The organism is Corynebacterium sp. HMSC064H12 (genome assembly GCF_001809925.1).
GTDB lineage: Bacteria > Actinomycetota > Actinomycetes > Mycobacteriales > Mycobacteriaceae > Corynebacterium > Corynebacterium jeikeium_D.
Window position 1 is genome coordinate 56,346 of the sequence record NZ_KV799361.1, and the last position, 48,316, is coordinate 104,661.

The 48,316-nt window shown below is 60.4% G+C and carries 37 protein-coding genes and 4 tRNA genes (1 of these 41 running past the window's edge); 21 read left to right on the forward strand and 20 right to left on the reverse strand.

Annotation, left to right across the window (positions count from 1 at the left end):
• On the reverse strand, positions 1–623 hold the 5' portion of the coding sequence (locus HMPREF2681_RS10090; protein ID WP_049193910.1) for an isocitrate/isopropylmalate dehydrogenase family protein. The gene continues 562 nt to the left of window position 1, outside the view; 623 of the gene's 1,185 nt are visible here — the first part of the coding sequence; its start codon is at positions 621–623; the stop codon falls past the left edge of the window.
• A gap of 45 nt (positions 624–668) precedes the next feature.
• Entirely contained in the window at positions 669–1,217 is a 549-nt protein-coding gene (locus tag HMPREF2681_RS10095) for a neocarzinostatin apoprotein domain-containing protein (RefSeq protein WP_070547027.1), read from the reverse strand.
• Between the two features lie 203 nt (positions 1,218–1,420).
• Between HMPREF2681_RS10095 and HMPREF2681_RS10100 the strand changes: the two genes are divergently transcribed.
• The 4 genes from HMPREF2681_RS10100 to HMPREF2681_RS10115 are packed head-to-tail and all read left to right on the forward strand — an operon-like array spanning position 1,421 to position 5,088.
• A complete protein-coding gene (locus tag HMPREF2681_RS10100; RefSeq protein ID WP_070547029.1) occupies positions 1,421–2,494 on the forward strand; it encodes a heme/hemin ABC transporter substrate-binding protein in 1,074 nt (357 codons plus the stop codon).
• 11 nt (positions 2,495–2,505) lie between these two features.
• Positions 2,506–3,585 (forward strand): FecCD family ABC transporter permease, encoded by a 1,080-nt coding sequence (locus HMPREF2681_RS10105; protein WP_049172506.1) that lies wholly within the window; start codon positions 2,506–2,508, stop codon positions 3,583–3,585.
• Positions 3,585–4,409: a heme ABC transporter ATP-binding protein gene (locus HMPREF2681_RS10110; protein ID WP_048732012.1), complete on the forward strand. Its 825-nt coding sequence runs from the start codon at positions 3,585–3,587 to the stop codon at positions 4,407–4,409. Before HMPREF2681_RS10105 ends, HMPREF2681_RS10110 begins: the two co-directional genes overlap by 1 nt.
• Positions 4,402–5,088: a biliverdin-producing heme oxygenase gene (locus HMPREF2681_RS10115; RefSeq protein ID WP_048732014.1), complete on the forward strand. Its 687-nt coding sequence runs from the start codon at positions 4,402–4,404 to the stop codon at positions 5,086–5,088. The genes HMPREF2681_RS10110 and HMPREF2681_RS10115 overlap by 8 nt, the downstream gene beginning before the upstream one ends.
• Before the next feature lie 44 nt (positions 5,089–5,132).
• Here HMPREF2681_RS10115 and HMPREF2681_RS10120 read toward each other — a convergent pair whose 3' ends face one another.
• The 4 genes from HMPREF2681_RS10120 to HMPREF2681_RS10135 form a co-directional block, all read right to left on the reverse strand.
• Entirely contained in the window at positions 5,133–5,822 is a 690-nt protein-coding gene (locus tag HMPREF2681_RS10120; protein ID WP_241482042.1) for a hypothetical protein, read from the reverse strand.
• 421 nt (positions 5,823–6,243) lie between these two features.
• Positions 6,244–8,007, reverse strand: a complete 1,764-nt coding sequence (locus tag HMPREF2681_RS10125) for a phospho-sugar mutase (protein ID WP_070547030.1) — start codon at positions 8,005–8,007, stop codon at positions 6,244–6,246.
• 10 nt (positions 8,008–8,017) lie between these two features.
• Positions 8,018–8,668 (reverse strand): deoxyribose-phosphate aldolase, encoded by a 651-nt coding sequence (gene deoC / locus HMPREF2681_RS10130; protein WP_070547032.1) that lies wholly within the window; start codon positions 8,666–8,668, stop codon positions 8,018–8,020.
• A gap of 104 nt (positions 8,669–8,772) precedes the next feature.
• On the reverse strand, positions 8,773–10,059 hold the full coding sequence (locus HMPREF2681_RS10135) for a thymidine phosphorylase (RefSeq protein ID WP_016421814.1): 1,287 nt from the start codon (positions 10,057–10,059) through the stop codon (positions 8,773–8,775).
• 169 nt (positions 10,060–10,228) lie between these two features.
• Between HMPREF2681_RS10135 and HMPREF2681_RS10140 the strand changes: the two genes are divergently transcribed.
• Positions 10,229–10,648 carry a cytidine deaminase gene (locus HMPREF2681_RS10140; protein ID WP_048732021.1) on the forward strand — a complete coding sequence of 140 codons (420 nt, stop codon included), beginning with the start codon at positions 10,229–10,231 and terminating at the stop codon, positions 10,646–10,648.
• A gap of 45 nt (positions 10,649–10,693) precedes the next feature.
• Positions 10,694–11,911, forward strand: coding sequence for a NupC/NupG family nucleoside CNT transporter (locus tag HMPREF2681_RS10145; protein WP_048732023.1), 1,218 nt, complete (start codon positions 10,694–10,696; stop codon positions 11,909–11,911).
• Here the strand turns inward: HMPREF2681_RS10145 and HMPREF2681_RS10150 are convergent.
• The 3 genes from HMPREF2681_RS10150 to HMPREF2681_RS10160 all read right to left on the reverse strand — a co-directional run bounded on the left by HMPREF2681_RS10150 (position 11,906) and on the right by HMPREF2681_RS10160 (position 16,440).
• Entirely contained in the window at positions 11,906–13,003 is a 1,098-nt protein-coding gene (locus tag HMPREF2681_RS10150) for a YihY/virulence factor BrkB family protein (RefSeq protein WP_070547036.1), read from the reverse strand. The genes HMPREF2681_RS10145 and HMPREF2681_RS10150 overlap by 6 nt on opposite strands.
• A gap of 143 nt (positions 13,004–13,146) precedes the next feature.
• The gene (locus HMPREF2681_RS10155) at positions 13,147–14,148 is read right to left on the reverse strand and encodes a sugar-binding transcriptional regulator (protein WP_070547066.1); all 1,002 of its coding nucleotides are present in this window, start codon (positions 14,146–14,148) and stop codon (positions 13,147–13,149) included.
• Between the two features lie 258 nt (positions 14,149–14,406).
• On the reverse strand, positions 14,407–16,440 hold the full coding sequence (locus HMPREF2681_RS10160; protein WP_070439295.1) for a M13 family metallopeptidase: 2,034 nt from the start codon (positions 16,438–16,440) through the stop codon (positions 14,407–14,409).
• Between the two features lie 106 nt (positions 16,441–16,546).
• Between HMPREF2681_RS10160 and HMPREF2681_RS10165 the strand changes: the two genes are divergently transcribed.
• Positions 16,547–17,497 (forward strand): glycoside hydrolase family 25 protein, encoded by a 951-nt coding sequence (locus tag HMPREF2681_RS10165; RefSeq protein ID WP_070439298.1) that lies wholly within the window; start codon positions 16,547–16,549, stop codon positions 17,495–17,497.
• 27 nt (positions 17,498–17,524) lie between these two features.
• Here the strand turns inward: HMPREF2681_RS10165 and HMPREF2681_RS10170 are convergent, their stop codons facing one another.
• The 6 genes from HMPREF2681_RS10170 to HMPREF2681_RS10195 all read right to left on the reverse strand — a co-directional run bounded on the left by HMPREF2681_RS10170 (position 17,525) and on the right by HMPREF2681_RS10195 (position 26,853).
• Positions 17,525–18,553: a TIGR00730 family Rossman fold protein gene (locus tag HMPREF2681_RS10170; RefSeq protein WP_049189786.1), complete on the reverse strand. Its 1,029-nt coding sequence runs from the start codon at positions 18,551–18,553 to the stop codon at positions 17,525–17,527.
• A 40-nt stretch (positions 18,554–18,593) separates the two neighbouring features.
• Complete coding sequence (locus HMPREF2681_RS10175; protein ID WP_070547037.1) at positions 18,594–21,992, reverse strand: arabinosyltransferase domain-containing protein; 3,399 nt, start codon at positions 21,990–21,992, stop codon at positions 18,594–18,596.
• Positions 21,993–22,124: 132 nt separating this feature from the next.
• Positions 22,125–24,146 (reverse strand): galactan 5-O-arabinofuranosyltransferase, encoded by a 2,022-nt coding sequence (locus HMPREF2681_RS10180; RefSeq protein ID WP_070547039.1) that lies wholly within the window; start codon positions 24,144–24,146, stop codon positions 22,125–22,127.
• 109 nt (positions 24,147–24,255) lie between these two features.
• A complete protein-coding gene (locus HMPREF2681_RS10185) occupies positions 24,256–25,017 on the reverse strand; it encodes a decaprenylphospho-beta-D-erythro-pentofuranosid-2-ulose 2-reductase (RefSeq protein WP_070547041.1) in 762 nt (253 codons plus the stop codon).
• A 25-nt stretch (positions 25,018–25,042) separates the two neighbouring features.
• Positions 25,043–26,512 (reverse strand): decaprenylphosphoryl-beta-D-ribose oxidase, encoded by a 1,470-nt coding sequence (locus HMPREF2681_RS10190; protein ID WP_016421825.1) that lies wholly within the window; start codon positions 26,510–26,512, stop codon positions 25,043–25,045.
• Positions 26,513–26,625: 113 nt separating this feature from the next.
• Positions 26,626–26,853 carry a hypothetical protein gene (locus HMPREF2681_RS10195; protein WP_005510976.1) on the reverse strand — a complete coding sequence of 76 codons (228 nt, stop codon included), beginning with the start codon at positions 26,851–26,853 and terminating at the stop codon, positions 26,626–26,628.
• 19 nt (positions 26,854–26,872) lie between these two features.
• Here HMPREF2681_RS10195 and HMPREF2681_RS10200 point away from each other — a divergent pair, with 19 nt between their 5' ends.
• From HMPREF2681_RS10200 to HMPREF2681_RS10225, 6 genes are all read left to right on the forward strand, one after another.
• Entirely contained in the window at positions 26,873–27,526 is a 654-nt protein-coding gene (locus HMPREF2681_RS10200) for a hypothetical protein (RefSeq protein ID WP_049193890.1), read from the forward strand.
• A 51-nt stretch (positions 27,527–27,577) separates the two neighbouring features.
• The gene (locus HMPREF2681_RS10205) at positions 27,578–28,561 is read left to right on the forward strand and encodes a hypothetical protein (protein ID WP_070547043.1); all 984 of its coding nucleotides are present in this window, start codon (positions 27,578–27,580) and stop codon (positions 28,559–28,561) included.
• Between the two features lie 78 nt (positions 28,562–28,639).
• Positions 28,640–29,173, forward strand: a complete 534-nt coding sequence (locus HMPREF2681_RS10210; RefSeq protein WP_070547045.1) for a GtrA family protein — start codon at positions 28,640–28,642, stop codon at positions 29,171–29,173.
• Between the two features lie 18 nt (positions 29,174–29,191).
• Entirely contained in the window at positions 29,192–31,114 is a 1,923-nt protein-coding gene (locus HMPREF2681_RS10215; protein WP_016421829.1) for a glycosyltransferase, read from the forward strand.
• Positions 31,115–31,124: 10 nt separating this feature from the next.
• Positions 31,125–32,327 carry a hypothetical protein gene (locus HMPREF2681_RS10220; RefSeq protein WP_070547047.1) on the forward strand — a complete coding sequence of 401 codons (1,203 nt, stop codon included), beginning with the start codon at positions 31,125–31,127 and terminating at the stop codon, positions 32,325–32,327.
• 174 nt (positions 32,328–32,501) lie between these two features.
• Positions 32,502–33,632: a PDDEXK family nuclease gene (locus HMPREF2681_RS10225; protein WP_070547049.1), complete on the forward strand. Its 1,131-nt coding sequence runs from the start codon at positions 32,502–32,504 to the stop codon at positions 33,630–33,632.
• A 365-nt stretch (positions 33,633–33,997) separates the two neighbouring features.
• On the opposite strand, the gene HMPREF2681_RS10230 is transcribed toward HMPREF2681_RS10225, so the two are convergent.
• From HMPREF2681_RS10230 to HMPREF2681_RS10240, 3 genes are all read right to left on the reverse strand, one after another.
• Entirely contained in the window at positions 33,998–35,104 is a 1,107-nt protein-coding gene (locus HMPREF2681_RS10230) for a glycosyltransferase (protein WP_070547050.1), read from the reverse strand.
• A 166-nt stretch (positions 35,105–35,270) separates the two neighbouring features.
• Positions 35,271–36,053 (reverse strand): galactan export ABC transporter ATP-binding subunit Wzt/RfbE, encoded by a 783-nt coding sequence (locus HMPREF2681_RS10235; protein WP_005510871.1) that lies wholly within the window; start codon positions 36,051–36,053, stop codon positions 35,271–35,273.
• A 46-nt stretch (positions 36,054–36,099) separates the two neighbouring features.
• A complete protein-coding gene (locus tag HMPREF2681_RS10240) occupies positions 36,100–37,068 on the reverse strand; it encodes a galactan export ABC transporter permease subunit Wzm/RfbD (RefSeq protein ID WP_083301620.1) in 969 nt (322 codons plus the stop codon).
• Positions 37,069–37,539: 471 nt separating this feature from the next.
• Between HMPREF2681_RS10240 and HMPREF2681_RS10245 the strand changes: the two genes are divergently transcribed.
• Entirely contained in the window at positions 37,540–38,808 is a 1,269-nt protein-coding gene (locus tag HMPREF2681_RS10245; protein ID WP_070547052.1) for an aminotransferase class V-fold PLP-dependent enzyme, read from the forward strand.
• A gap of 16 nt (positions 38,809–38,824) precedes the next feature.
• On the opposite strand, the gene HMPREF2681_RS10250 is transcribed toward HMPREF2681_RS10245, so the two are convergent.
• Positions 38,825–39,793 (reverse strand): NAD(P)H-quinone oxidoreductase, encoded by a 969-nt coding sequence (locus HMPREF2681_RS10250; RefSeq protein ID WP_070547054.1) that lies wholly within the window; start codon positions 39,791–39,793, stop codon positions 38,825–38,827.
• 198 nt (positions 39,794–39,991) lie between these two features.
• Here HMPREF2681_RS10250 and HMPREF2681_RS10255 point away from each other — a divergent pair.
• From HMPREF2681_RS10255 to HMPREF2681_RS10265, 3 genes are all read left to right on the forward strand, one after another.
• Positions 39,992–40,076: transfer RNA gene (locus tag HMPREF2681_RS10255), tRNA-Ser, on the forward strand.
• Positions 40,077–40,515: 439 nt separating this feature from the next.
• Entirely contained in the window at positions 40,516–41,301 is a 786-nt protein-coding gene (locus tag HMPREF2681_RS10260; protein ID WP_070547056.1) for a hypothetical protein, read from the forward strand.
• Complete coding sequence (locus tag HMPREF2681_RS10265; protein ID WP_246815972.1) at positions 41,294–42,190, forward strand: hypothetical protein; 897 nt, start codon at positions 41,294–41,296, stop codon at positions 42,188–42,190. Before HMPREF2681_RS10260 ends, HMPREF2681_RS10265 begins: the two co-directional genes overlap by 8 nt.
• Positions 42,191–42,204: 14 nt before the next feature.
• Here the strand turns inward: HMPREF2681_RS10265 and HMPREF2681_RS10270 are convergent, their stop codons facing one another.
• Positions 42,205–43,344, reverse strand: coding sequence for a histidinol-phosphate transaminase (locus HMPREF2681_RS10270; protein WP_070547057.1), 1,140 nt, complete (start codon positions 43,342–43,344; stop codon positions 42,205–42,207).
• A gap of 211 nt (positions 43,345–43,555) precedes the next feature.
• Between HMPREF2681_RS10270 and HMPREF2681_RS10275 the strand changes: the two genes are divergently transcribed.
• The 4 genes from HMPREF2681_RS10275 (at position 43,556) to HMPREF2681_RS10290 (ending at position 48,247) form a co-directional block, all read left to right on the forward strand.
• Positions 43,556–43,647: transfer RNA gene (locus tag HMPREF2681_RS10275), tRNA-Ser, on the forward strand.
• A gap of 3 nt (positions 43,648–43,650) precedes the next feature.
• Positions 43,651–43,726, forward strand: a tRNA-Arg gene (locus tag HMPREF2681_RS10280).
• 568 nt (positions 43,727–44,294) lie between these two features.
• Positions 44,295–47,942 (forward strand): phosphoribosylformylglycinamidine synthase, encoded by a 3,648-nt coding sequence (locus HMPREF2681_RS10285; RefSeq protein WP_070547059.1) that lies wholly within the window; start codon positions 44,295–44,297, stop codon positions 47,940–47,942.
• A gap of 232 nt (positions 47,943–48,174) precedes the next feature.
• A tRNA-Arg gene (locus HMPREF2681_RS10290) sits at positions 48,175–48,247 on the forward strand.
• The last annotated feature ends 69 nt before the right edge of the window (positions 48,248–48,316 follow it).

A 48,316-nucleotide genomic window follows, 5' to 3' on the forward strand; every position in this document is an offset into this window, starting at 1 on the left:
GCCAACTTGGCAGCCTGTCGCGCAAGGCGGTGCCACGCAAAGGACGTCGTCACGCGCAAAGAAACCGCAACTTCGCCACGCTTATCGACGGCGCGAGTCACCGTCGAGTCCTCCACTACCTCTGCCCACAGGTGGTGGTGCGGGGAGTCGGCCGGGGCGTCGTGAGGCGGGAGGAGATAGTCGTGACTGTAGAGGCCCTCGGTGTTTTCGCGGACGATGGTGAAATCGGCAGTCGCGCCGGGCAGGGTGACCGGGCGGATGTTGGCGAAGAGGTCGAGACGCTGGCGCAGCTGGAGAACAGGGGAGCGGTAAGTCAGGCCGGTACCGCGCAGATGCGGTGCTAGTTCTTCCTCGGCCTCGCGAGCGGGCTTGGAGGTAATCGCCGCGAGCAGAGCGGCATCGCTGCGCGCAAGTGTTTCCCAGGTTTCCTGTGGGACGGGATTGCCGTGCGCACACCACTGTGACCAGCCAATTTGTGCCTCTGTTAGCTCCCAGTGGGGGAAGACATCGGCGATGAGTCCTCGGCAGGCATCGGTGATTTCAGGGCCGATGCCGTCGCCGGGCAGGAGTGTGATGCGGCGCGGTGCCGCTTCTAAAGCAGTCGCAGGCTGGTCGGTTTCCATGGCTCTTAGCCTAGGACTGCGACGCCTGCGCGTGTGTGGTTTGGCCTACTTAGCGAAAGTAACCGGGATCTCGGTGATGTCCTCGAAGCCCTCGCTGTGGTCACCGAAGAGCTTCAGCACGCAGTCCTGCTGGGTGCAGTCCACGGCCTCGCCGGTGGGCACAACGCTGAGCTCGAAGTGTGCGGTGTTGTCGTCGGCGATGGTGGTGGTGCCGCCGGACTTCTTGGTAATCCACTGCTGCGACTGGGTGCCGGCACTGCGGTCACCGGTGCAGTCCGGGACGGGGTTGCCTGGAGCCTTCTCGGCGGCGCAGAGTGCGGCGTAGTAGCCGTAGTCGGGGTCGAGACCAGACAGGTCGACGGAGATGACATCGCCCTCGGAGAGGTCGTTGACCGGCTCGGCCTCCATGGTTACTTCGCCGGCGCTGGCGTCGGTTTCTTGATCTGCAGCCGAGCTGGTGGTTTCCGAGGCGTTGGTAGCATCCTGTGCGGCATTGTCCGCGTCATCTGCGCCACAGGCGGCGAGAAGTGGAAGTGCGGCGACGGCCGGAATAGCCAGGAAAGCCGCGCGACGCTGGAGTGTACGAGTAGTCATAGGAGGTAACGTCCTTCCGAAAAACTGTAGAAATTACTATCTTTATTTAAGGGTAGGCTAACCTAGAACTAAAAGATAGCCTAAGATTCTTTGGGTGAGTAGAGCAAAGTCCTTTCTAAGCTCTTTGTTACTAGTGTTAGTCGTTATTTAGTCAATCTTTTTGTCGTCTATCTCCGTGCAGCGTCAGCTCACAGAGGGGGAATATGTTCACCGTGCCTGCCTGTCGCGTTCGCAGCCTTGCCGGAACACTGCTGAGTGTTGTCCTAGTCGCAGGACTAGTCGCCTGTGGTTCCGATGATGCCGCGAGGGAGGGGGCATCGTCGTCAAGCGCTGGCGTGACGACGGTTCCGCGCGCCGACAACATTTCCGCTCACGGTGCCGCGCATGCGAACCTACCTTCGGAAAACCCCGAAGTGCTGCTGAAAGACCCGAAGCCGGCAGAAGATAAGGACTACCAGCGTATTCTCACGCTTGACCGGGCGGGAGCACTCAGCCGAGCGGTCTACACGCTTGGCCTCGGAGACCGTCTGGTGGGGCGCGACTCCACCTCCGATTTCCCGGCGGTAAAGGATTTGCCGAACCTCACCATCGGCGGGCATGCAGTCAATGCTGAGTCGGTGATGAAGCTAAAGCCGGAGCTCATCATTACCGATGGCACGATTGGCCCTAGCCGTGTCTTCGACACGTTTGAAAAAGCGGGGATCACCGTCGTCCATGTGTCGGACGAGCGCACTCCCGAGACGATCAACACGCTTATCGACGAAGTCGCGGGCGCAGTCGGCCTGGCTGACCAAGTTGGCCCGGTGAAGGAGCACCTGGACAAGGAGCTGGCGGCTGCGACCGAGTACGCGCAGGCCAAGGCCGATGGCCGCAAGATGATGATCCTGTATGTGCGCGGAACCGGTGTGGCCATGATTGCGGGACCGGATTCTGGTGGGCGTTCTCTGATCACTCGTCTCGGCGGTGTCGATGCCGGTGAGGGCGTGGGTATTGAGGGTGCGTTCACGCCTATTACTCCGGAGTCCCTGATTGCTGCGGCTCCAGACACCATCCTGGTTATGTCTGGTGGCCTGGAGTCCGTCGGCGGGATTGAAGGCTTGAAGGAAATCCCGGGCATCGCACAGACCCCGGCGGGCCAGAATGAGTCCGTTGTGGACGTGCCCGATTCGCAGCTGCTGTCCTTTGACTCGCAGTCGCCGCGTGCGATTCGCGCCATTGCGGATGCTCTCTACGGTGGCGGTGCTGGTGATGGCGCTGACAAGACTGCGGGAAAGTGACTGGCTGAGCAATGCAGACAACCGCGAACAAAACTAGTCCGTTCAGACAGGTGGCCGTTTTCATTGGACTCGCCCTAGCGCTGGTGCTGGCAATAGGTTGGTCGGCCTCCGTGGGGCAGTTCGGCGCTACCATCGGCGAATCACTGAGCTCAATGGTGAGGCTAGTGTTCAATGGCGGTCTCGGTGACGCGCCAGAGCCCATCGACACCGTGCTGTGGCAAGTGCGACTGCCGCGCATCGCGCTGGCCTGCCTCGTTGGCGCGGGGCTCGCCCTCGCAGGTGTGGCGCTGCAAGCGGTGTTCGGCAACCCGCTTGCCGAACCCGGCCTCATCGGCGTTTCCTCCGGCGCCGCGGTCGGCGCTGCCACCGCCACAGTTTTGGGCACCGCCGCCGGGCTTTCCGGAGTGCTCGGCGGAGTGTTGAGTGTCTTCGCCAGCAGCTGGGCCATTGCGGTCTCAGCTTTTATTGGTGGCGCGGTAGCCACGGCTATTGTGGCCGCCAATGCGCACGGTGGCCGCGATATCGCTCGAATCATTCTGGTCGGTGTGGCTGTGAACTCCATCTGTGGTGGTCTGGTTTCGCTCCTGACATTCGTAGCCTCCACGGCTGCCCGCGACCGCATTGTGTTCTGGCAGATGGGCTCGTTTGCCAGTGCCACCTGGACGCAGGTTGTCATTATTACGTTGGTGACAGTTCCGGCCGTGATTGCCATGTGGGTCAGCTACCGCAAGCTGGACATTCTGAGTCTTGGTGAAGCGCAAGCCCGCCACCTGGGTATTAACGTCGTCACGCTGCGTCGCGCCATCATTTTTGGCACGTCCCTGGTCGTAGCGGCTGGAGTGGCATTTTCCGGCATCATCGTCTTCATCGGCCTGGTCGTGCCGCACGCTGCACGACTGCTGCTGGGACCAGCGCATCGCACGCTGATTCCCGCATGCATCCTCGGCGGCGCGCTGGCCACAACGCTGGCCGACCTCGCGGCCCGCACCATGATCACCGGTGCGGACCTGCCGCTGGGAATGCTCACCTCGATTGTCGGTGGCCCGCTGTTCTTCTGGCTGCTCCTGCGTTCGAAGAGGGCGGTGCACTAATGGAAATTCACTCTGGCCTGGGTATTTCTGCCGAAAATGTCAGCATCACCCTGGACGGTCACCGCATTCTCAACGATATTTCCGTGGTCGCCGAGCCCGGAAAAGTCACCGCGCTGGTCGGCCCGAATGGTGCTGGAAAGTCGACACTCCTTGCAGCGCTTTCCGGCGACCATGAGCTCAGTGGCGGCGACGTCCGGATCGGCGAGCACTCCATTACCGAGCTCTCCATCGCCGACCTGGCCCGCTACCGCGCCGTCCTGGTGCAGAGCCAAGAACTGTCCGTGCCATTCACCAGCCGCGAAGTCATCAACTTCGGACGCAACCCCTGGGGCTGCCCGAACGAAGAGCTGCTCGCGGAAGTCATCACTGAATGCGACGTCGCGCACCTCCTTGACCGGGAAGTCCCGACCCTCTCCGGCGGCGAGCGCGCCCGCGTCCACAGCGCGCGCGTGTTCTACCAGGACACTCCTGTCGTGCTTCTCGACGAACCGACCGCGGCCCTGGACCTCCACCACGCCGAAAAAATCATGGGAATGATGCGCGCCCGCGCGGCGGCGGGCAAAGCCGTGGTCGTGGTCCTGCACGATTTGTCCGCCGCAGCGGCGTATGCCGATCACGTTGTGGTGGTGGCGCAGGGGCGCGTCGTAAAGCAAGGCCCGCCTGCGGAAACCCTGGATGCACAGACCGTCAGCGAAGTCTACGGCATCGGTGTGGAAGTGCTTCAGGACTCCGCGGGCAACCCCGTGCTGGTGCCTCAGCGTGCGGGCCACAATCTCTCACCCCAGTCTCCGAACCTCGCAGAGAAAGAAGAAAATCATGGTTGAAAACACGATTAAAAAGGATGACAAGCTGGCTGCTCAGCCCTTGGCAGAGCGACTCAAAGTGGAGACTGCGGGTGTCCACAGTGAAGCGGAAAACTCCGACTTCATGTCGAGACTGCTGGCGGGTGAACTGGACGCGCAGGCGGCCATCGATTTAACTGGTCAGCTCTACTTTGTTTACGAAGCGTTGGAGCAGGCAGTGCGGTCCACTGCGGAGTCGCCGCAGGTCAGCGCGGTCTACGATGCGCAGCTGGAGCGCCTGGAGGCTCTGGCGGCCGACCTTGAGCATTTGGTGGGGCCTGACTGGCGGGAAAAGATCTCGCCAGTGGAGGCGACAAAGAACTACGTGGCCGAGCTTCGTGAAATCGAAAGCAACGGTAACGCCAACGCCGCATTGGCACACCATTACGTTCGCTACCTGGGCGATCTTTCTGGTGGCCAGGTGATTGCGTCCATGCTGGCCAAGCACTACGGCATCGGTGCGGAGGGAACCCGATTCTATGACTTCTCCGCGATCGGAAAAATTAAGCCCTACCGCGACGGCTACCGACAGAGTCTGTCTGAGCTGGGCATTTCGGATGCCGATAAAAATGCCGTGGTTGACGAGGCGAAAAAGGCATTTCGTCTCAACCGGGCCATTTTCCACGACCTAGCTGGCGGCCTAGACGACGCAGTGGCGTAGGTCGCGGACTGGAGTGCTGTGACCGTGGCGGGGGGCGGTATGCGTTAGCCGATGTACACCACTGCGTTACGGCCGCCCGTGCACTTGATGTTGCCGCCAGCAGGGCGGCACCACATGTTGTAGGTCAGGCCAGTCGTTGGGCTGTAGGCCGTGATGGTGCCGGATTCCGCACCAGTGGAATTGCGGTAGCGGACGTAGGCGCTGTGTACATTTCGAACGAACGGATCGCTCGTTGAGGACGTGCCCTTCCATGCGCTGGAGAGGTTGCCGCCAGCCAGGCCCGATGAGCGAGACGAGCCCGAATTACCGGATGAGCCACTCGAATCTTGAACAACCACGGTCTCAGTCTGTGTGACCGGTGGGTTGGGCTGGCTCGAAGCATCGGCAGCGGCCTGTGTAGTGGCAGCCGTCTGTGTGTCGGCCGCAGTTACCGAGTCATCTTTACTCAGGGTGACATAAAGTACCGCGCCAACCAGGCCCAGCAGGACCACGACCAGCACTGAAATGAGCGCAATCATTGCGCCGGAAGTACCTGATCTTTGCTGCGGATACGCCGGGGCTGCGTAAGCGAAAGTTGGTGCCGGCTGCCCAGCGAATTGGGGCTGTGGTTGTGGTTGGGGTTGAGGTGCCTGGTTCGGGTACACGGGGCCGAAAGAACCGGTGGAAGGATTCGAATTGTAGTTGGGGTCTGAGCTGGGGAACTCGTTATGCGACATGCTGGACGTACCAATCACGAGGAGGAAGTGTTCCCCCTGTGATGAGCCCAACCCGCGTAGCGAATGGTGCTCCATCCCCTGGGGACACGGTTAACGGCTTTTATTGTATTACTGGGAAAACTGTAAAGCATGTTAGGAGACGCATGTCTTGCGCAAAATGCGGCAAGGACGGGTTTAGCTAGACCCGAAATGAGGTGGTGAGCTTCAAATGAGGCTGTGACCATCGAGAAACTGCCTAAGTTTATGTCAGTTTCGGCACTAATTTCTGCTTGTTTTTGTCATAAACCTAGTCAGTAACTCATGAGCCGGTCCAAGACTCCGGGCTGCATATGTGAAACTGGGGCGCGCGTGAAACCCCACGGCCATTTTTCGGCCGTTTCGTTCATGCGCACCCCAGTTTGTTGCGAGGTGTAGCTGGTAGCTGGTAGCTGCTTAGTGGCTACATCCCCAGGATTTCCTTGAGCTCGGCCTTAATCTGGTCGAGCCGCTCGGCCGCGGCCACGTGCGGAATCGCGGCCGAAGCGACCGGCAGCACGACTTCCAGGTAGCACTTCAGCTTCGGTTCCGTGCCGGAAGGCCGGGCAATGACGCGGTCGTTGGCCTCGGTGAGGATGAGAATGCCGTCGGTAGGCGGGATGTGATAGCTCTCGGCCTTGGCGTCGACCATGTCTAGGCCATCATTCATGTCCGTGACCTGCGTGACCTTCGAACCAGCCAGTTGTGCAGGCGGGTTGGCGCGCAGAGTGTCCATGCCCTTGGTGATCAGCGAGCGGTCCTCGACACGGAAGGTCAACGGTGCGGTCTTGTAGAGACCATGGGCACGGGCGACATCATCCAGAAGGTCCTGGATGCCAAGACCCTGGCCCTTCAGTCGCGCCACCGCGTCGGCGACACGCACCGCCGCAGATACGCCGTCCTTGTCTCGCACGACTGCCGGGTCAGTGCAGTAGCCAATGGCCTCCTCGTAGCCGAAGACGAGCCCGTCCACACCAGCAATCCACTTAAAGCCGGTCAGTGTAGCGCGATAATTCAGTCCGTGACCTGCGGCAATCTTGCCCAGCAGGCGTGAGGACACAATCGAGTTAGCCATTGTGGCCGGAAACTCTGCGCCCTCATCATTGGTCACGGTCGCAATCCCACGGGCCTCGGCATCCGCAGCGATGACTTCACCCAGAAACGCACCGATGTCGTCGCCGGAGAGCTGTCGCCAGCCGCCATCGACGCCGCTGTCCGGAATAGCTACCGAGCAGCGGTCCGCATCCGGGTCAGCCGCGATGATGACATCCGCGTCTTCGGCACGTGCCAGCTCAAACGCAAGATCCAGCGCGCCGGCTTCCTCCGGGTTCGGGAACGATACCGTCGGGAACTCCGGATCCGGCGCGAACTGCTTTTCGACCACGCTGACATTCGAGAAACCTGCCGCGTTCAGTGTGCGCACGATGGTCTCGCCACCGACACCATGCATCGGGGTGAGAACAATCTTCGCTGCCTGCTTCTCTTCGCTTGACGACGTCGTTGCGAGCGCAGCCGCCCGTTTCACATAGGCGTCCAGTAGTTCAGGACCAACCTGCTCGACGGCATCGAAGTCACGCGGGACCTCATCAGCCGGTGGAGCAGCGGCGATGGCGTCCGCAATTTGCTTGTCATGGGGCGCGATGATTTGGACGCCTCGGCGGGAATCCGACTCCACCGCGCGGCCACCGAGGTAAACCTTGTAGCCGTTGTCCTTCGGTGGATTGTGGCTGGCCGTGACCATGATGCCGGCATCAGCATTGAGGTGGCGCACGGCAAAGGCGGTCACCGGTGTGGGCAGCTGCTGTGGCAGAGCCAGGGCCTTGCCACCGGCTGCGGCGACAACCGCGGCGGCATCTCGGTGAAAATCGGCGGAGCCGTGGCGGGCATCGCAACCAATGACCACGGTGAAGTCGTCGCCCACAATGTTCTTCAGATGCGCAACCAGGCCAGCGGTGGCACGGATGACCGTGGCACGGTTCATGCGGGACTGACCAGCTGCAACGACACCGCGAAGACCTGCAGTGCCGAATTCGAGTGGCCCGGCGAAACGGCTTTCCAGCTCGGCAATCGCATCGGGGTTGGCGGCCTTGGCTTCGTCGTAAAGCGAAGAGAGCTCGGCGGCGGTGGCCTCGTCCGGATCGTGGGCGATCCAATCGGTGATGGTGGCTTGTAGCTGTTCGGAGAGCATCGGGGTTCGCCTACTTCAGACCGTCGAGGACAGCGGCGGAGGAGGAAAGACCCAGGCGAGAGGCGCCAGCGGCGATCATTTCCTCAGCGGCAGCGGCATCGCGGATACCGCCAGAAGCCTTGACGCCCAGGCGGTCGCCCACGGTTTCGCGCATGAGCTTCACGGCGTGAGCGGAAGCGCCGCCGGCCGGGTGGAAGCCTGTGGAGGTCTTGACGAAGTCTGCGCCTGCGGACTCGGAGGCCTTGCAGGCTGCGATGATTTCCTCATCGGTCAGAGCGGCCGACTCGATGATGACCTTCAGAATCTTGCCCGGAATGGCGTCGCGAACAGCCTTGATTTCGGCCTCGAGGTCGTCGAAGCGGTGCTCCTTGGCGAAGGCGATGTTGATGACCATGTCGACTTCTTCAGCGCCATCGGCCACAGCGCGAGCGGCTTCAGCGGCCTTGATCTCGGCCTTTACCGCGCCGGAGGGGAAGCCGACGACAGTGGCGATGTGCAGGCCCTCAGGCACCTCGACTGGGAGCTGCGAGGGGGAGATGCAGATGGAGTAGGTGCCGAGCTTGCCGGCCTCAGCGATAAGAGCCTTGACCTGGTCAGAGGTGGCTTCTGGCTTGAGCAGGGTGTGGTCAATCATCTTGGCAACATCAGCGCGGGAAGTCATGGGAGAAATCAAGTCCTTTCGGAAATTTGGGAGAGAGCTTAAAAGTAGGGAGGTGGCGGGCTCGAGGCGGGAAGTGGCGCCGGCGCGAGTCTGTCAGTAATTTTCTAGGACACGCGATCGAGGATAATCTCGCGCTCGGCTGTCGGCGCGGTGTCGCCGATTTCAATGCCCGGCTCGATGGACTCGAGAGCGCGCTCGAACTTATCCGGAGTTTCAGTGTGCAGCGTGAGCAGCTTCTGGCCCTTGACCACCTTGTCTCCCGGCTTGGCGAAAATCTCAATACCGGCAGTGGCCTGCACCGGATCATCCTTACGAGCACGTCCCGCGCCCAAGCGCCAGGAACCAACGCCGAGAGCCAGTGCATCCAGCTTGGTCAGGTAACCGTCAGCCTGCGCAACCACATCGTGCGTGTGAGGTGCCACCGGCAACGCGGCATCCGGATCGCCGCCCTGAGCGCGGATCATCTTCTTCCACGAATCCATTGCGCGGCCGTCCTTCAGAGCCTGCTCCACGTCGGCATCGTGCACGCCGGCCAGCTCGAGCATGTTTCGGGCCAGTTCACAGGTCAGCTCCACGACGTCTGCGGGGCCGCCGCCGGCGAGAACCTCCACCGATTCGCGGACCTCGAGGGCGTTGCCGATGGTCAGGCCCAGCGGCGTGGACATGTCCGTCAGCAGCGCGCGGGTGTTCACGCCCGCGTCGTTGCCCAGGTCAACCATGGTGCGGGCCAGTTCGCGGGCCTGATTCAGATCCTTCATGAAGGCGCCCGAACCGACCTTGACATCCAGCACCAAGCTGGAGGTGCCCTCCGCAATCTTCTTGGACATGATCGACGAGGCAATCAGTGGAATGCAGTCGACCGTCGAGGTGATGTCACGCAGCGCGTAAATCTTCTTATCCGCAGGTGCCAGACCCGCACCGGCTGCTGCGACGACCGCGCCGGAATCCTCCAGGATCTGCATCAAGCGGTCATTCGGAACATCAGCCTGCCAGCCCGGAATGGATTCCAGCTTGTCCAGGGTGCCGCCGGTGTGGCCGAGGCCGCGGCCGGACAGCTGCGGGACGGCCACGCCGTAGGAGGACACCAGTGGGCCCAGCGGCAGCGTGATCTTGTCACCGACACCACCGGTGGAGTGTTTGTCCGTGGTGGGCTTGCTCAGCGATGCGAAGCTCATGGTCTCGCCCGAGTCAATCATCGCCTGAGTCCAATCCACAATCTCGCGACGGTTCATGCCGCGGATGAAGATGGCCATGTTCAGCGCCGCCATCTGTTCATCGCCCACGACACCGCGAGTGTAGGCATCAATGACCCAGGAAATCTCTTCCGGACTGAGCTCACCGCCATCACGCTTTACCTTGATGACGTCAACTACATCGAACTTTTCAGCCATTGTTCGCTCCTTTTATAGGCGATTGTGCTTAGCGATATTGGTCTTGTGAACTCTGCTGATTCCGATTATCATCAGCACTAGAACAAATGTCAATAGGCAACTTTCCATTTGTACCCACATAAGTATGTTTGCATAAACACCTCGAACAGGCTCGGGGAGGGAGAGCACAATGTCCTACATTTCAGACGAAGAACTACTGGCTAAGGCCTACGCAGCCACGGAAAACTCGTACGTCCCCTATTCAGGTTTTCCGGTCGGTGCCGCACTTCTGCTTGACGACGGCACGGTGGTCACAGGCTGCAACGTGGAAAATGCGTCCTATGGGTTGACCAACTGCGCAGAGCGTACAGCCGTGTTCCGCATGGTCGCGGAGCACGGCGGCAACCATAAGATTGCGGCCTGTGCCATTGTCGGGCGAAAGGCGGCACCGTGCCACCCCTGTGGTGCCTGTCGGCAGGTCCTGCACGAATTTGGGTGCAAGCGTGTCATTGTGGAATCCGAGCGCCCGGAAAATGGTGGTTTAGGCGCTCCGGCCAGCATCGACTTCGAAAAAATTCTCCCTTACGCCTTTGGTCCCGAGGACCTGTAGGCATCATCACCACAGCCTCTTTTATCAAGAAAGAAGACCTTAGTCATGGATAGACTGCAAGGCTTACTGGGCATCATCCTCGTCATCGGATTTGCCATTGCTATCTCAAAGAACAGGAAAGCCATTAACTGGCGCACGCTCGGCGTTGGCCTGCTGCTGCAAGCGGTGTTCGCGCTGGTAGTGCTGAAGTGGGAACCCGGCTTCCAGGCGTTGAAGAGCGTCGCCGGTGCCATTGAGAAGATGATCGACTTTACAAATGAGGGCACCTCATTTGTCTTCGGTAATCTTTTCGACGGCACGGGGAAAAACTTCGTCTTCGTGCTCAACGTGCTGCCAGTGATCATCTTCCTGGGCGCAGTCCTCGGTGCCCTCTACTACCTGCGGGTAGTGCAGTACTTCGTTGAGTATGTCGGGTCCGCACTGAAGTTCATTATGGGAACCTCGAAGGTAGAGTCCGTCTTCGCTTCCACGGTGATTTTCCTCGGGCAGTCGGAGGCTCCGCTCGTCGTTAAGCCGTATATTCCGAAACTGACCAAGTCGGAGCTGTTCGCATGTATGTCGGGCGGTTTTGCTTCGGTGGCCGGATCGACGTTGATTGGTTACTCCCTGCTCGGTGCGCCATTGGAGTACCTGCTGGCGGCATCGGTAATGAACGCGCCGGGCTCGCTGCTGATTGCGAAGACTTTCTGGCCGGAGACGGAGGAATCCGATCTGGATGCGTCGGTGAAGGATGTCCGCGACACTGAGTCGAAGAACGTCATTGACGCGCTAGGATCGGGTGCGTTGGCCGGCGGTCGTATCGCTGTGGTTGTGGCATGTCTGTTGATTGCGTTCATCGCTGTGATTGCGATGCTGTCGGCCATGATTGGCGGCATCGGCGGCTGGTTCGGTCAGGAAAACTGGTCACTGGAGGGGCTGTTCGGCCTAATCTTCGCGCCGATTGCCTGGTTGATTGGTGTGCCGTGGGAGAACGCAGGGCTGGTCGGTAGCTTCATTGGTGAGAAGACGATTCTGAACGAGTTCGTCGGCTACACCTCGTTCTCGGAGCACGTCGACTCGCTGGATCCGAAGTCCATCATGTTGGCGACCTTCGCCCTGGCTGGCTTCGCCAACCTGTCTTCCATTGCAATTCAGATCGGTTCCTTCGGTGCGCTATCGCCGGAGCGTCGCGGTGAGATTGCCAAGAACGGTCCGCTGGCGCTGATTGCGGGTCTGTGCACCAACCTGCTCAACGCTGCAATTGTGGGTGTGATTGCGCTATAGCTCTTCCTCAGTTCGGAATTCGGCCGCCTGCTTTTCTAGATTCTGATGGATCTTCTGCTCACCCTCGGCGGCCGCGGTAGCTCGGGGTGGAAGCTGGATGTATCGCTCTGCGGGCAGGCCGGCGCGCAGTTGGCGCATCCTCTCAACCTCGGCATCCAGCTTAAAGCCGAAGACCACGACGACATTAATGCCCCAAAGTGCAGTCATGAGAGCAATGACGGCACCCATGGCGCCGTAGGGGTTTGAAGCCGCAAAGTTGAACAGGTAAAGCTGCAATGCCTTGCCAATAATCAGCGAGCTGATAATTGCCAGTGCCGAACCGGTACTGAGCCAGCGGAATTTGCGCATGCGCACGTTCGGTGTGAAGTAGTACAGCGAGCCAATCAGGATCATCGACATGACGATAATGATCGGCCAGCGCAGCCAACTCCAGACGGAGATGCAGAAGTCAATGACCTGTCGCGTGGTCGATTCAATGCCCAACGGGCGGGCAACCGGTTCGACGATGGTGATAACTAGCTGGTCATTGACAATAATCGCAATGAGCAGCACCACCGTGCCAATGAGTAGCAATAGCGTAATGGCGACCATGAGCAGGTGGTAGCGAATAAGCGTGCGGCCTTCGGACACGCCATAGATGGAGTTAGCCGTGCGCGAAAATGCGCGCGTGTAGGCCGACGACGAAATCAGCGCAAAGACAATACCGATAGTCAGTGCGACGAGACCGCCCGTGGCGGAGCCGATAATCGTTGAGATGACATTGCGAATCGGTTCGGCATACTCAGCTGGAATGTAGCTGCGGATGAAATCCTCGGTCAGTCGGTTGAGGTCATCGGTGTAACCGGCCAACATCAGCGTGGCAATTGAGTAAATCGCAAGCAGTGCGGGTGCGAAGGTTAGCACCGTGTAGTAAGTCAACTTCGCGGCGGCGTCGAAACCGAGCTCCAAGAAAAACTCGATACCCGCACGCTTGAGAGCGTAGAGCGCACCTTTCCACCCCACGGGTGGCAACTTCTTCGCGGACTGGGCAAAAGATGCGTCCGCCGACTCGTAGGCCTGGAGTGTGTGCTTGATCTGCTGTGCTGGTGACACCTAAAGAATCGTCCTCTCCGACCGGACAGCGGCTGCAACATATATGCGGACATCTGCGCTCGCTTAAGTCTATCGGTCGAAGAGGGCAGAGACGCTTCTCGGGCCCGGGTGTCAGTTCTTTGTACTGATGCGTCCCGAGACAGCTAATCCGTGGCAGAGGGAGGGGTGGAGCTAGGGGGTGAGTCTGGCGAGCCCAGTGAGTCCGATGAGTCGAGCGAAAGTAGGCGCTCGGCGGTGGCATCGTCAATGACCAAGTGAGTGGCCAACTTTGTTCGAAGGGCCACATCGATAGCCTCGGCCTTGTGTGCGCCACCGGCCACAAGTACCCGAGTGGGGATCCGGCGCAGGTCAGAGAGGCTGATACCTACCGTGCGGGCATCGACCTCTGGCAGCGCAATGCCACCGTCCGGGCGGTAGAAGCGTGAGCAGGCATCGCCCACTGCGCGCTCCACGAGTAAGTCCTTTTCGGTTGCCGACAGCTGCCCCAAGTTCAAGGCCAGTGAATCATGGTCGACTGCGCCGACAGTGAAAACGGCAATGTCCACCGTCCGGCCAAGCGCCAATACGCTGGCGATGAACCGATCCTGTTCCACGATGCGCTTGGTCTCGACCGAATCGAAAATCACCGGCAGCGGCAATGTGCGGGCATAGGCATGGAAAGCGTGGCAGAACCCGCCAATAGTGCGGATGTCATTCGTCGACTTATCGGAATGACTCATTCCGCCCTTGAGCTGCACAATTTCCACGCCCGAGACATCCTTGGACTTCAATTGCGTGGATACGGAGTACATGGTCTTACCCCACGAAACACCGACGAGGGTACCGTCGACCACCAGCTCGTCGAGAAGCTCGGCGCCCACACGCCCCAACTCGCGGAGCAAGACTGCGTTGCCAGCGCGTGCCGGTTGCGCCAGGCGCACATCGTTGAGCTGGTAGCGATCCCGCATCTGCGTAGCGGTCTCTGAGGCTTCCTCGCGCGGATCGTGGATTTCAATGCGCACGTAACCGCGCTCACGGCCAAGGTTGAGCAGTTTAGAGACCGTTGGACGGGAAACCCCGAGTTCGGTTGCAACCTGAGACTGTGTGAGCCCCTCGCCGTAATAGAGTTTGACGGCGGTGAGTGCTTGGATGTCGCGAGTGTCCACAGCGGCCTCCTCCAGCAAGAGCACTTAGCAAGCGCACATGTAACAGGAACCTCGCTTGATTGGGCCCTGCCCGACTTGATCATCGGGAAAGCGTGCGCCTCACCTGTGATTTTAGTTCCACGTTTGCAAAAACAAAAAGTCAGCTTTTGCATTTGTAGTAAACGGTGAGGCGTTGGCTGTCCCCGGAGGCTGCGGAAGGCATCGGAGAGCCCGGAAAGCATCGGAGGATAAGGCAGCGCAGGTTGGGTTCCCGCAGAATTACCAGATATTCACGCGCTCATTCGGCTCACGCCACATGCCGTCCCCCGCTGAAGTGCCGAAGGCCTCATGGAACTCATCGATGTTGCTGGCAATGACGTTGCAGCGGAACTCCGCTGGCGAGTGCGGGTCAATGGCAAGCAGCTGGCGTGCAAACTCCGGACGAATCTTGGAACGCCAGACCAGTGCCCACTGCTTGAACAGGTCACGGTAGGTCTCGGGGGTGTCCTCCAGCCCGAGCTCCTTCCCGCGGGCAGCGAGGAAACGGCGGAAAGCGACGACAGCAATACCAAGCCCGCCCAAGTCACCGATGTTCTCTCCCAGGGTGAAGCGACCGTTGACACCGGGCAGGTCAGCGCCCTCCTCGGCCTGCTCGCGCAGAGCCTGCGGAACCAGGCCCTCGTACTGGTCCACCAGTGCGGAGGTCAGCTTCTCAAAAGCTGCGCGATCCTCATCGGTCCACCACTGGTGAAGGTTGCCGTGACCGTCATACTGCGAGCCCTGGTCATCGAAACCATGACCAATCTCATGGCCAATCACCGCACCGATACCGCCGAAGTTCTCCGCCGGGGAAGCGTCCGGTGAGAAGAACGGAGACTGCAAAATCGCAGCCGGGAACGTGATGTCATTGACCACTGGATTGTAGAAAGCATTGACCGTCTGCGGAGTGCCATGCCATTCATCGCGATTGGCCGGGGTGCCCAGCTTTGCCACCTCATAATCATGCGCAAAAGCGCTGGCAGCGCGAGCATTGTCCATCAGTGAATCCCCGAGCTCCATCGCCGAGTAGTCACGCCAACGCTCCGGGTAACCAATCTTGGCCTTAAACAGCGACAGCTTCTCCAGTGCCCGCTCCTGCGTCGCCTTCGTCATCCACGGCAGCTGCGAAATGCGCTCCCGGTACGCCGCCAGCAGGTAGTCCACCAGTTCCAGGACCTGCTCCTTGTACTCCGGAGGGAAATGCTTTTCCACATACAGCTTGCCGACGTCATGCCCAACCGCCCCGTCCGCAAAGGCAACACCACGCTTCCAGCGTGCACGCTGCTCGGTCGAACCCTGCAAGGTGCGGCCGTAGAAGTTAAAGCTCTCCGCGGAGAAGTCATCCGACAGGTAGGCGGCACGCTGGTGGAGGACGCGCCACAGTGCCCACAGGCGCAGATCTGCCAGGTCAGTGTCCTGCCACAGCTTGCTTAAGTGCTCGAAGTACGACGGCATCATCACCACGATGGTGTCGATGGCAGTCTGGTTCGTCTCATTGACACCGGTGGCCGCGAGCCACTCCGCGACCGGGAAGCCGGTGGGGAGGTCAGCAATGGCCGTCTTGTTATAGGTCTTCAGTGCATCGCGGGTATCGACCACATTCCAGTGACCAGCGGCAATTCGCTTTTCAAAAGCCACGATGCGCGCCGCCGCAGCGGCCGGGTCCACCAACTCGAATGCAGCAAGCGCGGTGGAGAGTTCCCCCGCGCCGTCGTCATGCGAGGAGAGGAGCTTCAACATAGCGGCAACATGCTGTTCATAGGCAGCGAGGGTGTCGGCGTGACCCGGCTCGCGGTAGTAAGCCTCATCCGGGAGGCCGAGACCCGACTGCAACAGATAGAGAGCGTCCAGGTCCGAGCCGGAATCCTTCTCCACCCAGTACCCGAGCGCACCACCGACACCGAGACGGTCGAGGTGGCCGAGCGCCAACGCCAGCTCATGTGCGTTCTCGGCGGAGGCGATCATTTCTAAATCCTGCGCGAGTGGAGCAGCGCCGGCGTTATTAATAGCGGCTTCGTCCATAAAAGAGTTGTACAAGCGAGCGACGCGGGAATTCGGATCCGCATCGGCGGCAGTGGTGATGAGCTCGCGGACGTTTTCCTCCGCCTCATCCCTCAGCTTGTAAAAGGCGCCATCGATGGGGCGGTCAGCCGGGATGACGTGATTGTTAATCCACTCACCGTTGGTGGCCAAGTAGAGGTCATCCTGCGGGCGAGGAGTTGTTGAGAATTGGGACGTTGCGGACTGGGTCTCAGTATTAGTGCTATTTGTCATGCCGCCAGTCTAGGGGCAAGGGCGGATTGAAGCTGTGACTGGAGGGGTGGAATAAGTTTAGGCTTACGAATGGGGCTGAAGTGGTTTAGGGGGTAAGGTGCAAACCATGAAATTTCTTCCACTTTCCGCGACCGCGGTGCTGAAGCGACGCCCGGGACGCGCCACTTTGGCAAGTATCGTGGCCGTTGCGCCGCTGACCTTGGGTGTTATTGCACCGGCAGACGCACAAACACAGGACGCATCTGCACACTCCAACCCGTCCGCTGCTGATTCCAAGGGCTCGCTCGACTTTTTGACTGTTCAGGAGTCGCAGGACTCTGGTGCCAACGGTTCGTCCACTAACTCTGAGTCGAGCGCTGAGTCTCAATCCACCGAGAATGCATCGTCTAACTCGGCGCGCACCGGCTTCCACATGGGGCCGACCGGCGTGGACGTCTCCAAGTGGCAGCGCCCAGGTGGCGTCGCGCTGAAATGGGACGAGGTCGCAGCCAGCGGCCAGAAGTTCGCTTTCATCAAGGCCACCGACGGTGTCGAAGGTGACCAGAAGTACTTCCTCGAGGACTCCATCGCCGCAGCGAAGGCCGGTCTGTATGTGGGCAGCTACCACAAGGCACATCCGGATCGCTCCGCAATTGCGCAGGCTGACCAGTACGTAGAAGCACTGCAGCAGCGCGATGAGCAAATCTCCACAGACAAGACACTGCCGCCGGTGCTGGACATCGAGCTGGATAATGGCCTCAACCCGACCCAGCTGCAGAAGTGGACCAAGGACTTCCTCGAGCGCGTAGAGGAAAAGACCGGCGAAACCCCGATGATTTACACCTACCGTTGGTTCTGGCAGAACCCGATGGGTAACTCGACCGACTTCACTGACTACCCGCTGTGGCTCGCCGCCTACGAAGACAGCGCTCCGACCTCACTGCCGGGCGGTTGGGAGAGTATGGCTTTCTGGCAGCGTTCCTCCACCGGCCGCGTCGATGGCATCCCGACCAACGTGGACGAGGACGTCTTCAACGGCACCGAAGCTGAGCTGCAGCAGCTGGCTGCTGCTCACTAGCAGGATGTTGTGGGGTCTGGGGTCGGGCTAAAACTTCGTCCGCCCCGCACGCCACGCAAGCAACGCAGGCAGGAGCTTGTCGACGTCGTCGACGACAATAAGCGCATCGAGAAGCTCCGGCCGCACAAAACCCGCATCCACAACGTTGCGGAGCAGAGCCAACAGCGGCTCCCAAAAGCCCGAAGGACCCAGCAACGCCACTGGCTTGGCATGAATCCCCAGGTGCTGCTGGGTCCACACTTCGAAGAACTCCTCCAGCGTGCCCGCGCCGCCGGGGAGCGCAACAAAAGCATCGCCAAGCTCATACATGCGCGACTTGCGGTCGGCCATAGTCGCAACAGTTTCCAGGTGAGTCAGCCGCGGATGGGCAATTTCCTTCTTGACCAGGACCTCGGGGATGACACCGGTGACACTGCCGCCGTCGTCAAGCGACGCGTTAGCAACCGTGCCCATAAGACCAATCGCCGCGCCCCCGTAGACGAGCTCCACCCGATTTTCCGCGAGTGTCTGGCCGAGGCGTTCGGCGGTGACGCGCCAGGCGGGATCGTTGCCGAAGCCGGAGCCGCAGAAGACAGTCAGTGACGACAGTGCGCGCTGTGGCTGCTCACGGCCAGCGGCAAGCTGGGGCAGCTCTTCGCGGAGCTTCGGCAGAGTGGTTTCGACCAGCATAGGGGCGATTTTCCCGGTCGGTAGCCAGGGGTCGAGCCAGCGGACCTCTTCAATTTCGGCGTGGGGCTGAACGTTCGCCAGCTCATCGGTGAACTCGCCGACATAGCGCACATGGTGGCCGACGACCTCGAAGCCCGCCTCGTTGGCGGCGGCCGCACGGGCGATATTCCACGGACGCAGCTGCGATAGCTCGATGTCCACGCCGAGCTCCTCGGAGACTTCGCGCGCGGCGGTGACCTCCGGGTGATCGACGGACTCACCCGGCTCGAACTTGCCGCCGGGCAGCATGAACGTATCCGTGCCCCGCTTACGAACGCACAAAACCCGCCCCACCGGGTCAGTCACAACCATTGCGGCGACAACGATGGAACGGGTTTGTGCAGTCACTCGGTCTCCTTAGGTGAAGGAGGCACCGAGGCTCTTTCGCCTAGGGATCCTTCACAATCATCTTCCCGGGCGAGTATAGACCCGAGCGAGTGATATCTTCATACTCAATTTCGGCGACATCCGGCTTGACCTTGTCCTTATTCGGACGCGGCGAGAGCTTCTCGACGGAACCCCAGTCGCGGCGCCAGTCGTTCTTGAGGTAAGTCGGTACGGACGTAGCCTCATTCACAGCGTCGGAGAATCCGAGCGGACCACCGCCATCGACCGACTGCCAGACATCTGCACCGACGACCTTCAGGCCACGGTCCGGAGTGATGCGGTACTCCGGAAGCTCTGCGACACCTGCGTAGTGGTCGAACGGACGCTGGCACGGGAACTGGAAGGCAACCGGCCAGTCCGGGATAGTCGCAGTTTCCGGTGAGATGACATCAGTCATCGACTGCAGTTCGGCCAGGCGAGGCGGGGTCAGCGCCAGCCACTGATCCTCGGAGACGTCATTGTCCTCCGCGACCAGTCGCACAGCGGTGGCTCCCTCTGGGATCTCCTCGGTCAGGAAGCGCAGGTTACGCCAGGTCGGAGCAGGGCCAATATCAATCGGCTCCGACTCGGAGAGGACCTCGAAGCCATCCTCGTCGCCGCCCTTGCGACCGTACTGTGCCACCAGCTTGCGACCCGGCTGAGCAACACCGTTGATGTCGTGGTGGAAGATACGGCCGGCCGCCGATACGACGAGTAGCGGGTGGTCCTCGTCAATCTCAGGCAGCTGGAACCAGGAAGTTTCCAGGCTTGCCGGACGCTGAATGTCCTCGGAGTAGGAGCCAAGCACCGGCACCTTATCCGGATTCAAGCCAAATGGCAGCTCGACCTGCGAGCCGTTGACACCCTTGTCGGCGCGCTTACCGCCGTCGGTGCCCGACGCGGAACCGCCCTCAACTGTGGCTTCCGGATCAGAAGATTGATCATCAGTGTCGGCAGTACTTGCCTGGCTCTGGCTGGTGTCCACAGCTTCGGCCTTCATGTTTGACGGGACGCCGTTCGGGTCGAAGCCACGGCTCTTGCCGCCACCGCGCAGCGATTCCGCGAGCGGCTTGCCATCGACGGTATTCAGGAAGCCATCGTTCGGATCGGTTTCCATCAGCACATCGCTCGCCAGATTACATGTCTGACCAGCCAAGGAGCGGATATTACCCGCGGCGACCGAGTAGGCCGGGTACTGCGATACTGCGCCCTTGCCCAGCGAAGCCACCATGAACATCGTCACCAACAGTGTCGTCACCGCAATCGGGGACGATGCAACTGCATTGATGCGGCGCACGCGTGCCGACTTTTCCTGCGACTTCGGCTTGGTACGGAACTCCTGGACGAAGTTCATTACTGCACCAGCCAGCAGCAGTAGCAAGGCCAGAGCCAATACTGCTGAACCCAGCTGGTGGCCGCGCAACTGAATGGTCTTGTCGAACCACGGCACACCGTAGGACGACACATACCACCAGCCGTTAATACCCATCAGCGAGAAAGCGAGGATGAAGGTGAAACCACCGGCAAAGAACAGCTGGTTGCGCGGGTTACCTGCTACCCAATGGCTAATGGCCATAGCGGCAAGTGCTGCCAGGGAAGCCGCGATGCCCGCGTACACGCCGAAGTGGTGCGTCCACTTTGTCGGCGTGAAGGTCAGGAAGAACATGGTGCCGATGAACATGAACACCAGGCGTGCCGACGGACCGGCCAGAGCCCCCGGAACGGTGCGGTGACGAAGCAGCGCGGCAATCGTGATGCTCAAGCACGCCAGTGCAATCAGAACCGGGAAACGACGCGGGAAGGCGCCGTCGACCGACTGCAGCACCAGCCAGTAGTAGCGGACGTACTCGTTGTACCAAGGCTCCGACGGGCCGATGATGCTGCGGACACGAATGGACTCGCGGACCGTGGCCAAAGTCTGGTCGCCGAAGACACCGACCAAGATGGCGGTGCCCGCAGCCAGGAACGGTGCAATCTGCATCAGTGGGGCCTGCCAACCACCACCGAGAGCCTTATGGCGCTCAACGACAATGCGCACCAGCATCGGGATGCCTGCGAGCAGGGCAGCAACTGCCATTAGGCCCGTTGGGCCCGAGCCCAGTGCCAGCGTGGCGATAACCACTGCGACTGCAGCTGGCAGCAGGCGTCGAGTTAGAATTGCGCGCTCGATAAATACCCAGGTCAGCAGGGATCCCAGAGCAATGACCGGCTCCGGGCGCAGTCCGTTGTTGTACGGCAGCCAGAAGGCCAACAGCACACCAGCAGCAGACCAGTAGGCCACCCGGCGCTGGGCAATCTTCTCGCCGAGGCGCGGGATAACCATTCGGGAAATAATGAACCACACCAGCAGTGCGGACAGCAGCGCAGGAAGTCGCATCCACAGAGACGAGGTGGACACCTTCACCATCAGCGACAGCAGGTCGTAGTAGGGGCTGCCGAACGGTGACTCAGGAGCGCCGAACCAACGGTAGTAGTTCGCCATGTAGCCCGACTCGTCGGAGACGCGCGCCATGGTGAAGATGTAACCGTCATCGGAAGTGTTGCCACCGATGAAGTGCCAAACGACCAAAATCGTGCCAACCAGGATGTCCAGCGGAGTCGGCTTCAACGCACCGCGCTTGAACAGCGGAGTGAAGGAGGAACCGTCGATACGGTCAATGCGAGCTAACGCGACCAGAGAAGCCAGCGTCAGAAGCAGACCCAAGTACATGACGATGTACTTCACCACTGTCGGGTGTGAGGTGTAGCGGGAGTCGATGTTCATGTGGACATCGAGTCCATCGGCTACGGCCTTGGCCACGTCGCCGTCAGCGGGCAGGTCAGTGTAGATACCGGTGACCTGCGGGCGGTAATCGCCCTGTGCGGTGGCGGTGAGCTTCTCACCATCTGAGTTCTTGGCGCCGTCGATGTTGACGGTGGTCTCATGCTCGTTTGAGCGGATCTCCAGGATCTTGCCCTTGTTGCTGGCAAGCTCCTTCTTATCCAGGCTCATCACCACGCTGTCGCGCAGAATGACGTCGAGGCCGTCCTTGCCCGAACGCACCATCAAGCCCCGTTTGGTCGGCTTATCCGCGGTTGGCGGGATAGTCGACAATAGGGTTGTCCGCTTGTCGGAAAGTTCATCCGTCAGCGACAGAGGCAAATCGACGCTCAGGTCCAACGGTGCCTGCGCCATGAGTGGCGCATCCACTGAGTTCAGTGTGTCGCGCTGAGGCCAAGACACGGAGGACTGAGTATTCACGACCGGGAGGAACGGTGTGATGACAAAGCAAATGAAACCGACGATTCCAGCGATAATCGCTGTCCAACGAGTCAGTGTCGTAGGAGAGGGGCCGTCCATAGGCGGTCTCTCCACGCGGTCGATGGTCACTTCGGGTGAACCGTCGACACTTTCTTTGATTTCTTTAGTTTCGGCAGTCACAAGGAAAGATACTACGGTAATTGGCCTTTTTCTTTGAGTTTGCAACGCGAAAGTTACATCACAGTTTCCACATTAGTAACAGGAATCACGTTTGCGGCAGGGGATAGCCGCCCAATACCTACTTGCCAACACCTATTTGCGAACCGCCACTACAAACGGGCCGACCTGGTTTAGCTCCCAGTGCTTCTCAAATGCAGAGCGGGCAAAATTCAGGCTCCGGAAGACCACATTCGGATTGTTCGGATAGATATCATCCGCGATGTCCAACGTCAGCGGAGCGGCATCCTCGCCATCAGGCGTCTCAACCTCGCCTCGCAGCACAATGGCATCTGGTCCGCGCCACGGCGTTTCGTCCATTGCCTGCACGAGCTCATCGGGATCGCGAATCTCCGACCATTCCTCCAATGCCTGATTACGGCGGTCAAACTCACCCAGAGGGTTAGCGTAGTGGCTGGTCAGTGCCTGGAATCCATACCAGGGATAGAGTGCTTGGAAATTCTTCTCATCCGTCAGCACCACTGTCTGGGCCGGATCGAGCCCGGCCTCCTTCAGCGTTTGGTCCACCGCTGAGTACCACGCCCCGGCATTCGGTGGGAAGCGGTCCGCGCGCTCGCCGTTACCGTCGGTGTCGGTATGCGCCAAGTCGATGGCACCATGCAACTTATTCGGAATCGACTGCGCGTAGCCAATGCCCGCCAGCAGCAAGACTGCCGCCATTACCGCGGAAACGCGCTTGGCAATGTGAGCTGGTGCCGCCTGCGGCCAATACTTCTCGATGCCGTTGAGACGGGCGTCGGCAAGCGCGACCACACCAGCCGCGATCAGCATGAACGTAATCGGTGCGGTGAGGCGGAACCCCAGCAGCGTGCGTCCGAGCAGCGTCGCCACCATCGAGGCCACTACCCAGCCATAGAGCACCAGCGTGCCCAGGCCGAGCGCGCGGGCATCCGGCTCCGTGGCGCTGACCAGCATGCGCACGACACCGATGAAACACAGCACACCGATTACGCTGGCGGCGAGCATCGGCAAAGGCAGCTGCGCGCCCTCCGGGGGCAGGTAGTGCGTCGCTGTCGCGCCCGAGCGCGGTGCCCCCGTCGCAACCGCCAGCATGTACGGCCCCCACACCGTCGCCGCAATCAGCATCGATCCCACGCCCATAATGATCAGACGCACTACAGGCATCCAAGAGCTTGACGACGTCCACGCGACCACGGCCAACACGACCACAATAAGCGCGCCTACGGCAGTGTAAAGAGTGTAGAAAGTCGCAGAAATACCCAGGAAGACGAGCACGCCAAACATGGCGGACCAGGCGCCGGTGAGACCGCGCCAGGCCATCACGGTCATCGCCGGAAGCCCCATAGCAATGACTGCGGCGTAGGGCTCATCGGCGACAGTCGCCAGGGCGACCGCCGTGGTTGTCAGCGCAATGCCAGTGGCCACGGGCAGGGAACCACTCAGGCGTTGCCACACCGGGACCAAAACACAGCCAGCAGCGGCGAGAGTAATCAACGCCCAGGGCTGGAAGACCTCCCAGCCGGCAATGCCAAGAATATTGGCCAGGCGTCCGCCCAGGAAGAACCAACCAGCTGGGTAGAAAGACGGGATGTCGATGTACGACATGTCATGCAGGCCAGGCTCCGAGGCCATCCTGGTGAGGTACTCAGTGCGGAACTCCTGGTCGACGGACAGACCGTCCAACCACAGCCTGGTCGAGCCCAGCGGGAGGCCGACGGCAGAGACCACCAAGATGGCCGGTGACATGTAAGCCATCAGATACGTCAACCACGTTAGCCACCGGGGGCGATTATCTTTGCCCTTGGTGGCGAAGAAATACAGCAGGACGGTGGTGAGCGTCAGCGTGATGACAATCAGCGCTGTTGCGACTGCCCTGGTCAGCTGCGAGCCGCCAAAGGCCGGCAGCGACAGGCGGTGGAACACAAACCAGGACGCTAGAGCGATAACCGAACCGCCCACAAGCGCTGCGAACAGGTAGGTCAGAGCAGCCTTGAGGGAGAGCTGGTCATCGTTGAAGATTTCGTAGCGATCTTCGTCAACCAGCTCACTGTAGGATCGTGCGCCCGTTGTGTTGGCGCTAGTGTTGTCGGCACCCGTGGTGTCAGCGCTCGAGGTTTCGGCCTGCTTGTCTACCATGCCCTCAAGTTTTGCACAGGAACCGGACTCCGACGAACGGCGGAGCTAAAGGTGGGTAGGCCAGCCTGCCTAGCCCCGCCGAGTTCCATCGAGTCGACCAAACCCGCTCTTAAATCGGCAGCTTCTTGAAGATCGGGCGTGGGATGTGCTTCAGCACCATCATCACTAGCTGGAATGCCGGCGGAGCCCAGACCAGGGTTTTACCGGCCTCGACGGATTTCACTGCGAGCTTGGCGACATCTTCCTTGTTCACGGTCAACGGAGCCTCGTCCACGTCAGCGGACATACGGGTACGGACCTGACCAGGGCGGATAACCAGGGTCTTGACACCGTACTCATCCAGGGCCTCACCCAGGTTCAGGTAGAAACCATCCAGGCCGGCCTTGGTGGAACCGTAGACAAAGTTGGAGCGGCGCACGCGTTCACCAGCGACGGAGGACATGGCAATGAACTGGCCGTGACCCTGCGCCTTGAACTTCTGACCGACGAGAACACCCATCGACATCGCACCGGTGTAGTTGATGTTCGCAGCCAGGACGGCCTTGCGCTGGTTCTGCCAGAGCTCCTCGGCGTCGCCAAGCATGCCGAACGCGACGATGCAGATGTCCACGTCGCCGTCGGCAAATGCCTTATCGACGACCTCTGGGTGGGAGTCGAAGTCCGTTGCGTCGAAGTCGAGGGTGACCACCTCGGAAGCGCCGGCGGCCTTCATCTTTTCAGCGGAGGCCTCGCGCAGCGGATCGTTCGGCAGGGAAGCCAGGATGACCTTGGCCGGGCCCTTCTTCAGGAACTCGGCGGTAATGGCCAGACCGATTTCACTAGTGCCGCCGAGCAGCAGGATGGACTGGGCAGCGCCTACAGCATTAATCATTGGGGCTTAAATCCTCTCGGTTGTCTTAGTGCAGTTCCAGTCGACGCGACATGTCAGAGGCGAAGACACCGTGTGGGTCAATCTCATTGCGGGTGTCCAGCCAGCTCTGCATCTCGGGGTACATCTGGTGGAAGTTAGCGGCGGAAGTGCGCGACTCCTTGGCCAGGTAGAGGCGGCCGCCGAACTCCATGACGCGCTTATCCAAATCATCGAGGAAGGCGCCGAGACCCGGTTTGATCGGGAAGTCCACGCAGACGTTCCAACCCGGCATCGGGTAGGACAGCGGAGCGCGGTTACCCTCGCCGAACAGCTTGAATACGTTCAGTGCCGAGTAGTGGCCGGAGCGCTGGATATCGCGGACAATCTCCTTGAACGGCTCGACGGCCTCGCGCGGAACAACGAACTGGTACTGCAGGAAGCCCTTGGAACCATATCCGCGGTTCCACTCGCCGATGAGATCCAGCGGCTGGTAGAACTGCGTGAGGTTTTGCACCTGGTTGCGGTAGGTACCGGACTTCAGCCACCACAGCTCACCAATGCTGATCATGGTCAGCTTGTTCATGGTGAAGGACGGGAAGATATCCGGCACAGTCACCAGCTGCGGAGCGTTGAACTTCAGCGGATCTTTGGCCAGCTTCGGGGCGTATTCCTCCAGCTGAGCCAAGGTTGCCAGCGAACCGCGGGAAATTGCGGCGCGTCCCAGCTTCGGCTCCGGTGAGATGGCGTCGAACCACGCGGAAGAGTAGGTGAAGTTCTCCTCGGAGCCATCGGAGTGGAACTCGATGGTCTCGTCCAGAGTGTGGGTCATGTCGCCGTCGGCGATGAAGTAGGCCGTCTCGGTCTTGGTCATCTTGATCCGAGCGCGGACAATAATGCCGGTCAGGCCCATGCCGCCGACGGTTGCCCAGAACAGTTTGCCGTCCGGGTCGTCTGCAGAGCCCTCCGGCTCAAGGTGCAGGATACGGCCGTCAGCGACCAGCAGCTCCATCGACAGCACGTGGTTGCCGAAGGAACCTGCGGAGTGGTGGTTCTTACCGTGAATATCCGGACCAATGGCACCACCGATAGTGACCTGGCGAGTTCCCGGCAGCACCGGCACCCACAGGCCGTAGGGCAGTGCGGCCTTCATCAGCTGGTCCAGCGTGACACCGCCGTCGACATCAACAATCGCCGACTCCTGGTCAATGGAGTGGATCTTGTTGAGCTTCTGCATGTCGATGACCAGACCGCCCGAGTTCTGGGCGGGGTCGCCGTAAGAGCGGCCCATACCGCGGGCAATTACACCGCGGCGCAGGTGGGCAGGCTTGTCGGAGTTCTGGTCTGCGACAGCCTTGACGGCGTTAACGATTTCATCCAAGTCCGGCGTCGACAGCACCTGGGACTTAGCGGGGGCGGTACGACCCCAACCGGTCAGGGTCCTGGCTTCTGTGTGTACGGCTCCGTAGGCACCGTTCGAAGCATCGGTGCTGGACTTGCCGTTAGTGTTAGTGGACATCAAGGCTAGGCTACCCCTTTGCACCGGCTCCGTCGCCCGTGACGCTCCGAGGTGTTGGTCACGCTTGAGGTCGCGCACGGGCCGTCGGAAAGCAAGCGAAATATACGGAGAGACTATAGATCCATAATTTTTCGGATCTCTTCCGGCAGCATTTCCTGCGAGGTGATCTGCGGGCCGTCGTACGCCTCGAGTGCGCGGTAGACCTGTGCGCGTTCCTTGCTGTCGAGGATGGGCAGTTCCTCGGCGAACAGCATGACCATCTGGTTCGACAGCGGGGTGTTGGTGTACTCGGCGGCCATGTTGATGGTTTCACGCGGCTTCTTCTTGAAAAAGTCGAACATGCGATAAAGGCTACCCCGCGTGGGATCCGTCACTCGCGATACCATCAACCTCATGACTTCCACGCCTGCTGCTACTCCGCAGACCCTTGCCGTATGTAGTTCCACATCGCCCGTTGTCATTTGGCATGTGGAGCTCTCGCCGTCCTTTGCAGGCGAGAGGTTGTCGGGTGCATGGCTGGTGGATCCGCTTGACGACGGAGCCCTGGAGACCGCCACCAATCTGCTCACCGGTTGCTTTGTTGCGTCTGTGACCGCGGGCGATGGTGACGGTGACGCTGCGGCAGAGAGTGCAGAGAGCGCTGAGGGGGCGGACCTGCTATCGCATGCGATTGAACAGGCAGGGGCCACGGTGGTGGACCTGCCGGCATCGGTGGCTGGCATTCGTGACCACATCGGACAGCTGCGCGCCGCCGCGAAGGAAGAGAAGGCCAAGCCCGGCAAGGGAAATCTGACGGAGCCGCGGTTCCCCAAGGTCAACGACGTAGAGGTGATTGATTTTCCGCATGTAGGCGAAGAAGTCGCAGGGCCGGTGCTGGGGCTTGCCCGCGGGGTAGAAGAGCTGGTGGCGCAGTGGACCGCGGTGGAGTCGCAGCGCCTGCGTCGCAAGTACTTGGTAGAGCCGTGGGGTGCGGAGCCGCGCCAGATTCCGCTGGTAAAAACGCGCGCATTGTAGCGAGTTTTTGCCATCCAGGCCACATTGTTTTTCCTGCGTACGCTGTGAGGTATGGCAGCACAGACCGATAACGTAGTCGCCTTCCCAGGCGTTCGCGTGGCCACGGAACCGGCCACGCTCATTATCGGTGCCTCTTTAGAGGAAGAACCGTGCAGTGCCCACCGCGTCTTCGGGGTCAATGACCAGATGGATCTGCGAAGCCTGTCCCGCGTGTTAGCGGTCATCTTTGGGTGGGGCGAGGAAAGCGTGCCGACGAAGTTCCATTTGCCCGGCTCTGCGGTGGAGTCTGCGGCGCAGCTGGTGACTGGCGGCAGACCCGCAGCGGTCGGAGTCGTCGATGTTCCCCTGTCCACCACAGTTGCCGAGGTGCTGCAAAGTCCCGGCGATACCCTTATCTGGCAGTGGGGCTTGTGGGAACATACCTTGCAGGTCAGAGAAGCTTTTGCCCGCGATGAGGCCACCCCGGATGCCCTGTGTATCGGTGGCTCGGGCTCTATCCGCGCACTGGGGGATATGGACGCGGAGGAGCCGGTAGATATTGCCGCAATCAATAGGGAACTGACCGGACGGGACTCTATTCAAAATACGTTGGCCACCGCTCGTGCCGATGTGGTGGACATCATCGAGAGGTCGGGGGTGTTTGAATTCGTGCCCCTGTTACAGGCTCTGGACCTGCAGAGGTCGGAATCAACCGCGCTGGAATTGACCGGGGAGGCGGGGGAGAGCGTCGTTAAGCGATTGCGCGCATTGCCTATAGAGGACGCCGAGAAAGACCCGGCCGGGCACGATGCGGCGTTGGTGGAGCTGCTGTGTTTGGCGGCGCTGACCTCGGATGAGCTACGGCATGATGTGGCGGCGCATGTCATGGAGCGCCTCGGCTGGGAGAGCGACGAGGGCATCCCGCTATCCGGCGAGGACGTGGAGGAATTGGCAGCGGCTAGCTGGGCGGAGATGAGCGCGCTGGGGCTAGCTGGGGAGGATACGCTCTCGCCGGTGGAGCGGCTGGATCTACTGCGTGAGGCGCTGCGACGTTAGATTTTTTCTCCTCTTTATTGCTTGTTTATGTTCGCGCTGGCTGTTTGTTAGCTGGCCGGTGGCCTAGAATTCCTAGGCGTGTCAGCGAATGAAACAGCAAATGAAAACCCGAACCGCGACAACGGCAAGCTCGGAAACGGCTCCCACGAAAACGGTTTTGTCGTAGAGGACTCGGCCGCAGTGCCAATGGCGACGGAGGCCAAGGACGAGCACGGACTGAAAGTGCAGATGATGCGCTTTATTATCTCCGGCGTCATCGCGGCGGTGGTGGACTTCGGCCTGACGTTCATCATGCTCAACGCCTTCGGGGCGACCAACTTCTGGGGCAAGACGGTCGGCTGGGTTTTCGGCACGATTACGGCGTACATCATTAACAGCCGCTGGACCTTCAAGTCGAAGTCCTCGGCGAAGAAGGTGCTGGCAGTTGCGGTGCTGTACCTGATTACCTACGCCACCCAGGTCGGCATCTTTAATGTGTTGCAGCCCTGGCTTGTCGAGGCCTGGGATTGGAACGCGCAGTGGGCACAGTTCGGCGCATTCGTCGTCGCACAGGGCGTTGCGACGGTAATTAACTTCATCATTCAGCGTGTATTCATCTTCCGTGTGAAATAGCGCGATACGCTGGGGGACGTGACTTCGACTGCTTCTAATAAGGAATCCACTCAGCTGACCGCCGAAACCGATGTTGACATGCTGACTATTCAGCGCGTGCTGTTTGCTCCGCCCGCAGACTGGGTGGAGCCGGATTTGTACTACCGAGTCGAAGGCGTTGGCGCCTACGACAGCTCGGTGCAGGCCACCCGTAACTCGATCACGCTCGGTCGCCACACCGTGGTGCGCACTGACACCTACTTCGGTCGCTTCCGAGCTTCTTACTGGCAGCGCTGGACCTCAATTAAGCAGGTCGAAATCCGTGCGCGCGTGGTCGGTTCCGCGCGTGTGCTGGCCTACACCGAAGATATTGGGGGCCACCTCCGCTTGGAGGACTCCTGGGCAGCGGGCGGCTCGGATGCCGACGGCAACTGGACCGGTGAGCACTCGCCGATGTCAGGTTCTGCCAATGAAGAGGTGCGCCTGACCGTCCCGCTGGACCGCTTCGCCGATGGCGGTGCCATTCACTTGCGCTTCGACACCGAGGACGCAGGCGCAAAGATTTCCGATGTCCGCTATGTTGTGCCCAAGTCGGCTATCAAGCGCGATATTCCGACTGACCTGGTCATTTGTTCCTACAACCGGCCGGTTGACTGTGCTCGAACCGTCGCCACGCTGGCAGAGGACCTGCCAGCCCTTGAGCGCGTTCGCACCATCCGCGTCGTTGACCAGGGCGAACAGCACCCGGCCGACGAAGCCGACTTCATCCAGGCCAAGGAGATCCTCGGCGAGCGTCTGAACGTTGTCCACCAGCCGAACCTCGGCGGCGCCGGCGGTTTCTCCCGCGGCATGCGCGACGCCACCGCTGCGGGCGACTGCATGGTTCTGCTTACCGACGACGACATCCGCCCCGAGCCCGAAACCACCTTGCGCCTATCCGCCCTGGCCGTATGCGCGGAAAAGCCGATGCTGCTCGGCGCGCAGATGCTCTTCCTGTTCAACCCGACCAGCCTCTTCCGCACCGGCGAGACCTACAACTGGAAGGCGCTGACCGTCGAGGAGAACGACCCCAAGTTCGGTTACGCCGACGTGGACGTGCGCAAGTACCACCAGCTGCGTCGCCTGGGCGTTGACTACAACGCCTGGTGGACCTGCCTGGTGCCGTCCGAGGTCATTAAGAAGATTGGCCTGGCGCTGCCGCTGTTCTTCCAGTACGACGACATCGACTACGGATTCCGCGCCGCCAAGGCCGGCTACCCGACCGACACCATTCCGGGCGCCGCCGTCTGGCACGCCGATTTCTACTGGAAGGACATCGAAAACGCCGCCCAGTACTTCGGCCTGCGCAACTCGCTTATCGCCGCCACCATGCACGGCGATGTCACCGCAAAGGACATGGTCAACGTCGCTTCACGACGAATCCTCTCGAACCTGGTCTCCATGCGCTACGGCCTGGCCTGGACGCAGATGGAAGCTGTTCGTGACCTGCTACGTGGCCCGGAGGTGCTGAAGAACGCATCGCAGGGCGACTTCGCTCGCATTTCTGCTGGTCGAAAGAACTTCCCGGAGACCGAGCTGCTGCCGATGCACGAGATGCCGGGTGGTCTGACCCCAGTTCGTCCGCCGTCACACGAGATCTCCAGCGAAAACAAGACGATGGCAAAGCGGCTTGCGTACACCCAGATGGGTAAGAAGCGCCCGGGGCCGGTGGCTGTGGCCTTCGAGGACTCCTTCTGGTGGCACATTTCCACCTTCGACGACGTCTGGGTCACCGATGCCTCCCAGAACGGTGTGCGTCACCTGGTCCGCGACCTGGATAAGGAAAAGTCCATGCGCGCCGAGACCATCAGCCTCATGCGCGAACTGTCCTCCAAGTGGGACGACCTTGCGAAGCAGTGGCGTGCCGCCGTGCCATCTTTGACCAGCGAAGACAACTGGGAAAAGTTCTTCCAAGGCGAGTAGTTCTTCAATCATGACCACGCACACACCCACGCCTTCGACTAGCTCAGGTGACAAAACCCGCAAACAGCTCATCACCATCTTGGTGCTGCTGGTGTTGATTATCCTGTTGCTGGCTCTGTTCCTTTTCCTCCAGGTTTCTGGGGATCGAGGTGGCGATTCGGCGGCTGCTGAGGGCAGTGTGTCGTCGTCAAGCGAAAATGGCGATGCGCAGGTGCAGGCGCAGGCGGAGAAGGCCGTCGTTGTGTACAAGCAGGTGCTGGCGAACCCGGCGCCACTGCAGACTTTTGTCGGAGAAGTTAGTCCTGGTGGGGCGATGAAATATGCGCTCGTGCATCTTGATGATGGGTGCGTGCCCGAGCTGGTGCTGAACTATGGCACAAGTGCGATGAGCGCCGAAATTGATGCGATTGGTGTCTACGGCGTTGACGAAAATGGTCAGGAAATTCAGTTTCAGAATTCCTACCATGACGGCGTGACTTCTGTGGGCGGTGTACGTCGCGCTCTTCAGCGAGCTACTGGTCAGCCGGGTATGTTCTCGTTTTCTGCAGAGAGGATGGGGCGCGATCAGGAAGATTTGCTGGTGACGCGCCAGGGCAATGAGCTGGTGGAAACGCCTGCGAATCCGGGTGCCGGGGAGTTCGAACAGTTTAACTGGATTCCGGTTGACAACCTGGATGTCGTCGAGGCCATTGCTGCTGGTAATGACTGCGCGCCGGGCTCGGGCTCGAATGGTACTGGCGCTGATGGTGGTAACGGTGGCAACGGTGGCCCGAATCCGACGGCGGGGCAGCAGGCTTCGGGGTCGGGTTCGAACTCGGACTCGGGCTCGGGTTCGCAGTCTGGGGCTTCGGGTTCTAGTTCGCAGGGGTCGAGCAACGGAACCAGCGGCCAGCAGACCGTGACCGGTACTGTGAAGGTTTTCCAGAATCGAGCCGAGGTTCTCGCTTATCAGCAGCGTGAGGATCCCAACCCCCATACTGCCGACGATCGACAATTTGCGATTCTGGTTCTCGACCAGCCAACTGAAGTGACAGCAAAGCTTGCAGGAAGTAATGAATCTGAGACACGCACTATTGACCATGTCGTGATTAACCCAAGTCTCCACAGCGACGGGGAAAGGGTAACGATTAGCTTCTCAGCTGACGAGAAGTACTGGCCGTCAGACACCGGCATTCCGTTCGGTCTCGCAGTTGAGGACGGCGCCAAGTACTAAGTAAGCGACAGCTGGGTGTCCGCAGCTAGTTATCCACAGCCGCCAAATTGTCCACAGAAACGGGCAATTCGGCGGCTTTTCTGCTGCCAATTTCCGCGGGGTCGACCATAACTAAAGGCACTAATTCCAATGCGTGAATTCCTGTAGCCCACCTCGGGGAGCGTGCCTAAACCAATGCCTAACTGGACTTACGATTCCGATGGCCTCATCCACGCGGCTTCGCAGAAACAAATCAAGCATCCTTGTGAATATGTCAGTGCCAAGTCAGAGCTGGATAATCTGCACGGGCACGTCGGAAGCGCAAATATTCGAGATGGATCCCTGCTCAGACTGGCGTACGGCACATACATCGAGTGCTCTCGCTGGAATGCGCTGTCAGCATTCGAACGTTTTCAACTGCAGATAAAGGCACTGGTCAAGCCAGGTTCCGGGACAATCATTACGGGTGAAGCAGCCGCTGCGTTGCATGGCATCCCGTTGCTTGTTCGAAATGCCACAATCGCGCTTGCCAATTCCGGCCTGCGCCGACCTGGCGGCGGATTGCGCCATGTCGGTGACAGAATCCTCGAACAAGACATCGTTCGCATTGGTGGGCGCTGCGTTACCGATGTGCCGAAAACCGTCATCGATATCTGCCGCACCGCCGAGTCCGAAAACGGGCCAGTCATCGTTGACACCGCACTGCGACAGTGGTGTGACCTCGAAGAACTGCACACCGTCCTCACAAATTACCCACGTTCGCCGGGTACCCGCCGCGCCCGCGAGCTACTTCGAACTGCCAGCGCACACAGCGAAACCATCGGTGAGTCAATCACAAAGAAATGCATAATCGACTCAGGAATTGCCACGCTTTACGACGAAAAATGCGTGCTCATGCAGCAAGTCGAGTTCTATGACAGTGAAGGATTCATTGGGCGCGTCGATTTTTATGTGCCTCATCTGAATTTGATCATTGAGTTCGATGGGCTGATTAAGTATTCCGGTGGCGGGGTAGCAGCTACGGAGACTGTGCTTCTGAAAGAGCAAGCTCGCGAGAAGCGTCTGCGAAACCTCCACTTAGATGTACTCCGCTTCCAATGGTCACAGGTCATTAATGGGGACTGCGTGGAGGTCTTGCGACAGTTCGCTATTCGGCAGAGGCAGCGCATTCAGGCAGGTGGGTTGGTATTTTCGTCCGAAGTTGGGCGTTTTCGTCAAGCCACTGTCCCGTATAAAGATCGGCAGCTCCGTGAGTCCAGAATCCAGGAGCGTAAGCAGCGTTTGCAGCTTCTGGAAAATGCACCGGCCTCGCGCGACTCAGGCTAAGTTCAGCTGCTGACCTATTGCAATTGTGCTGACTTATGGCCAACTTTCCGCCACTTGTCGATGACTTTTCAGGACTTATGGCCACGCTGTTGGCCTGGCCCGCGCACTTATCGTAGGACTATTCACTTATGCGCAGGCTGTAGCGCATCGATGAGTGAATACCTCATCGATATGTCAGTGGAGGAGAAGGGAACCAGGGGTTAGGTAACACTTTTGCGCACTGAGCACTCGAAATGCGGACTACACGACCCGGGCGAGATCAAATATGCAGGCCAGCGCCTCAGCCTCAGCCCCACCAGCCGCAACGTCTGCGCTCCAGGCCAGTGCCACAGCCCCAGCCCCACCAGCCGCAACGCCAGCCCGAACTACTTCGACTTTGGATCGAAGCGCTCGAAGTTCTCCCTGCGCCCCTGCTTCAGTAGCTTGAACCAGCGGTAGAAGCCGCGGACATCGCGGCGCTGGACCAGGAAGAACCAGCCGAAGCGCAGGAACTCCTGTGGCATGAGCTTGCGCATGCCAGGCTGGCTCATCAGGTAGCCACGGTTGCGGTAGGTGAAGTAGCGCTTGAAGTCATTGGTCGGGTACTGCGTGTGCATTTTGCCGCCGAGAATGGGCACAAATTCACCCGAACCGGAGGGGTGCAGGTAGGCCGTCGTCAAGCATGTGCCGAACCGGAGGCCGGAGCGGACCAGGCGGCGGTGGAATTCGACCTCGTCGCCGCGGATGAATAGGCGGTAGTCGGGAACGCCGAGCTGTTCCAGCGAGCGGGCGCTAAACAGCGCGCCGTTGAACAGGGATGCGATGCCGGGCAGGAGGTCGTGGTTGCCGTCGATGGTTTCGAGGTCGCTAGGCAGTTCGAGCCCGGTCGCAGCCTTCTGATCTGCAAAGTTGGTGAACCATCTCCGCCCCTCAGAGTCGTTCACTGCCGGGAGTTTGGGGTTGATGCCGCTTTCGAAAAGCTCCTCGCGATGACGGCGCCACACCAGCCCGCGGCGCAGGGGGAATGCCAGCTTGTTCGGGGCCTTAATATCGCAGACCACCGGCGAGACAGCGTCGAGCTGGTGGCGTCGCGCGCAGCTGTGCAGCGCCTTCAGCACGTAGGAGTCCTCCGGGCGCCCGTCGTCATCGGCGCACCAAATCCACTCCGCGCCGAGCGACAGCGCGGTCAGCATGCCCAGTGCGAAACCACCAGCGCCGCCCAGGTTCGTCTTGGAACCGACGTAGTGAATCTCCGGCGCCGATCCGCTTTCCGACGACTGCTGCGCCGCCACCTGCTCGGCGAGTTCCTTGACCTTCGGGTCGTTGCCGTTGTCGACGATGATGAGCCACTTCGGCATGTGGGTCTGGCTGGCAACGATGGGAAGCGATTGGCGCAGGTCCTCGATGCGGTTGTGAGTCACCACGATTGCGGCCGTTGCTGCCTCATCGTGATTTGGGTGGTCAGCCGAGTTTTCGCTCACTTCGTTCTCCATCGGGGACGTACCGTTTATTACTGTTTTTATTGCTGTCTATCTTGCCATGTTGCTCCGGGTGAGCAATTCCAAGCATCCGTGCCGCCCGCCAGCCGCCGGCCGGCTGCCCGCGAGCCGCTCGCTCGGCCACGATGGGGGAACCGCGCCCGGACTCCCGGCGAAGCTGCTACCGTCGCTGCGCGAGCACGCGGCGCACCTGGTCGGCGGCCTCTTTACCTTCGTAGGCTTCGACCACTTCGTCGACAAGCCCTGCCTGTCGAACCGTACCGTGATCAATCCACAGCGCCGTGTCGCACAGCTGCGCCAGGAACTCATTTGAGTGCGACGCAAACACCAGCAGACCGGAGCGATCGACCAATTCGGTCAACTTCGTCCGGGCCTTCGCCATGAATGCGGCGTCGACGGCTCCGATGCCTTCGTCGAGAAGCAAAATCTCCGGCTCAATGGACGTGACCACGCCGAGCGCCAGTCGCACGCGCATACCGGTGGAGTAGGTGCGCAGTGGCATGTGCAGGTAGTCGCCGAGTTCGGTGAACTCTGCGATTTCGTCGAGCTTGGATTTCATCTGCTTGCGCGTCTGCCCCAGGAACAGACCGCGGATGATGATGTTTTCCAGGCCTGAGATCTCCGGGTCCATGCCGACACCGAGGTCGAACACCGGAGCCACACGGCCGCGCACATCGGCGGCACCGCGCGTGGGCTCATAGATGCCCGACAGCAGTCGCAGCAGCGTGGACTTACCCGCTCCGTTGTGGCCAACCAAGCCGACGCGGTCGCCCTCGCGCAGATGGATGTTGATGTCCTTCAGCGCCTCAATGACCACGACATTGGAGTCATTGCGGCCAATCGCACCACCCGCGGCGCCGAGGAACGCCTTCTTCATCGACCGCGATTTGGCGTCGAAAATGGGGAAGTCAACGCACGCGTTGTAAGTATCAATGCTGACCATGCTTATCCCTTGCTAGTTCTATTCGCTTAACGACGGCCTTTGCGGCCTAAACCCAGTAGCTCACGCGGGAGCGCCACAGGCGCATGGCTCCGAGTGCCAGCAACAGGCCGACTGTGGTGCAGGCGAGGACAATCCACCAGTGGTAGGTATCCACCGGCTGGCCGGTCAATGGGGCGCGGATGATTTCCAGGTAGTGGAACAGCGGGTTGATCTCTGCGATGCGTGCGCGTTCGGCGACGGCACCGCCCTGTTCCTCCAGCGTCTTGGTGGTCCACACAATCGGAGTCATGTAAAACACCAGCTGAATTAGGGAATCCAGCAGTGGTGCCACGTCGCGGTAGCGCGTAGCGATGATGCCGAAGAACATCGTCACCCACACACCGTTGACCACCAGCAGCGCCATCGCGGGGATGACCAGGAAGAAGTTCCAGCCCAAATCCGGACGGAAGACCAGCACGAGAATCAGCCAAATCACCATGTTGTGGGCCAGGAAAAGCAACTGACGCCACACCAGCCTGTAGACGTGAACACTCAGCGCACTGGGCAACTGTTTGATGAGGCCTTCGTTTTCAATGAAGACGGTTGCGCCCTCGCGCACGCAGCCGGAGATGAAGCCCCAGATAATCAGACCAACGGTCACGTGCGGCAGGAAGAATGCCAGGTCCTGCTGGAACAGCAGCGAGTACAGCAGGCCGAGAGCCAGGGCCATCGCGCCGGTGGCAATGGTGATCCACAGCGGGCCAAGCGTGGAGCGACGGTACCGCTGCTTGATGTCCTGCCAGCCCAGCTGCAGCCACAGCTCACGCTGGCCGAAGCCGGTAACCAGATCCTGCCAGGCAGCGCCCATGGTGCGGGAACGCGACTTGAAAGCCGGTGCCTCACCCGTTGCGTCAGTTATGCGCGCAATGTCGCGACGGAGAGTTTCCTCCGTGCGGATAGCGGAGCCATTGCGCACAGTATTGGCCGGCTGGTCGGCTGCAGCTGCGGATTGGCGATCATTTTCTGCGTTAGTCACGTCTCCAAACTACTAGCTAGGGCGGTTTAGATTGAATACCGACGGCACCGGGCGAGCCATTATTCCACGTCGTGACGGCGAACAACCGTCGCGTGGGGTGGTCGTCATTGGTGGTGACGTGGTGCTTCTGAGGCTGTTTCCACGGTTGGTTATGCGACTGGTTATGTGACCCTGGAAAACTTACATACAATCGCCGCTGTAACTGCTTTATGGCATGCAGCTGGTGCATATGGTTCACGCATCGGGAGTGCTTGCGCATGGATACAGGCAGGAAAAGTTCGGCCAATTTTAAGCAACTGCTAAAAAGGGATAAAGATTATCCTATATGGGGTTGCTTCGATAGAATTGGTTCCAACTAAGATGTGCAAGCGATACACGGTTCGGGGCATGAACGCTCGATTCGTGGGTGATTGCACAGTTAACTCTGAAATAGATATCGCAGCTTGAATTCGAAACCGGGAAAGGGTTTTCATGGCCTTCGATGTGCCGACAACCAGGGGTGCTTACTCGTCGCTTTCCGACGGTTGGACATACCTCAATGCGGGTCAACGCACCCAGGTACCCGAGCGTGTCCAGGCTGCGATGATTTCTGCATTTCGCAATGCCCAGAAGTCCCTTCCTGGTGAGACTGGGGCGGGGGCTCATGGCCAGTCGCGCAGCTCGGGCGTTCCCGCTGCAGCGGAGCTAACCGCCAGTGCGCGCCGGGCTTTTGCGGACCTCACTGGCGGCCCGGTCGCCGGTGTGGTGTTGGGATCTTCGCGTGAGGTGCTCATGGAGCAGTTCACGTCCGCAATGAGTCGACGCTTGACGCTCGGCTCTAACCTGGTGATTTCTCGCATTGGTTCGCAAGTTGTACACGCACCACTACGCCGGGCAGCCAATCTCTACGGAGCTCAAGTCCGCATTGCTGAGGCTGACTTGTCCTCGGGTACGTTGCCGTCCTGGCAGTTCGACGAGCTCGTAGACGAGCACACTCGCCTCGTTGTCGTCCCGGCCGCGGATCCGTTCGTTGGCACCATCGCGCCGGTAGCTGACATTTCTCGGCGGGTGCATGAGCACTCCAACGCCTGGGTGTTGGTCGATGCCTCGGATATTGTTGCCTACCGCGACGTGTCGATGAGCAAGCTGGGCGCCGACATCATGCTGGTTGACGCCTCCGTGCTGGGCGGGCCTGAGGTCGCAGCTTTGGTGTTCAGGGATCCCGAGATGTTCGAGCGCATGACGTCGTTAAGCTATGTGCCGAATGCGCGCGGCGTCGAGCGGATTGAGGTTTCCCCGGTGTCGCCGGCACTACTCGGTGGGGTGTCGGAATCGGTGCTGCACCTGGCATCGCTGGATAGCACGGCGAGGGGGTCGCGTAGGCACCGCATTGAAACCGCGATGCCGCAGGTTTCTCGCTACTTGACGACGTTGTCGGAGCGCCTGATTGCGGCGCTGATGACCCTGCCGCGGGTGTACATCATCGGCATGGATACCGAAGATGATTCTTTCGCGAGTGTGTCGCGGGCACAGCACATTCCGCGTGTTAGCTTCCTCGTCGATGGAGTGTCGGCGAAGGTGGTCGTGGACAGGCTGCTGGATAATGGCCTGGTGACCAGCATTGTTGATGCGTATGAATCACCGCTGTTGGAGGCCATGGGCATCGCTGAGGCTGGAGGTGCCGTGAGAGTCGGCCTCCAGCCGTTCAATACGCCGCACGACATTGACCAGCTCGTGCGCGCAGTTGCCTCGCTCGGTTAACTAGGCGGTCAGCTAACTAGGCGGTCAGCACAATCTTGCCGCTGACCGCGCCACTGTCGAGCAGTTCGTGGGCCTTGGCCGCGTCGCGCATATCCATGACCTCATGAATTTGAGGGGTGACGGTGCCGTCGGCAAGCATTGGCCAAACGGTGTCCTCTGTGGCGTTGACGATGCGAGCCTTGTCGGCTAGATCGCGGTAGCGCAGGCCGGTGGCGGTAATGGAGCCGCGCTTGCTCAGCAGGCGGCCGATGTTGAGCTCGCCCTTTACGCCGCCCTGCATGCCGATGATAACCAGGTGGCCGTCCTTCGCCAGGGCCTTGACGTTTCGGTCGAGGTACTTTGCGCCCATGATGTCCAGAATGACATTGGCGCCGCCCTCAGCTGCGACGATTTCCTCGAAGTCCTCTTCTTTGTAATTGATGAGGATGTCGGCGCCGAGTTCTTTGCACTTAGCCAGCTTCTCCGCTGAACCGGCTGTGACTGCGACGCGAGCGCCGAGCCGCTTGGCCATCTGAATAGCGAAAGTGCCGATGCCGCCCGCGCCACCGTGAACCAGTAGTAGATCGCCTTCCTTTAGGCCAGCAATCATCACGACATTCGAGAACACCGTGCAGGCAACCTCGACGATAGATGCGGCCTCGGTGAAGGAGTAGCCATGTGGCAGTGGGAGAATCTGGCCGGCCGGGACTGCGACCTTTTCGGCGTAAGCGCCACCGGAGAGAAGGCAGCAGACCTCGTCGCCGACTTTCCAGCCCTGAGAGTCGCCCTTGACCTCTTCAATGACACCCGCGCACTCCAGGCCGAGGGTGTCGGTCACGCCTTTCGGTGGCGGGTAGTGGCCAGCGGCCTGCAGCAGGTCAGCGCGGTTTACGCCAGCGGCTTTGACCTTGACCAGCACCTGCCCATCCTCGAGAGTCGGTTCCGGAGCATCGGCCCATTCCAGGGCGCGGGGGTTGGAAAGATCAGTCTGAATGATTGCCTTCATAGTCTTCAAAGGTAATGCAAAAACTGGTTATGCACGCGGTATTTCAAGCTCTTTTGCAATTAGCAAAAATAGTTATGTCTGTAGAGGTGGATGCTTGGGGTGTGGTTTGGGATGAGAAGGCTAGCGAAAGGTGCTGGCAAGGGGTGTTATGAGGGCGTTTGCTGCCTCACGGCGGTATGCGGTTATGATGTTGTCGTTGGAAGTATGGCAGAGCGGCCGAATGCACTGGTCTTGAAAACCAGCGAGGGTCACACCTCCGGGGGTTCAAATCCCCCTGCTTCCGCAGACAGAAGCCCTCGGTAGTTGTTCTACTGGGGGTTTCTTCATTTGTCTTCAAAATTGGCGTATGTGGTGGGGTCAGCGACGGATAGTCGGACCGTACGTAACCGCGGTATTGCGCGCATTGCTGCATTCTCTCCGGCCGCAGGTATGACATGCGCGGACATGTGCGGGATTCGGCAGTATCGCACATGCTCAGAAACTGGTGGTCAATGACACCATCGCCAAGGGGGCGCCGACGCGATTGCCGACGGTTCGTTGAATACAGGAACTGAAATCCACTTCAACCCGGGGCACTCGGTGGAAAAGCTGCATGGCATGGAACCGAAACCGTTGTGGCCTGAAACAATACGGGCAATTTGCCAAAACCGGTAAGCTCGGTCTTGCTGTAATACAAACTCAGCGTCATACTGGCGGACGGTATTGAGGGAAAAGGTCGAACAATGGCAACGAATCGGAGCAACCACTCGGACGACTCGTTCGGTGAGTGGAGCATAAATCCGGACGCGTCAGATGATCAGCCCTCTGCAGATACGCCGGCAAATGCGTGGAGCGCTGTGGATGGGACACAGTGGGAGCAGCCTGAGGGGCAAACGCAGGACCATCAGACCCAGCAGCCGCCCCAGAACCAGCAAACCCAGTATCTGCAGCAGCAGTATCCACAGTCCCAGCAGCCTGAACCGTACCGCCCCGCCCCCTATGTCTCCGGTCCGCAAGCTGGTCCGGCTGCTGCGCCGAGCAATGACAACAAGGGGCTGACCATCGCGGTTATTGTCCTGGCGCTCGTTGCGGTCGCTCTCTTCGTCGGCGCAATGGCTTTCTTCTACTTCTCCGATTCGAAGGGAGTGAATTCGGCCGGCAGCAACTCGCCCCAGTCGGTTCAGTCAGCTAGTGCTGAGGATTTTTCCACGTCGTCGACCGCTGAGCAGAAGCGTCGCGCTGAAGGGTTCCAGCCGCCATCGAGTTGGCGCCACTGCTCCGGCTCGGGTGATCCGGGTGATTTGAACTTGGTATATGCAGAAAATGTCGGAGGTAACACGACAACCTGTCAGTTTGCCACCAATGTGCGCAATTCCTTCGTTGAGCAGTACCAACTTACGAAGAAGCTCAACGGTACTGTCACCGCTAGCAGCCCAACAACTGGCAAGACTTACACCATGACCTGCCGCGATAACGGTGAGGTTGTCACTTGCACCGGCGGTACGAATGCGACGGTGCACATTGTCTAAACGTCTCCGAGTAGCTCTGGCCGCAACCGCCGTCGTCACGCTCGGTCTTAGCGCCTGCACCATCGGCACCGACTCCGACTCGTCGATGCCCTCGCCGACGCTGCCCAATTCGCTTGGCGACGGCACCGGAGGCGCATCCTCCGGCGGGAAAGTTGTGCCCGGTGAGATGCCTCGCGAAGTTGTCGAGGCCGTGAAGTCCGCGCAAAAGGAATTCGGTGGTTTGGCCGGCGCCGCTCTGGCAACGCCGGATAAGGATTCCGAAGTGGTTTCCACGGGGGATTTCAAAACTGGTCCGGCCTGGTCTACCTCCAAGGTGCCAATCGCGGTGGCTTATGTGCGCCAAATGGGCGTAGACGCGCAGGTGGAATCTGCAATCACGGTTTCCGACAACGACGCGGCTGAGTCCATGTGGTACTCCCTGGGCGATGACGCGACCGCAGGCGCGACCACCAATAAAATCCTTCGAGAGGGCCACGACGCCCGCACCGTCATGGGCACTGACCGCATCCGCGCGCAATACACCGTCTTCGGACAGACGCAGTGGGATTTGCGGGACCAAGCCGTTTTCGGCGCCAATTTGCAGTGCATCGAGGCGGGCCCAAAGGTTGCTGACCTCATGGGGCAGATTGCCGACGAGCAGTCCTACGGCCTCGGACGCATCCGCGGTGCCCACTTCAAGGGCGGTTGGGGCCCAGATGATGAAGGCGTCTACCTTGTGCGGCAGTTCGGCTATCTGCCGGGCAAGAAGCCGGGCACCTTCGTTGGTGTTGCTATCGCAGCCCAGCCTGACGACGGCACCTATGAGACCGGCCAGCAAATGCTCGACCGCATCGCAAAGGCGATTGAGCGCAGTGGTGGCGCGACCACCGGCCGCGCTGGCACCTGCTAGCTGAGCGATAGCTGCTAGCGCTCAATTCCTAGCACAGCCAGCAACTGCGAGGTCTCGTCCTCAGTAGTGATGGTGATACGAGCACCTTCGCCGGCAAAGCAGCGGATGAGAATGTTGCGCTGCGCCAAGAAGTCACCGAGATCCGTGGTGGTGGCCACCGAGACGTCGTCAAGCAAAGAGAGATCCGCAATCCGACCCTCGTCAATCCAAATGAAGTTGGCCTGCGAATTCGGCAGCACCGTCTCGCGGCCGGTGGCGGCGTTGATGGCCTCGGTGACGGCGACGCGCTGTGCGCGGACCTCAGCAATGCGGGCGGTGAGCTCTTCCTGTGCGTCGAGCGAGGTGAGCGCGGCAATCTGCGCGAGAGTGTTTACGGAGAAGGGGATAGCGACCTTATTCACGGCCTCCACAAGCTTGTCCGGGCCGAACATGTAGCCCACACGAAGCCCGGCCAAACCGTAGACCTTGGAGAATGTGCGCAGGCCAACCAGGTTGGGGTAGGTATCCAGCAGCTCATGCGCCAACGGGGTAGCAGCATGAGTGGCCTCGTCCACCAGCTCGATGTACGCCTCGTCGAGAGCGACCACAACATCGCCCGGAACCTGCGCCATAAACTCCGCGAATGCCTCGCGAGTGATGGTCGTCCCCGTTGGGTTGTTGGGGTTACAGACGAAAACCAGACGTGTGCGGTCGGTGATAGCGGCAGCCATAGCTGAAAGATCATTGCGACCCTGCGCATCCAGCGGTACCGGCACCGGAGTAGCCCCGGCGACGCGAGCGAGAATGGGGTAGGCCTCGAAGCTGCGCCACGGGAACACGACCTCATCCCCATCCGCACAGGTGGCCTGCACAAGCTGCAGGCACAGAGCGGAGGAGCCGCAGCCGACCGCGACCTGCTCCATGGGTAGGCCCAGGTGTTCGCCGAGCTTAATGCGCAGGTCAACCGCGCCCATGTCCGGGTAGCGGTTCGGACCGGTAGTTGGGTCAGAGATGGTTTGCGAGATGGCCTCCACCACCGAGGGCAGCGGTGGTTGGGTCATTTCATTGGACGCAATCTTCAGCGCGCCGGGCACAGCCTTGCCCGGAACATAGGCCGGAACCTGTTCGAGGTCGGCACGGGTTTTGGGCTGAACTGAAGATGCATCGTTGGTCATAGGCCTAACTGTAGAACATGGTCCGGATTGGGCAGTACGGAATCCCCGCAAAATCCCAAGGTGTGGTCGCTATTTGTGGTGCCGTATTTGGTGGCTTCGCGGGTGTTTTGCTTTTCAATTCTTGTGTTCTGTAGGATTGGCTGCGGTTATTTGGTCTTGCCAACGCAATGGCGAACAGCTTTGCTGAAGCGGGATCGATGCCAGTGGTTTTGGAGGCGTGCCAGAGCGGCCGAATGGGGCTCCCTGCTAAGGAGTTGCCTGTCTTGCGACGGGCCGGAGGTTCGAATCCTCTCGCCTCCGCCACACGCGCCCGTAGCTCAACGGATAGAGCATCTGACTACGGATCAGAAGGTTAGGGGTTCGAATCCCTTCGGGCGCACCATGTAGACCCGCACCTTGTAGGTGCGGGGCTTTTTGTTTTTATTACCTGGCAGTGCAGCGCGAGCCGGGGCATTGCGGGGCGGGGCAGCGCGGTCCTTCACTTGTGGCCAGGGTTCGGTCACTTATCGATGGTTTCTCGTGGCCTGTCGATGGTTTTGCGCCACTTATGCGCGCGCTGTGGGTGCTACGTGTGCACTTGTCGATGCGCTGTTCACTTGTGGCCAGGCTATAGCGAATCGATAGGTGAACTATGCATCGATAAGACAACGAACCAGCTCCCTTGCTCCAGCAACGCGCAGCAACAGGTAGCAAAGCGCAGCAACAGGCACCAACCCGGACCTGCCGACCGACTCGCCACCTCCCTGAGCCGCCACGGCCGTACCTCCAACACCCCCGCGCAGCCTTTGCCCGGCTGAATCCGATTAGCCTGGCCTTGTACTTGGTCAATCGGGGCTTCCGCCCCGCGCCGCCCCGCGCCGCCTCGCACACCGGGGGACATTTTCCTATCCTGAACAGTTGCAATAGACTTAGACCCCGGTTGCCCTCCCCGTATTTCGATAGGAGCCTTGATGGACGCCCGTCTAGCCGTTCGCCGTAAGCCCGAGTTCCGCAATGAGGAAGCTACGCTGCTGTCCTCGATCGGCCAGGACGGCGAGGTGGCAATCTACTATCTCTACGATGCTTTCGATGCGACGGAGGAGGATCTTGTCGCGCTGCGTGAGTCGGTAGTTGCTGATTCGCGTGTCGACGAGCTGGTCGAGCTCCCGGCCCCCGCCGAGCTGGGGAACTACCTTGCTGTCGAGCCGCTGCCTGGCCAGTACGACCAGCGTGCCGATGCCGCCGAGCAGGCCCTGCGCCTGCTCCGCCCGGAAACGCAGGCGCAGATCACCTCGGCAACGCTGTATGTTTTCGATGCTCCGGTGAATGACGCCGTGCGCTCCTTCCTCATCAACCCGGTCGAATCGGGGGAGAAGAACCTGAGCGTCCTGCGCCGTCCGAGCATGGGCGAGATCGAGCCGCTGAAGGAGTACCCGGGCTTCACCGAGCTGGATGACGAAGGCCTGGCCGAGCTGCTCGCAGCCGACGGCATGGCCATGTCGCTGGCCGACCTGAAGACCATCCAGGATTACTTCCGCTCCGAGGGCCGCACTCCGACCGAGGTAGAGCTGTCCGCGCTGGATACCTACTGGTCGGACCACTGCCGCCACACCACCTTCAACACCGAGCTGACCTCCATCGAGAACAACGAGCCGCGCTTTGCCGCGCAGTTGGATCGCGCGCTGCGTCGCTACGACGAGCTGCGTGAGCTCAACGGCCGCACCCACAAGCCACGCTCCTTGATGGACATGGGCACCATCATGGGCCGCGAACTGCGTCGCACGGGTGTCATGGATGACCAGGAAGTCTCCGAAGAAATCAACGCCTGCTCCGTCTACGTCGACGTCGAGGGCGATGACCGCAAGTGGCTCCTCATGTTCAAGAACGAGACCCACAACCACCCGACCGAGATCGAACCGTTCGGTGGCGCCTCGACCTGTCTCGGTGGCGCAATCCGCGACCCGCTGTCGGGTCGCTCGTGGGTCTACCAGGCCATGCGTCTGTCCGGCGCAGGTGACATCAACACTCCGCGCGAGCAGACCCTCGAGGGCAAGCTGCCGCAGCGCGATATCTCCTCTCGTGCCGCAGCCGGCTACTCCTCCTACGGAAACCAGATCGGTCTGGCCACCACTGGTGTGCGCGAGCTGGTCCACCCGGGATACGTCGCTAAGCGAATGGAACTCGGTGCCGTCGTCGCCGCTGCCCCGGCAGACAACGTCAAGCGCCTCGAACCTGCGCCGGGCGATGTGGTGATCATGCTCGGTGGCCGCACCGGCCGTGACGGCGTCGGCGGTGCGACCGGCTCGTCGAAGGCCCACGATGAAGACTCGCTGGGCCGCTCCGGCGCCGAGGTGCAGAAGGGTAACCCGGTCAACGAGCGCAAGATTCAGCGCCTGTTCCGCCGCGAGGATGTCGCCACCAAGATCGTCCGTTGTAATGACTTCGGCGCTGGTGGCGTGTCCGTTGCGGTTGGTGAGCTGGCTGACTCCATTGACATTCACCTCGAGCGCGTGCCGCTGAAGTACGCCGGTCTGAATGCCCGCGAAATCGCGATTTCCGAGTCCCAGGAGCGCATGGCGCTGGTCGTGCGCCCGGAGGATGCCGACTTCATCATCGCCGCCGCTGCCGAGGAGAACATTGAGGCCGTCGCGCTGGCCGACATCACCGACACTGGCCGTCTGCGCATGTTCATGGGCGACGAGGTTGTCTTCGACCTCTCCCGTGAGTTCATCGACACCAACGGCGCTGACCGCGCCCAGAATGTCGAGATGGTTGCTGCGGAGGGCGGCGTCGTAAAGCAGGTACCGGCGAGCGTGCTGGAGTCGCTGCGTGCGGCGACGGCGGGCTCCCAGGAGGGCATGATCGAGCAGTTCGACTCGACCGTCGGCCGCTCCACCGTGCTCATGCCGTACGGTGGCGCGACGCAGAAGACCGACGAGCAGGCGTCGATCCAGACGCTGCCGGTCGATGGCGGCACGAGCACCGCGTCCGTCATGACTTGGGGTTACTCGCCATCGCTTGCCGACGAGTCCCCGTACCTCATGGGCTCCTACTCCGTCGTGGAGGCACTGGCTAAGCTCGCAGCGGCCGGTGGCGATCCGCGCGGTGCCTGGCTGAGTGTGCAGGAGTACTTCCAGCGCCTGGACCAGGATCCGCAGCGCTGGGGCGAGGTTGCGCAGGCTCTGCTCGGTCTGCTCGAGGCTCAGGACGGCTTCCAGGTTGCGGCCATTGGCGGTAAGGACTCCATGTCCGGCACCTACGGCGAGGACCTGCACGTGCCGGCGACCCTGGTGACCTTCGCAGTTGCCGCGATGGACGAGACCGACGCTGTCTCTGCTGCAATCCCGGCAGGTAACTTCGACCTCTACCTGTTTGCGCACAAGCCACTCGAGTCCGGGGAGCCGAACTACGAGCAGCTCAACGAACTATTTGCTGCCGTGCGGGAGCTGCGTCCGGCTGCGGCCTCGGCTGTTACTAACGCGGATCTGGCTGCGACCCTGGTCAACATGGCTGTGGGCAATGGCGTGGGCCTGGAGGCATCCCTTCCGGAGGCTCCGCTGGGCTCCATTGTGGTGGCTGTTCCGGCTGGTCAGGATGTTGAGGGTGCTGTTGAGGGTGCTGTGAAGATCGGTGCCACCGACGAGTCGGGCACGCTGCGCTTCGGTGAGGAGTCCTTCACTGTCGCCGAGGCTCTGGAGGCAATGGAGTCCGGTTACCGTGAGGTCTTCCCGCTCAATGACTACGAGGGCGAGGCCCTGCCGGAGTTCGCTAACCAGGTCAGCGAGACCAAGACTGACCTGCAGAGCCCGGGCAAGAAGGATGTCCACGTGTTGCTGCCGGTCTTCCCGGGTACCAACTCCGAGTACGACATGGCCGAGGCATTCGTCGCTGCTGGCGCTACCTACGAGTTCCACGTAATCCGCAACCTGACCCCGGCAATGCTGGCGGAGGACACGAAGGCGTTCATCGAGAAGCTTCAGGACTCCGACATCCTGGCATTCTCCGGTGGCTTCTCCCTGGGTGATGAGCCGGACGGATCCGCCAAGTTCATCGCCGCGTTCCTGCGTTCCGACGATGTCGCAGCCGCCGTCAAGGAGTTCGTGGCCGACAACGGTCTTGTGCTCGGTATTTGTAACGGTTTCCAGGCGCTGGTCAAGTCCGGCTTCCTGCCGTACGGCGACCCGGCGCAGCTCCGCGAGGACTCGCCGACCCTGGCCCACAACCGCCAGCTGCGTCACGTGTCCCGCATCGCTACTACTCGCGTCGCGACCGTGGATTCCCCGTGGCTGCGCGATTTCGAGCCAGTCCAGACCCACCTCATGCCGGTTTCTCACGGTGAGGGGCGTTTCGTGGTTTCCGAGGATGAGGCTCGCCGCCTGTTCGAGGCCGGCCAGGTCGCTTTCCAGTACGTCGATGCCGACGGCGTGCCGACGATGACAGCGCCAGCCAACCCGAACGGTTCTTCCTACGCCATTGAGGGCATTGTCAGTGCTGACGGCAGGATTCTGGGCAAGATGGGCCACCCGGAGCGTTTCCGCGAGGGCCTGATGCGCAACATTCCGGGCATTGGTGAGCAGGACATCTTCGGCAACGCTGTCCGCTGGGTCCGCGGCGAGTAGTTCCTCGGTTTCTCCGTTACCTCGGTCAGGGTTACCTCGGTCGGTCCTGTTCGGATAGGCCGGGGTAACCGCTACGAAACCTGTTGTTAACGTGCAACGAATATGTACTTGAATAAGCGCCCAAAAAGGTTGCTTGAACAGCGGATTTTGTAAAACTTCGCAGGATGAGTAAAGTATCTATTCGTTGCAGGGGCCAAGGGATTCACCCGGAGTCACTGAATAACAACAAAATGCGCCCGTAGCTCAACGGATAGAGCATCTGACTACGGATCAGAAGGTTAGGGGTTCGAATCCCTTCGGGCGCACAGTGCAGACCCGCGCCGATAAGGTGCGGGTCTTTTGGGTTAAGTAAAGAAAAGTGTGTCTTTTCCGGG

Coding starts and splice junctions, on each gene's coding strand:
- deoC (WP_070547032.1), bottom strand. CDS start 8,668: ATGACTTCCCGCGCTGATGTTGCCAAGATGATTGACCACACCCTGCTC.
- HMPREF2681_RS10185 (WP_070547041.1), bottom strand. CDS start 25,017: ATGATTAATGCTGTAGGCGCTGCCCAGTCCATCCTGCTGCTCGGCGGC.
- HMPREF2681_RS10160 (WP_070439295.1), bottom strand. CDS start 16,440: ATGACAAATAGCACTAATACTGAGACCCAGTCCGCAACGTCCCAATTC.
- HMPREF2681_RS10190 (WP_016421825.1), bottom strand. CDS start 26,512: ATGTCCACTAACACTAACGGCAAGTCCAGCACCGATGCTTCGAACGGT.
- HMPREF2681_RS10140 (WP_048732021.1), top strand. CDS start 10,229: ATGTCCTACATTTCAGACGAAGAACTACTGGCTAAGGCCTACGCAGCC.
- HMPREF2681_RS10115 (WP_048732014.1), top strand. CDS start 4,402: ATGGTTGAAAACACGATTAAAAAGGATGACAAGCTGGCTGCTCAGCCC.
- HMPREF2681_RS10110 (WP_048732012.1), top strand. CDS start 3,585: ATGGAAATTCACTCTGGCCTGGGTATTTCTGCCGAAAATGTCAGCATC.
- HMPREF2681_RS10245 (WP_070547052.1), top strand. CDS start 37,540: ATGGCCTTCGATGTGCCGACAACCAGGGGTGCTTACTCGTCGCTTTCC.
- HMPREF2681_RS10145 (WP_048732023.1), top strand. CDS start 10,694: ATGGATAGACTGCAAGGCTTACTGGGCATCATCCTCGTCATCGGATTT.
- HMPREF2681_RS10230 (WP_070547050.1), bottom strand. CDS start 35,104: ATGGAGAACGAAGTGAGCGAAAACTCGGCTGACCACCCAAATCACGAT.
- HMPREF2681_RS10180 (WP_070547039.1), bottom strand. CDS start 24,146: ATGGTAGACAAGCAGGCCGAAACCTCGAGCGCTGACACCACGGGTGCC.
- HMPREF2681_RS10260 (WP_070547056.1), top strand. CDS start 40,516: ATGGCAACGAATCGGAGCAACCACTCGGACGACTCGTTCGGTGAGTGG.
- HMPREF2681_RS10220 (WP_070547047.1), top strand. CDS start 31,125: ATGACCACGCACACACCCACGCCTTCGACTAGCTCAGGTGACAAAACC.
- HMPREF2681_RS10250 (WP_070547054.1), bottom strand. CDS start 39,793: ATGAAGGCAATCATTCAGACTGATCTTTCCAACCCCCGCGCCCTGGAA.
- HMPREF2681_RS10100 (WP_070547029.1), top strand. CDS start 1,421: ATGTTCACCGTGCCTGCCTGTCGCGTTCGCAGCCTTGCCGGAACACTG.
- HMPREF2681_RS10235 (WP_005510871.1), bottom strand. CDS start 36,053: ATGGTCAGCATTGATACTTACAACGCGTGCGTTGACTTCCCCATTTTC.
- HMPREF2681_RS10195 (WP_005510976.1), bottom strand. CDS start 26,853: ATGTTCGACTTTTTCAAGAAGAAGCCGCGTGAAACCATCAACATGGCC.
- HMPREF2681_RS10225 (WP_070547049.1), top strand. CDS start 32,502: ATGCCTAACTGGACTTACGATTCCGATGGCCTCATCCACGCGGCTTCG.
- HMPREF2681_RS10270 (WP_070547057.1), bottom strand. CDS start 43,344: ATGACCAACGATGCATCTTCAGTTCAGCCCAAAACCCGTGCCGACCTC.
- HMPREF2681_RS10205 (WP_070547043.1), top strand. CDS start 27,578: ATGGCAGCACAGACCGATAACGTAGTCGCCTTCCCAGGCGTTCGCGTG.
- HMPREF2681_RS10135 (WP_016421814.1), bottom strand. CDS start 10,059: ATGGCTGAAAAGTTCGATGTAGTTGACGTCATCAAGGTAAAGCGTGAT.
- HMPREF2681_RS10165 (WP_070439298.1), top strand. CDS start 16,547: ATGAAATTTCTTCCACTTTCCGCGACCGCGGTGCTGAAGCGACGCCCG.
- HMPREF2681_RS10285 (WP_070547059.1), top strand. CDS start 44,295: ATGGACGCCCGTCTAGCCGTTCGCCGTAAGCCCGAGTTCCGCAATGAG.
- HMPREF2681_RS10125 (WP_070547030.1), bottom strand. CDS start 8,007: ATGCTCTCCGAACAGCTACAAGCCACCATCACCGATTGGATCGCCCAC.
- HMPREF2681_RS10105 (WP_049172506.1), top strand. CDS start 2,506: ATGCAGACAACCGCGAACAAAACTAGTCCGTTCAGACAGGTGGCCGTT.
- HMPREF2681_RS10095 (WP_070547027.1), bottom strand. CDS start 1,217: ATGACTACTCGTACACTCCAGCGTCGCGCGGCTTTCCTGGCTATTCCG.